The 57671-nt window shown below is 40.3% G+C and carries 44 protein-coding genes (2 of these 44 running past the window's edge); 32 read left to right on the top strand and 12 right to left on the bottom strand.

What is annotated here, in order from left to right; genetic code table 11:
• A protein-coding gene (locus BLS28_RS01555; protein ID WP_176844339.1) for a DUF5686 and carboxypeptidase-like regulatory domain-containing protein crosses the window boundary here: on the top strand, window positions 1-1632 show its 3' portion. It extends 906 nt beyond the left edge of the window; only the last 1632 of its 2538 coding nucleotides appear in the window; its start codon lies beyond the left edge, outside the window; its stop codon occupies window positions 1630-1632.
• A 21-nt stretch (window positions 1633-1653) separates the two neighbouring features.
• On the opposite strand, the gene BLS28_RS01550 is transcribed toward BLS28_RS01555, so the two are convergent.
• From BLS28_RS01550 to BLS28_RS01515, 8 genes are all read right to left on the bottom strand, one after another.
• A complete protein-coding gene (locus tag BLS28_RS01550; protein WP_091162558.1) occupies window positions 1654-2271 on the bottom strand; it encodes an outer membrane beta-barrel protein in 618 nt (205 codons plus the stop codon).
• A 4-nt stretch (window positions 2272-2275) separates the two neighbouring features.
• On the bottom strand, window positions 2276-2941 hold the full coding sequence (locus BLS28_RS01545; RefSeq protein WP_176844338.1) for a sterol desaturase family protein: 666 nt from the start codon (window positions 2939-2941) through the stop codon (window positions 2276-2278).
• A gap of 253 nt (window positions 2942-3194) precedes the next feature.
• Window positions 3195-3749 carry a histidine phosphatase family protein gene (locus tag BLS28_RS01540; RefSeq protein ID WP_091162556.1) on the bottom strand — a complete coding sequence of 185 codons (555 nt, stop codon included), beginning with the start codon at window positions 3747-3749 and terminating at the stop codon, window positions 3195-3197.
• Between the two features lie 67 nt (window positions 3750-3816).
• Window positions 3817-5244, bottom strand: coding sequence for a hypothetical protein (locus BLS28_RS01535; RefSeq protein WP_091162555.1), 1428 nt, complete (start codon window positions 5242-5244; stop codon window positions 3817-3819).
• An 11-nt stretch (window positions 5245-5255) separates the two neighbouring features.
• Window positions 5256-8084, bottom strand: a complete 2829-nt coding sequence (locus BLS28_RS01530) for a TonB-dependent receptor (protein WP_091162554.1) — start codon at window positions 8082-8084, stop codon at window positions 5256-5258.
• Between the two features lie 377 nt (window positions 8085-8461).
• Window positions 8462-9463 carry a YncE family protein gene (locus tag BLS28_RS01525; protein WP_091162553.1) on the bottom strand — a complete coding sequence of 334 codons (1002 nt, stop codon included), beginning with the start codon at window positions 9461-9463 and terminating at the stop codon, window positions 8462-8464.
• 25 nt (window positions 9464-9488) lie between these two features.
• A complete protein-coding gene (locus BLS28_RS01520) occupies window positions 9489-10697 on the bottom strand; it encodes a right-handed parallel beta-helix repeat-containing protein (RefSeq protein ID WP_091162552.1) in 1209 nt (402 codons plus the stop codon).
• Between the two features lie 12 nt (window positions 10698-10709).
• Complete coding sequence (locus BLS28_RS01515) at window positions 10710-13436, bottom strand: TonB-dependent receptor (protein WP_091162551.1); 2727 nt, start codon at window positions 13434-13436, stop codon at window positions 10710-10712.
• A 526-nt stretch (window positions 13437-13962) separates the two neighbouring features.
• Between BLS28_RS01515 and fbp the strand changes: the two genes are divergently transcribed.
• Window positions 13963-15015, top strand: coding sequence for a class 1 fructose-bisphosphatase (gene fbp, locus BLS28_RS01500; protein WP_091162548.1), 1053 nt, complete (start codon window positions 13963-13965; stop codon window positions 15013-15015).
• A 362-nt stretch (window positions 15016-15377) separates the two neighbouring features.
• The gene (locus BLS28_RS01495) at window positions 15378-16787 is read left to right on the top strand and encodes a pectate lyase family protein (RefSeq protein WP_091162547.1); all 1410 of its coding nucleotides are present in this window, start codon (window positions 15378-15380) and stop codon (window positions 16785-16787) included.
• Window positions 16788-16884: 97 nt separating this feature from the next.
• Here BLS28_RS01495 and BLS28_RS01490 read toward each other — a convergent pair whose 3' ends face one another.
• Together BLS28_RS01490 and BLS28_RS01485 are read right to left on the bottom strand one after the other, a co-directional pair.
• Window positions 16885-17868 carry a hypothetical protein gene (locus tag BLS28_RS01490; RefSeq protein WP_091162546.1) on the bottom strand — a complete coding sequence of 328 codons (984 nt, stop codon included), beginning with the start codon at window positions 17866-17868 and terminating at the stop codon, window positions 16885-16887.
• 3 nt (window positions 17869-17871) lie between these two features.
• Window positions 17872-19302 (bottom strand): MBOAT family O-acyltransferase, encoded by a 1431-nt coding sequence (locus BLS28_RS01485; RefSeq protein WP_091162545.1) that lies wholly within the window; start codon window positions 19300-19302, stop codon window positions 17872-17874.
• 395 nt (window positions 19303-19697) lie between these two features.
• On the opposite strand from BLS28_RS01485, the gene glmS reads away from it, so the two are divergent.
• From glmS to BLS28_RS01340, 29 genes are all read left to right on the top strand, one after another.
• A complete protein-coding gene (glmS, locus tag BLS28_RS01480) occupies window positions 19698-21536 on the top strand; it encodes a glutamine--fructose-6-phosphate transaminase (isomerizing) (RefSeq protein WP_091162544.1) in 1839 nt (612 codons plus the stop codon).
• Window positions 21537-21938: 402 nt separating this feature from the next.
• On the top strand, window positions 21939-22607 hold the full coding sequence (locus tag BLS28_RS01475) for a polysaccharide biosynthesis/export family protein (protein ID WP_223266065.1): 669 nt from the start codon (window positions 21939-21941) through the stop codon (window positions 22605-22607).
• A 34-nt stretch (window positions 22608-22641) separates the two neighbouring features.
• Window positions 22642-24954, top strand: coding sequence for a GumC family protein (locus tag BLS28_RS01470; RefSeq protein ID WP_091162542.1), 2313 nt, complete (start codon window positions 22642-22644; stop codon window positions 24952-24954).
• A gap of 537 nt (window positions 24955-25491) precedes the next feature.
• Window positions 25492-26022 carry a UpxY family transcription antiterminator gene (locus tag BLS28_RS01465; RefSeq protein ID WP_091162541.1) on the top strand — a complete coding sequence of 177 codons (531 nt, stop codon included), beginning with the start codon at window positions 25492-25494 and terminating at the stop codon, window positions 26020-26022.
• Complete coding sequence (locus BLS28_RS01460) at window positions 26012-27310, top strand: nucleotide sugar dehydrogenase (protein ID WP_091162540.1); 1299 nt, start codon at window positions 26012-26014, stop codon at window positions 27308-27310. Before BLS28_RS01465 ends, BLS28_RS01460 begins: the two co-directional genes overlap by 11 nt.
• A 5-nt stretch (window positions 27311-27315) precedes the next feature.
• Complete coding sequence (locus tag BLS28_RS01455; RefSeq protein WP_091162539.1) at window positions 27316-28755, top strand: lipopolysaccharide biosynthesis protein; 1440 nt, start codon at window positions 27316-27318, stop codon at window positions 28753-28755.
• The gene (locus BLS28_RS01450; protein ID WP_091162538.1) at window positions 28752-29927 is read left to right on the top strand and encodes a DegT/DnrJ/EryC1/StrS family aminotransferase; all 1176 of its coding nucleotides are present in this window, start codon (window positions 28752-28754) and stop codon (window positions 29925-29927) included. The genes BLS28_RS01455 and BLS28_RS01450 overlap by 4 nt, the downstream gene beginning before the upstream one ends.
• Entirely contained in the window at window positions 29924-30781 is an 858-nt protein-coding gene (locus BLS28_RS01445) for a glycosyltransferase family 2 protein (RefSeq protein WP_256337316.1), read from the top strand. Before BLS28_RS01450 ends, BLS28_RS01445 begins: the two co-directional genes overlap by 4 nt.
• A gap of 23 nt (window positions 30782-30804) precedes the next feature.
• Window positions 30805-31974 carry a glycosyltransferase gene (locus BLS28_RS01440; RefSeq protein WP_091162537.1) on the top strand — a complete coding sequence of 390 codons (1170 nt, stop codon included), beginning with the start codon at window positions 30805-30807 and terminating at the stop codon, window positions 31972-31974.
• Window positions 31975-31992: 18 nt separating this feature from the next.
• Complete coding sequence (locus tag BLS28_RS01435; RefSeq protein WP_091162536.1) at window positions 31993-32760, top strand: DUF2334 domain-containing protein; 768 nt, start codon at window positions 31993-31995, stop codon at window positions 32758-32760.
• Window positions 32761-32776: 16 nt separating this feature from the next.
• Window positions 32777-34021 (top strand): DegT/DnrJ/EryC1/StrS family aminotransferase, encoded by a 1245-nt coding sequence (locus BLS28_RS01430; RefSeq protein WP_091162535.1) that lies wholly within the window; start codon window positions 32777-32779, stop codon window positions 34019-34021.
• A gap of 9 nt (window positions 34022-34030) precedes the next feature.
• Window positions 34031-34621: a sugar transferase gene (locus tag BLS28_RS01425; RefSeq protein ID WP_091162534.1), complete on the top strand. Its 591-nt coding sequence runs from the start codon at window positions 34031-34033 to the stop codon at window positions 34619-34621.
• A gap of 84 nt (window positions 34622-34705) precedes the next feature.
• Window positions 34706-35863: an O-antigen ligase family protein gene (locus BLS28_RS01420; protein ID WP_176844336.1), complete on the top strand. Its 1158-nt coding sequence runs from the start codon at window positions 34706-34708 to the stop codon at window positions 35861-35863.
• A gap of 25 nt (window positions 35864-35888) precedes the next feature.
• Window positions 35889-36950, top strand: a complete 1062-nt coding sequence (locus tag BLS28_RS01415; RefSeq protein ID WP_091162532.1) for a glycosyltransferase — start codon at window positions 35889-35891, stop codon at window positions 36948-36950.
• Window positions 36951-36979: 29 nt separating this feature from the next.
• The gene (asnB, locus tag BLS28_RS01410; RefSeq protein WP_091162531.1) at window positions 36980-38821 is read left to right on the top strand and encodes an asparagine synthase (glutamine-hydrolyzing); all 1842 of its coding nucleotides are present in this window, start codon (window positions 36980-36982) and stop codon (window positions 38819-38821) included.
• A gap of 15 nt (window positions 38822-38836) precedes the next feature.
• Complete coding sequence (locus tag BLS28_RS01405) at window positions 38837-40483, top strand: glucosamine inositolphosphorylceramide transferase family protein (RefSeq protein ID WP_091162530.1); 1647 nt, start codon at window positions 38837-38839, stop codon at window positions 40481-40483.
• Between the two features lie 8 nt (window positions 40484-40491).
• Window positions 40492-41553 (top strand): glycosyltransferase, encoded by a 1062-nt coding sequence (locus BLS28_RS01400; RefSeq protein WP_091162529.1) that lies wholly within the window; start codon window positions 40492-40494, stop codon window positions 41551-41553.
• Window positions 41554-41612: 59 nt separating this feature from the next.
• Window positions 41613-42065, top strand: coding sequence for a hypothetical protein (locus tag BLS28_RS30710; RefSeq protein ID WP_176844335.1), 453 nt, complete (start codon window positions 41613-41615; stop codon window positions 42063-42065).
• A 209-nt stretch (window positions 42066-42274) separates the two neighbouring features.
• The gene (locus BLS28_RS01390; RefSeq protein ID WP_091162528.1) at window positions 42275-43360 is read left to right on the top strand and encodes an NAD-dependent epimerase; all 1086 of its coding nucleotides are present in this window, start codon (window positions 42275-42277) and stop codon (window positions 43358-43360) included.
• Window positions 43361-43451: 91 nt separating this feature from the next.
• A complete protein-coding gene (locus BLS28_RS01385; RefSeq protein WP_091162527.1) occupies window positions 43452-44582 on the top strand; it encodes a glycosyltransferase family 4 protein in 1131 nt (376 codons plus the stop codon).
• Window positions 44583-44609: 27 nt separating this feature from the next.
• Window positions 44610-45413 (top strand): phytanoyl-CoA dioxygenase family protein, encoded by an 804-nt coding sequence (locus tag BLS28_RS01380; RefSeq protein WP_091162526.1) that lies wholly within the window; start codon window positions 44610-44612, stop codon window positions 45411-45413.
• 31 nt (window positions 45414-45444) lie between these two features.
• Window positions 45445-46419 carry a hypothetical protein gene (locus BLS28_RS01375; RefSeq protein WP_091162525.1) on the top strand — a complete coding sequence of 325 codons (975 nt, stop codon included), beginning with the start codon at window positions 45445-45447 and terminating at the stop codon, window positions 46417-46419.
• Entirely contained in the window at window positions 46416-46922 is a 507-nt protein-coding gene (locus BLS28_RS01370; protein ID WP_090526775.1) for a GNAT family N-acetyltransferase, read from the top strand. The genes BLS28_RS01375 and BLS28_RS01370 overlap by 4 nt, the downstream gene beginning before the upstream one ends.
• A gap of 23 nt (window positions 46923-46945) precedes the next feature.
• On the top strand, window positions 46946-47971 hold the full coding sequence (locus BLS28_RS01365; protein ID WP_091162524.1) for a GNAT family N-acetyltransferase: 1026 nt from the start codon (window positions 46946-46948) through the stop codon (window positions 47969-47971).
• A gap of 260 nt (window positions 47972-48231) precedes the next feature.
• Window positions 48232-49947, top strand: a complete 1716-nt coding sequence (locus BLS28_RS01360) for a polysaccharide biosynthesis protein (RefSeq protein WP_256337315.1) — start codon at window positions 48232-48234, stop codon at window positions 49945-49947.
• Window positions 49948-50085: 138 nt separating this feature from the next.
• Window positions 50086-51609 carry a PAS domain-containing protein gene (locus BLS28_RS01355; RefSeq protein WP_091162519.1) on the top strand — a complete coding sequence of 508 codons (1524 nt, stop codon included), beginning with the start codon at window positions 50086-50088 and terminating at the stop codon, window positions 51607-51609.
• A 576-nt stretch (window positions 51610-52185) separates the two neighbouring features.
• Complete coding sequence (locus BLS28_RS01350) at window positions 52186-52623, top strand: helix-turn-helix domain-containing protein (protein WP_091162517.1); 438 nt, start codon at window positions 52186-52188, stop codon at window positions 52621-52623.
• Window positions 52624-53025: 402 nt separating this feature from the next.
• Window positions 53026-54279 (top strand): MBOAT family O-acyltransferase, encoded by a 1254-nt coding sequence (locus BLS28_RS01345; RefSeq protein WP_223266063.1) that lies wholly within the window; start codon window positions 53026-53028, stop codon window positions 54277-54279.
• 3 nt (window positions 54280-54282) lie between these two features.
• On the top strand, window positions 54283-55230 hold the full coding sequence (locus tag BLS28_RS01340) for an LB_356 family protein (protein ID WP_091162512.1): 948 nt from the start codon (window positions 54283-54285) through the stop codon (window positions 55228-55230).
• Between the two features lie 264 nt (window positions 55231-55494).
• Here BLS28_RS01340 and BLS28_RS01335 read toward each other — a convergent pair whose 3' ends face one another.
• Window positions 55495-56088, bottom strand: a complete 594-nt coding sequence (locus BLS28_RS01335; RefSeq protein ID WP_091162510.1) for a hypothetical protein — start codon at window positions 56086-56088, stop codon at window positions 55495-55497.
• Window positions 56085-57671: the 3' portion of a xanthine dehydrogenase family protein molybdopterin-binding subunit gene (locus BLS28_RS01330; RefSeq protein ID WP_091162508.1), read on the bottom strand. Its footprint extends 564 nt past the window's final position; 1587 of the gene's 2151 nt are visible here — the last part of the coding sequence; the start codon falls outside the window, past its right edge; the stop codon is at window positions 56085-56087. Before BLS28_RS01330 ends, BLS28_RS01335 begins: the two co-directional genes overlap by 4 nt.

Genomic DNA, 57671 nt, shown 5'->3' with positions numbered 1-57671 from the left:
AAGCTGCTTGTAAGTATGACAGGCAACTATGCTGTACGGGGCTGTGAGCTTAATGTAAACAAGCAAATCAATATCAATTTCATGAGGGCACTCAAGATCACACTTGATTTTGAGCAGAATCCTAACGGCAAATATTTTTTAAGCAAAAGCGATGTTAAAGCCGACTTCGGGATCTTAAAAAACAAAGGCCTCGGACTAATGGGTGAGCGAACGGTAATTTTTTCTAACTACATAGCTGACAAACCACTTCCTGCCGCATTTTATGATGGCAAAGAATTGCAGGTAGCTCCTGATGCCGACAAACCGGATACCTCATACTGGGCACATCAACGGCCTGATACGCTGTCTGATCATCAGGCAAAAATGTACCCCCGAATTGCCAGATTAGAAAAAATGCCGCAATTTAAAAGGGCAACCTGGTTCGCGGCCACTTTTACCGGAGGTTATGCTAAGGCCGGGCCAGTGATGATTGGCCCTATTGGTACAATTTACTCACGTGATAGCCAGGAGGGCTCCCGCTTTCAGCTTGGCGGGCGTACCAACACCGATTTAAGCAAATCAATTTATTTTGAAGGTTTTGGTGCTTATGGCACGCGCGACAAAACATTCAAGTACAATATTGCTACCTTTTACTCATTTAATAAAACACCATTTTATCGCTACCCTAATGACTACATTAAGGCAAGCTATTTATATGATGTTGATGTACCGGGAAGGGACCTTTCAACCATTAACCAGCAGGCAGCCCTTTCATCATTCTCAACAGGAAAAACAATATACTGGCTTTACAGTAAGGTTGCTAAAATTGAATATGTAAAGGATTTTGAAAACCATTTTTCGTTTGATCTTGCATTCAGAAACTGGAACCAACGCCCTGCCGCATCATTGGCATTTCAATACAACAACGAGGCTAATACATTGGTTCATGACCTCACCACCAGCGAGCTGAACCTTGCTTTCAGGTATGCACCGCACGAACAAATTTTACAAGGATCGGTTTATCGCCATACCGTTTACAGCAAGTACCCTATCATGAACCTGCAGATCAACCACGGGTTTAAAGGATTATTCAACGGCTCTTATGATTTTACGAGTGTTAAAGCGAGTATTTTCAAGCGTTTTTACCTGTCTCAGCTTGGCTTTACTGATATCACATTGCTTGGAAATTATTTAGTTGGGAAAGTACCTTTCCCGCTCCTGAGCATCGCCCCGGCAAACCAATCACTTGCTTATGATGAGGATGCGTATAACCAACAAACCTACCTCGAATTTGTAAGCGACCATTACGCGGGCATCAACTTAACCCATAGTTTCAGCGGTTTTTTACTGAACAAGTTCCCATTGATAAGGCACCTGAAATGGAGAGAATATCTATCGGCCAAAATACTGTTCGGCGGCTTGCGTAACGAAAATAATCCGCTTTATTCACCTAATTTGTTCCGGTTCCCTACGGGTGGCAATGGAGCAAATGGCACTTACGCCTTAGGCACTAAACCCTATATAGAAGCCGGTGTAGGTATAGGTAATATCTTCAAATTTTTGCGAATAGATGGGATCAAAAGGTTTAACTACCTTGACCACCCGGGCGCCGCAAAATATGGTGTTAAATTTAGTTTCGCTCCGGACTTTTAAGCAAAACCTTTTTATATAGCATTAAAATAGCGTGGTGGTAAACCCGATGCTATAACTTACATAATCAGGGTTTAAAATATATGGTGATTTGGCCTTATACAAATGATAATAGGCCGGTTCAAATACAAGGGCAAAATGTGGTACAATGTAATATTCCACCCCTGCAGATATCTTTACCGCCGGATGTTTAGTGCTCACACTGCTTACGGTAATACCGTTTGAGTTAACAGATGTATTATTATACCCAGAGCTATTATAACCTGACTGCAACAACGCATATATCCCCAACCTGTTTAATTTTCGGCGGTAACCTACGCCCAAAAGGAAAAAACTGGCAGATAGCTTTCCCTCTGTTACGTTAGTTGGAACTTCGCCGGCTTTACTTTTATATTTGTTATTTAGGGCGTCGTAGTTAAAGCGGAAAAAGACAGTATTCATATAAGCAGGGCGGTACTCAACAGCGGTATTCAAAACAGATCCCCGTTTCATACTTACCTGCTCATCTCCTGAGGGTATATTTATACCTACTCCACCAGGAAAATAAAGCCTCGACGTAAATTTTTCGGTTTGGGCATTAACATGCAATGTCATTAGCAACAGCCCCGGCAACAATAAAAAAGAAGCTTTACAAACCCTCATTCGGTTAAGCACGTTTTGAAACAAATGGAATCTGTAAAACTTTAATAAAACTCCTGCATACGTTTTTATCAGGATAGGTATCTATCCCAAATACAGTATCATCCGGCTTTAATTTCCCGTAAGTTCCAAATATCCTGTCCCATACTGATAATACATCTCCATAATTACAATCAGTATAAGGCAATTGATAATGGTGATGAACATGGTGTATATTGGGCGTTACAAAAATCAACCCTAACCACTTATCCATACCATCTGACAAACGGAATTGCGTGTGTGATGTGATATTTGAAACGGTTTGAATTGTTTGTCTTAACAAAAGCAGTTCAAACGATGCTCCCGTTATTCCAATCCATAACATTAAAAAACACATTCTTAAAAAAGTTTCTCCTGGATGTTCCCTTACAGTTGTTGAAACATCAAGCTTTTGATCAGTATGGTGTACAAGATGAAATTTCCATAGTACTTTGACCTTATGCATAATAACGTGGTACAGGTATTCGCAAAAGTCAAGTATGATAAACCCTATTAAGTATTTCACTAATATACTTTGGTGCCAGGGCAACAGGTTTAACAAACCTAAATGATTTCGGCTTATCCAGGTTGCCTCAAGCAATACAAACATGGTCATGAAGAGCTGCACCGGCAACGCTGTTACAATAAATAACATATTTGTAAAGGTGTGCCTCCATTTTTTGCGGACAGGTATTGACAATATTAAACCTTCTGCAAGCCAGAGTGAAGTTATCAATCCTCCGAAAATCAATATTTGGACTGACGATGGGTGGGTAATGAAAAAAGATCTGTTAAATTCCATGCAAAGCCTTTATCATCAATATTACAGGAACATTCTGTAGTAATTATGAGCAAAGCCATTTAAACAAAATCAGCCCCGGCTTTGCAACCGGGGCTGATTCATTAAATTAAAAATTACAATCTTTTCCGGGATCGATATTTTCTTTATCACGCACCAGGCTGGCTATCCCATTTTTAAAGGTCACAACCCAGATGCTGTCATAATCATCATCAGGCCATTTCAGGTTATCCTGTTTTACGCCCAATGAGCGCACAATTGGAGATATCCCACCGTGCTCCCATACCACAAGTATTACACCGCTACGGCTTTTTAAATCGGCAGCTAAACCTAACGAGTCTTTCTCAGTACGGGTGGTATTAATCGTTAAATTGAATTTAGCGGCAAGCGGCACAATGGTTTGAAACATTCTGGAGTGTTTGGTCGCCTCCCCCAACCCCAGGGCCGGAACAAATATATTGGCAGGAACACCAAATTTAGTCGTTAATACAGCAGGCAGCTTTAATGACCTGTTTATCCCCTGACAATTCAGATTATCACCTTTAACGGGCTTTTCGGCATGACGGATAAATACAATCTTTAAATCGGCTGATTGGGCATTGACTGACAATGCAGTTAACGATGAGATAATTGATAAACTAAAAATGCAAATAAGCTTTTTCATTTCTTGAGCGTATAAAAAAAGATAGCCGGGTTGATCCCGGCTATTCTTAAAAGAGTAAGTTTTGTTATTAATGTTGGTTTCCTGAGCCGTTTAACTGATACGCACCAAGATCAATACCGGGTAATGTTGCATCTGATAAACCATAAATTTTATCAAGAGGCACAGTAATTAATGGCTTTATGGTGGTATTACCTTTGCCAATCAACGGTGAGCTGGCCAGCAAATGGAAGTTATAGTTCCCGATAGCACTGTACTGATATAGTGGATGCCCAACTGTAGGCAGCGGGAAGTTCAGGAACATCGGGTTATTTTTTTGCACAACGTCGCTGCCATCATAAATAGAACCTAAGGTATAATTTGCAGGCAGATATTTTGCCGATGTCGTGATTGAAGGGATATCGGTGCTTTGCGGTTGGGTGATATAACCTGTTGGATAAAACTGGTTAGCTACACTCAAAGAATCGGCCCATTGATAGTTGTTACCGTATGAAAGGTGCGCAACATCAGCAACCGGACTGCCTACTACACGGTAACCAAACCTACAGTTGATGGCCACGTTGTTGTAATACATACCCGCTGCTCCTTCTTCAAAGTTGATACAACCACCACGGCCGCTTTGCACCTGGCGATAACCACCGCTAACAAATGTATTGTTGTACATAACGATGTTGGTTTGCGGCGCACCGGTAGCCTGCCCTTTATTTGAAGCTTTTTGGCCGTTGGTAGCAGTACCAATAAACATATTATAAGCCATAGTACCTACGGTGCCACCTTTAGCATTCAGGCAGTCGCCACCGCTAACACCATTCTTCTCAAAAGTATTTCTGAAGATGGCGATTTTGCCTGCCGAAATACGGATCGGGTCATCCACACCACCATACAACCAGGAATCCTCCATAATAAAGTTGCCATTATAATTGGCAAATAAGATACTGTATTGATTGCCTGTACCCGAACCTGCAATGGTTGATGTAGCTTTACCTTCAGTTAAACCGGCATATTCAACGTGTGTCCAACGTAACACCAGTAAGTTACAGGTAGGGCCTCCAATAATACCTTTCCACTTGCCTGCGTATGCAGGATCGGCAGCGGCGGTGAGGCCCCCCGGTGCATCATTTTTTACGATCCCCGGAACGGTGATCCAATTTGGCTGATCCTTAGAGCCGTTACTTACCAGGGTGCCAAGTGCTATGAGGCTGCTTCCTGCACCCATGTTTAATGTAACGCCCGGCTGCATTAACAACGTATCAGTTGGGTTAATTACCAAATCGCAACCATCTTCAACAGAATAAGTCTTACCGCTAAGCATAGTACCTTTTACCGGGATAACGGTTGAGCCGCTTGTGCTGCATGATAGTGGAGCTTTATCGCTTACCGGGTTTGCTGCCGGCGGTGTATAGGTGTAAATATCGGTATGCTCACCTTTCCATTTCTGGCAACCGGAAAATGCCGCCGCCATCAGGATACAAATAACTGGGATTATATATTTTTTCATCGTTACGTTTATTATAATTTATACCTGAAACCACCAAGGAACAGTGTTTTGTAATAGTCGCTTTGAACAAGCGTTTGAGATGTAATGTCTTGTTTGCCTAAAAACTCCTGTTGTTTTGCGTCAAGGCTACCATGCGGGAATTTTAAATAGATTTTACTGGCCGCATTGGTGATGTTGTTAACCTTGCCATAAAATGAAAGCCTTTTAGCTATAGTTTTTTCGAAAGAAAAATCTAACTGATTATAGGCGTGCTGGTAAAAGTCAAGGTTATAATATGGAGATACCTGGGCCAAACGCTCGCCTGTGTAAACAAAGGCCAGCTGCATATCCAAACCTAACTTAGCGCTTTTGTACAATACAGATGCATTGCCCACATGGTCTGCCTGACCTTGCAGCGGACGTGTTTCGTTCACATTGGTTTGCTGTAATCCCAAAGTAGGATCATTTGAGTAAAGCAGCTTGTTAGTAGTTATCCTTGAGTGGGTGTAGGTATAGTTGATCGAGAAGCCTATCACACCAAAGAATTTAGTAGCCAAAGCTTCAAAACCGTAGTTGGTAGCATTACCCGGATCATTTTGAGGCTTAATAACCTGTGAGCTTGGCCCGCCATCACGAACAACAAAGTACTCAATAGGGTTATAGATCTTTTTGTAGAAAGAGCCCAAAAATAATTGATCGGCACCGCCCGGGAAAAATTCATAACGTACGTCGTAGTTATCGGCAGTGATGTGTTTTAAGTAAGGGTTACCTACCTGGTCAAAATATTCGCCGGTAACCTTATATGGTACCTGTTCGCCAAAACCCGGACGGCTAATTGCCGCAAAGTATGATGCACGGATATTTTGATTATCTGTTAACTGATATTTTAAATGGATACTTGGCAATACATCTGTGTATTTAATATTGCCGCTTCTTTGTGTAACCGTTTCGGGCGATTGAGTAGCGTAAGTTAAATCGGTGTTTTCAATACGCACACCACCTAATACCTGCAGTTTTGGGAACAAGTCAAATTTAACCTGTAAGTATTCGGCATTATCGTTTTCCCTTACGTGATAGTTGTTTTGCAAATCGGGGTTATTGGCTCCAATACCATCGGCAGCCGAATTAAATGCAAAAGGAATAGAATTAAAGTTATTGTTAAACAAGGTTGATTTACCACCGGTTAACGAATAGGTGATGTAATCAGCATCCCTTACTTTATGACGATATAAACCACCTGCTGAAAACTCAACATGTTTACCGGCAATTGTAGGAGTATAGATCAGGTTTGCATATCCTGAAATGTCTTTATCTCGGTTGTTTTCCCAATGATGATCTAACTGGGTATTGTTATCAACTTCAGCGGTTACGGCTCCTGAGTTATTGAGGGTTTTATTGGCATCATAGAAAAACTCAGTCCTATCCGGCTGGTGCCTGGTAGCTTCTGAATATACTCCATCCCAGTTTAAACGCCACTCGTTGCCAAGCCAATGTTCGCCATGCAAGGTTGAGTTATAGATATTTTGCTTAGTTAACATACTTCTGTTTGAGATGGTGATCTGCTTGCTTAAGCCGGTTGAGTTTAAGCCCAAACCAAGGGTATCAGAAGTAAAGCGCGATTCAAATTCGCTTTGATGGATATAAAGGTTGTATAACGAGATCTTGTTTTTGTCGTTAATTGCGTAATCTATTTTGTTGTGGATACCTACGCGTTCTGTTTGGGTTGAATAAGTACGGTCATAAGCATCAGAAAACTGTGGTGAGTTTGGCAGCGGGATAGCTGATGGCTGCGCGTTTGGCGTAAGCTGTTTTGAGTTAGAGCCGCGGTATATGTTCTGATAACTTGCAGATACGATAACGCCTAATTTTTTATTCAAAAACCTGTCGCCAATAGTGATACCGGCGGTTGAGCTAAAAGGAGTTGAAATATTTTTATCGCTTGTAAGCGCTTTATTGCTAAAATCGGCATAGGTAGCGGCATAGCTGTTACCATTGATTGCTGCCGGAGATTTGCCATTAGGAGATGCGCTGAAACCAACAAATGGCCTGCTTGATGAAAACAGGGTAGAAAAACCACCCGAAACGTTAGCGCTGAAAGTAAACTGGCTTGGCGCACTTTTCATCACCAGGTTCATTACACCGCCAATGGCGTCGCCTTCCATACTTGGGGTAAGGGCCTTGATCACTTCAAGCCTTTCCAGCATTTCTGAAGGGAATATATCCATAGGCACAAAACGGTATTGAGCATCCGGGCTTGGTATTTTAATACCGTTTACCAATGTTGAGTTGTAACGCTGGTCCATACCCCTGATAATGGCATAACGACCTTCGCCACTTGCCGAACGCTGAATGGTTACACCGCTAACACGCTGCAAAGCGTTAGCCACAGTAACGTCAGGCAATAACTTAATTGCATTTGCCGAAAGTACGTTGATAACCATCGGTGCATTTTTTTCAATACTGCGTACGGCGCCATCAGATTCTTTGTTTGTCTGGGCTTTAACCTGTATTTCTGTCATCTGCATATCAGCGTCCTGTAAGGCTACGTTGACCGTAATCACCTCATTGGCCGACGTAATATTGCCCTCTCTAACTTTAGAAGGACCATAACCAACATAATTTACCTGTATTTTGTATGGCCCATTCTTTAAATTTTTAAAGCTATAAGCGCCATTAAGGTTAACCGCAACAAATTTGCTAACCCCATCCTGGGTTAAGTGAACTGTTGCTCCGGTAAGGGGTTCGCCGGTTTTAGTATCGGTTACCTTTCCCCTTATGGTTTGGGCATTAGCCGAAACGGAAAATAGCAGGCATATTGAAAATAAAAACAATAGCCTGTTAATAAAGTAGGTGTATTTCATGAACAACGGGTTTAATTTTCCGCAAAGAAACCCGCTGAAAACTGGAGAAAAATTGAATAAAAGGGCCTAAGAATAATACATAACCAAAACTTAACACAGGCTTAATAACGCAACGCTTAAAGCACTTAAAACCTCTCCCATATTAAAATAGGATTGTCAATCATAGTGGGCAAATATTGGTTATAATGTTTACAGCTTACCATTTGATAAGCTGTAAACTTGGGTTGAAAAACCTGGTTGCACAAGGAAATTCCCCGGGCAAATTCAGTTTCTATTTAGTAAGCTCGGTTTGATAAAGCACCTCTCCCTTGTAATTTATCGCCCTTACATTTAATCTTTTCTCGTCCAGCGCAAAATCCCTTCTTTTCATTTCAATATTATTGCTGGCGATAAACAAGTAACTTAAAAGTGCCGGGCTTCATGGTTTTAGTTCCCTGTTCATAATCGGCAACCGGAAAGTAAAGCCTATGTGTTTCCATATCAATTGCCATGGTTTTAGCGCGGTACTGTGTGTTTAAAGTTTGCACAGGGCTATAAGTATCGGGGGTATTTTGTTTAAAGATGCTGGCGGTTCCGTCGCCATTTGAGGCCACAAGCATTTTTTGAGTCGGGTCATACACAACGGCGTCAACGCCTGCGCCGATAGGCAGGGTTTGGATAACTTTACCTGTAGGAATGTCGACTATGCTAAGCCCCTTGTTTTCGCGGCAAACGGTAAACAGCTTTTGGTTTGCTTTATCCATAGCTATACCTGTTGGGCCACCGCAAGGGCTTAGCGTATAGTTTTTAGAAACCTTTAGTGTTTTGGTATCGATTACGTTCAGGCTGCTTTTGTCTTCCAGATTATTGTATATAGTCCCTTTACCATCGGCAACAGCAAATTCAGGAGCGCCTCCCATATCAATTGATGCTACCTGTTTCATTGAAGCGGGATCAATAACACATGAACTACTGCTATGCCCGTTAAACGTGAAGATCTTTTTTGAATACGGGTCAAAAATAATGGCATCAGCACCCTTATGATCTAACGAGATGCGGGTAATCACAGCCAGTGTTTTGATATCAAACACGATAACTTCATCGGCTTTACCATCACTTATAAAACCTTTATTAAGTTCATTGTCAACAGCAATACCGTGCACACCCTTCATATCGCCAATGGTGCCTTTAACCGTTTCGGTTTTCAGGTCAACTACATTTACCTCGGTACCGTGCGATGCGTATAAGGTATGATTGGGCTGATCGATAAATACATAGTCGTAACCGCCATTGCCGGGCAAAGCGATGGTTTTATCCAATACATAATTTTGAGCAGATGCCTTTGATAAACCTAAAAACAGGCCGACATTTAAAAGAAAGAAAAACGCTATTTTTTTCATGTTGATTTATATTAAATACTGATGCTTAATGTTTGTTCCCTTTGTCATCGCTGGTATAAGCACCCAGATCAAGGTTGTATTGCGTATTGCCCGCACTAAATGCAGGCGATGTACTTTGCAGGTGAAAATCGTTGGTATTGGGGTATCCGTTAGGGGCGGCCACCGTGCCATCAAACTTTACAAACATCGGGTCCTTATCCCCTATCTTTTTTGAGATCAGATCGGTAGGCTGAGGTTTTCCCAAGCCTGATGGAGGGTAAAACCCATCCCTGATGTTGATCTTTAAAGTAGGGTCAACCAAATCGGCATAAGTATCAACCGTAGCATAAAAAAGGTTATTACCATAAGTGGTGTGCGCTATGTCACCGTCATCAAATAACTCAATGCCATGGTAATCATTAACAATAATATTATTAAAGATGTGGCCAATGGCATTTACACCAACAGAAACGGCACGCCCCGGCTCGGCCGAGCCTCTTCGCCAGCCATTTGAAACCAGGGTATTGTTGTATACAGATACCTCGGTTTGCGGAAAGGGCTTACTCGAACTGGTTTCGAGTTTAACACCTGAACCCGCCTGGTTAAAAATTACGTTATATGCTACAGTACCGGTAACACCTGTTTTGAGGTTAATGCCTTCCCCATCGGTACTACCTGATGAGCTGATGGTATTTCTTAAAATGGTTATCTTGGCGCCGTTGCCTAAGGCCATCAAATCGTCCTGCCCGTTGGTAAACCATGAATCTTCAATATCTACCTTGATAGGAGCTTTTACCTTCAAGGTACCGCGTGCACTTCCGGAAGCATCGGGTCCGCCGGTGTTATCAACGTGCGTCCAGATGATGGTTATGGCCTGCGCTGTGTCGCATTGAAAACCGCCCCAGGTACCGGGCTTATTCGAGTCGGAATTAAAGTACACCGGCTGATCTTTTGTACCAACCAGCTTTAATACACCCTGAATATTAATCTGCGAATTGTTTTTCACAATAACATTTGCACCTGGCTGTGCATAAAGTGTATCGCCTTTTTTTACAGTAACATCAGCCGTTACGGTATAGGTTTCGCCGGTTACTAAAGTACCTTTTACAAAGCCGCTGATATTGCCTGGCTGTATCGGACTTGATGTAGGGATCTTAATTTGCGTAAACGTAGTCAGTTCGGCTTTTTTACAGCTGTTAAAGGTTACAGTAGCTACAAAACCAACTGCCAACATTAATATATATTTTACTTTCATGATTTGATGCTTTTATAATGAATACCTGAAACCTAAGTTGAAACTCACGTTGTACAAATCTTTTGATTGAACAAGATTATTGATCAATACTGTTGTAGGTGTGTTGAGCAGGTTGTTCACCTTGGCTGTTAAAACAAAATGCTTGGCCACCTGCTTTTCGCCCGATAAGGCCAGGAACGATTGCGGCTGCTGATAGTAATCATATCCGTAGTTTGGATAAATCAGCGACAACGTTTTGCTGGTATAGGTATAGGCTAATTGAACAAAAGCTTTTTGCTTATCATTTTTGTACAATAACGACAGGTTTAATACATCACCAGTTTGTCCTTGCAGGGGCCGGCTTTGCAATCTCGGAACGGAGGTAGAAACCCCATTCGCATCCGTAGAGGTATAAATTTTTGTGGTTTTTATGTTTGAGTAGGTATACGTGTAATTACCTGATACGCCAAGATCTCCAAAATACTTACTGTAAACTACTTCCGCACCTGTAACCTTAGCAGTACCAAAATTTTGCGGGGATGTATTAAGCTGCCCATTTTGTGAATCATTTAAAGCAAACTCAATGGGATTGATGATATTTTTGTAAAACCCGCCGACAAACAATTGCTCTTCTTTACCGGGAAACAGTTCATAACGAATATCATAGTTATCGGCTTCGGTGTGTTTTACAAGCGGGTTACCGGTAACGTCGGTACTTTCACCAAGGGTTGGCGTTGGTACCAACTCATATAATGCCGGACGTGCTATCGATTTAAAATAAGATGCCCGTAAGTTTGAATTTTCCGTGAGCTTATATTTTAACTGAACGCTTGGTAAAACGTCGGTGTAAGTTTTTTTGGCATTACTGCGGATATCCAAAACAACAGGATGGGTGTCATATCCTTGTTTAGTACCTTCAACACGTACACCGCCGATAACAGCTAAATTATCCAGCACGAGTTTCACTTCGCCATAGCCTGCAGTGATATCTTCGTAAGCTGTATAATTGGTTTTGTCGCTCTGATCGGTACCTGTTTGATTGTACACTACAAAATCGGCCGAATATATATCGGTAAAGCCACTTTTGCCACCATTGGCAGTTGCTGCAGGTCGCAAAATGTATTCGTTTTGATGGTTGTAACGTGTACTATGCCTGTAAAGACCACCGGCTTTTAATTCGATAGCGCTTTTTTCGCCCAAGCCTGTTTTGTACCCGATATTGGCCATAGCGCTAAGGTCTTTATTGCCGCTCTTTTGCCATATCCTTGATATATTATCAAAATAGTTGGGAGTACTTGTAAAATCGGGGTTGATTAAATGGTTGATAGATATATCGGCCCTGTCTGGCGCGTTTTGAATAGCATTACTGTAAACACCTGCCCAATCAAAAAGGAAATGTTTTTCGATGACATGTTTACCGCTTAGTTTAAGATTTTCAACATACTGGTTCTGGATATTTGAACGGTTATCGTTGAAAACGGTACCTGTACCAGGCCCTATCCTGCCTCCGTTACCTCCTAATATCGAGGTATCGATACTTAAACGTGTTTGTGCAAGATGGGTGTACAGGAAAACGTTATCAACGCTTACCTTGTTATTATCATCAAACTTATAATCGAGGTGAGCCGAAAGCCCGTTGTTCAATTGTTGGGTTGAATAAGTGCGATTAGCTACATCGGCAATAACCGGCTGAAAGTTCTTACCATCCCTTATATCGGGCTGGGCTACGTTAAATTCTGAATTTGTACCATAAAACTGGTTTTGATAACTATCGGCAATAATAAATCCCAGTTTATTTTTAAGGAACCTGCGCCCGTAAGTAAACCCAAGCAATGAAGTTGGCGGTGCATTCTTTTTGGTAAAGTCGAGGTTGGCCCTTGAAAAATATCCCGGAGGGGCATTATAAGCAGCTCCAAACCTTTCGGTTGGGCTTTTGCTTTGAACTGCACCATGATAAAAATTATCAAACCTGCGGTTAAAGAAGATAGCACTGTAGCCTATCGAGCCGTTCGCTTTAAAATATTCATACTCGGGTGCATCTTTAAAAACCAGGTTCACGGTTCCGCCTATTGCATCGCCTTCCATTTCGGGCGTAAGGCTTTTACTTACTTCAACACTTTCCAGCAGGTCTGAAGGAACTATGCTTAATGATATAAACCGCGAAACCGGATCGGGACTAGTCACTTTAACACCGTTAAGTAAGGTGTTATTGTAACGCGGCTCCAAACCCCTGATAACGGCATATGCTTCATCCGAGCCGCTATTACGCTGAATGGTTACTGCAGAAACGCGTTGCAGGGCGTTTGCAGCATTAATATCCGGCGACCTTTGCATCGCCTGTGCAGACAGCACATTAATAATATTGTCTGCCTTGTTTTCCTTACGGCGGGATGACGATTCTGACTCGGCATTGGTTGTTCCGTAAACCTTAACTGTTTTAAGCTCTTCGGGTTTTTCTGATAATGGAATATTCATTACAGACACCTTGCCGGCTGTAATGGTGATATCCTGCTTATACTCTGTATAGCCTATATATTTTACTTTAAGCTTATACTGGCCGGCATCAACACTGGTGATAGCATAATTACCAAACGCGTCGGTAACCGAACCTCCGTTTCTATTATCAAAATGGACGAAGGCGCCACTCAAAGGCTCTTTTGTTTGCGCATCAATTATTTGTCCTTTTATCCCCCCTGTTTGTGCAGAGGCAGCAGTTGTGAATAAGGTTAACAGGAATAACAGGTAAATTTTATTGATCATATGGCACGTGTTTTTTGCCAAAACACCGTGCTAAATCTGGAGTAATACTGAATAAACCCGCCTTTACAAAATCGTTAATCAACTGATAACCATACATTAACATTAGCAAGAATAATCACCGGTTTCGTGTATATTTTAAACACATACTGAGAATATGCAGTTAACAAATTATACAAACCCCGGCAGCATTTTTTCAAGCCGCTGGGGGCTGGTAGCTTTAATGAATTATTTACTGATCGGCGGTGATAGCGCGCGAAATCAACTGGTGAGTATGCAATTAAATTATATGCCTGATAAAAGCCCCCCTTTTAAGTTAACAAACTGTTTATCAATTAAAAAAGTAACTTTTTATTAAATAAACCATTTATGCAAAAACGCAAACGTTTGCGTAAATAATTAACGGAATTGGAGATAAAAAAGGCAAATCGAATACTATAATTGGCAATTGATACGCGTATTCTTTTATTAATTTTAATTAAACCCTCTTTTACCCCAACCGAATTAGAAAATATTAAACCTTGAAAATATGACGGCATTTAAAACTCTTGGACAATTTATTATTGAACGGCAAAAAGATTTTCCTTATGCAAAAGGCGAGCTTTCGCGGCTACTTCGTGATATTGGTATCGCTGCCAAGATAGTAAACAGGGAAATTAATAAAGCCGGCCTGGTAGATATTTTAGGTGATGCCGGCTCCTCCAATATCCAGGGAGAGTCACAAAAAAAGCTTGACATTTATGCCAATGAGCAGTTTATAGCAGCATTAAGAAGCGGTGGGGAATGTTGTATAGTTGTTTCGGAAGAAAATGATGAGTACCTGGTTATAGATTCGGATATTTCAAACGAAGCAAATTACGTTGTTGCACTTGATCCTTTAGACGGATCATCCAATATCGATGTCAATGTAGGTGTAGGAACTATATTTTCTATTTACAGACGAAAATCAGACACAGGGAAACATTCTACAAACGAGGATGTATTACAGCTTGGTACCGAGCAGGTAGCTGCAGGATATGTCATTTATGGATCTTCAACGATGCTTGTATATACCACAGGCAAGGGTGTTAATGGCTTTACCCTTGATCCTTCAATCGGCGAGTTTTGCCTTTCGCACCCTAACATGACTGTTCCGGCAGCAGGAACAATTTACTCAATAAACGAAGGCAATTACATTCATTTTCCGGATGGGGTAAAAAAATATATTAAATATTGCCAGGTAGAAGATCCGGACACTAACCGACCATATACTTCCAGGTACACAGGATCGATGGTTGCGGATATACACCGGACCTTAATAAAAGGCGGAATTTTTATTTATCCCCCTACTACAGGCGCAAAAAAGGGAAAACTGCGGCTGATTTACGAGTGTAACCCTATGGCTTATATTATTGAGCAAGCCGGTGGCAAAGCATCAGATGGATACAAAAGAATTATGGAAATTGAAGTAAGGGAACTACACCAGCGATCCTCAATATTTATTGGCTCAATGGATATGGTGCTCAAAGCCGAAGAATTTATGTCATCATTTTCTCCAAAATTATTTGTGAAATCATTTGAAGGAGAAGTTAAAATTCAATAAGAATATTGAAAAAAAGCGCGATAGTGACCACGTTATGCACCAGCTTTTTGTAAAGCTGCTTTCACAATTTAATGCTTTAATTGCAAGTTAAAAATACTGGGCAAAACTTGGTTTTAAAGTGACGTAAGACAATAATCGACGAAAATTGTTTTTTCTTCTGAACTAAAATTGTCATCCAAATGTCATGAAGTGTGAAGTACTTCACAACTATACGTGTCACAAATACACATAACTTTACAGGCTCAAACAACAGAATCGACGTTTTTGAACTATTTAAGCTTTTAGTCTATATCTTTAGGAAAAAATCAACGGTAATTTTTAATATAAGACCGCGTTTCGAGGGCTTAATTAAAAATTATAACATGCAAAAAACAAAATCCTTAAAAAAAATGACTTTTGGCAGTTTGGCACTGAGCGCAATTATCCTCATCGGAAGTTGCTCCAAAAATGCAGACCAACCAGTAACCGTTCCAATTAATGATTTAAACGCCAGCAAAAGCCTGGCAACAACAGCCCCCACCGTCTACACGATGGCCACATCTTCAATCCGGTTAGATGAAGGTTACGCTTACAAATTCAGCCCCGTTCAGGTAAGCGGCGATTCAAACACGCAGCCAACAGCATCAACACTCCAACTTTATGAAAATGGTGTTGCGTTAGGTCCGGCCCATTCTCTTCACAGTGACATCAGGACCCTTGGTAAAGGTCGTTACAGCCACTGGGATACCGGATTGTATTTCTCAACTTCCGACAACAGCAGCCCTCTGACAAACGGAAGAAAGTACACTTACACCCTTACCGGTACGACTACCACTACCACAACTGCTCCAACTACAAGTACTTCAACAACAACCGCATCAGGTTCTGTTTTGAGTACAGTATTAACCGGTTACGCTGCTGTTAATGGTACTACTACCGGTGGTAAAGGTGGTACTACAGTAACTGTAAACACACTGGCTGCGTTCAAATCTGCTGTGTCAGGCAGTTCGCCCAAGATTGTGTATGTTTCCGGTACAATTAGCGGATCAGGCTTAACTCCTGTGTATGTTGGTTCAAATACCACCATCATCGGTAAAACCGGCGCCGTTTTATCAAGCCTGAACCTTTACCTGTTTACTGTAAGCAATATCATTATCCAAAATGTTACGTTTAGAAATTACGTAACCGAATGCGGTGTTTACGTTAAATTCCAGTCGAACCACGTTTGGATTGACCATTGCGATTTTGCAACAGACCGCAGCCATGGCTGGGATTACTGGGGTAAAGACATCGGTGTTGCCGAAGGTTCTGACTACGTAACCATTTCATGGAACAAATTCCATGACACCTACCTGTCATTGCTTATTGGTTCAGTAACAAGCGATGCTGTTACAGCCAACACCGGCAAACTACACGTTACATTGCACCACAACTACTGGTACAATGTGTCTGAAAGGGAGCCAACTTTGGTATTCGGTACCATCCACATGTACAATAACTACCACTTAAACAATGATGGTTATTCCATCGGTGCAAGGTACGGTGGTACAGTAAGGACAGATAATGAATATTTCTCAGGCTGCAGGAAGCCACTTACTACTAACTTAGATGGCGACCCTGTAGGTTACTTCAGCGGTATATCAACCAACATTTATTCTAATTGCGGTGCCAACGACATCACCTCATCTTTATCAAGTTGGGTACCGTCTTACGCTTATAGTACGTTGCTTGATGCTGCTGCAAACGTTCCGGCAGTGGTAACAGCAGGTGCTGGCGTTAAAACAGTAAATTAACTAAATTATTCACCCCTATGCTAAGTGAAAGGCCGCTTTATGAATTATCATAAAAGCGGCCTTTCCCTTTTTATTGATCCCGGCTCCGATACAATATTCAATTCTCACGCAGGGGTTCCTGGTTTTTACTGAAGTATTGAACGTTAGCTGCAGGGCTTAATCTTTTTTTCATAAAAGCCACGATAGTATCTGTATACAAATCGGCTCCTCTGCCGTTTAAATGCGCCCTGTCCGAATAGTATTCTGGGTTTTTAAAATATACATCGTTGGTAAAATCGTGAAAAATAACCTTGTTACTGTTACAAATACTTTTCAATTTTAAATAGGAATTCTGTTGGGTATCATCGTTATACCTTGGCGATACAAAAACAAACAATTGAATTTTTTGCCGCTTACATTCATTTATAAACAAATTCAGTGCATTTACATTATCGGCCGATATGCTGTCTGAATATGGCTTAAGCGATGTATGGGTTGAAACCCGGCTGACGTCCATTTTATTATCCAAAGGATTAAATCCCATGACGGTGTTTCCTGATGATAAAAAGTAATGCTGAAATATAGAAACCACCTGGCCATTGTAGCGATATGTTTGAAGATGACTTTTTATTAGCTCCAACCGGTCTTTCTTTTCAATCATATTGCCGATAACATACGATTGTTTTAAATAAGGCAGTAAAATGGAAAGCCTGTTCTTTTCATCTTCCTTTTCACTTAACACATCGCTCGTTACATCTAATACAACAACCTTAGGAACGTGGTGCTGTAATGCCAGTTCAAAAATTGCTGTACTATATAAAAGCCCTTCGCCATCCCGGCCGCCATTAAAACAACTTAGGTGTAAACCATCCTTTATAATCGATGAGTTATAATGATGAGAAGCTCTTGAGCTTCCCAAAACCAACACATCTTCATTTAAATTATACACAACGTGATTAGCGACAGCGTATTCGCCGGAAACCTGGTGTGTAAAAAAATAATAAAGGAACATACCGGCTGCCTGATCAACAGCCACAAAAGCCACAATCATCAATAACAACCTGATAAAAAACTTATTGCTGTTTTCTTTCAACTGCTTCATAATTTAAAACTGAAAGTAAATGAATTGTCCGCCGTCAAAAACTCCAAACAACAGGATTATAAAAACCAACCCTAAATAGGAAGCCATACGGATCCCCCAATTTTCATTGTGAAGAAACCGGAATGAATGAAGGCCATATTCCTGCTTTACTTCGTAAAAAAACAAGGCGGCTATAGCCATCAAGTCATACAAAAAATAAGAAGGTTCGCCTATGAAAAAGCCGGGTTTATAAATAAAAACACCTTTTAACAAACCCAAGGCCTGCTCTAATGATACAGCCCTGAAAAAGATCCAGCTTATAGTAACCAGGAATATTGTAAAAGATATATTTAAGAAATTGGCAAATACTCCGCTGCCTAACCCTAATTTACTTGCTGTTGCCGTCCTCCATTTCTGCGTTACCATTCCGCAGATGAGGTAAAACCCGTGTAAAGCGCCCCAAACAATAAATGTCCAATTTGCGCCATGCCACAAACCGCTGATCATAAACACGGCAAATAAATTTAAATACAACCGGCCTTTGCTAACCCGGTTGCCTCCTAAGGGGATATACACATAATCTTTAAACCACGTAGAAAGTGATATATGCCACCTGCTCCAAAATTCGCTTATGCTTTTTGCAAAATAAGGTCGTTTAAAATTTTCCATCAGTTTAAAGCCCATCACCCTGGCACTGCCTATCGCAATATCCGAGTAGCCCGAAAAGTCGCAATAGATCTGGACGGCAAAAAACAATGAAGCAAGTACAATTGTGGCCGAGCCATGTTCAGGATAATTGTTAAAAACAGTTTTTACATATAAAGATAACCTGTCGGCAACAACAACCTTTTTAAAAAAACCGATCAACATTCGTTTTAACCCTTCAGAAACATCCAGGGCATTAAAATGATGTTCGGTTTTAAATTGCGGTAACAGGTTTTGAGGACGTTCAATAGGGCCGGCAACTAATTGCGGATAAAACATCACGTATAAAGCATAAATACCGAAATGACGTTCGGCCTTTTGATGGCCCCGGTAAACTTCAATAGTATAACTCATGGCCTGAAAAGTGTGAAATGACAACCCTATCGGAAGCAGGATCTGTAAAAACGGAATTGGGTTAGTGTACCCCATCCAGTATAGCAATCCCGATAAATTGGCATTAAAAAAATTAAAATACTTAAATACCGCCAGTACGCCAATATTTGCCGTAAGACTTAATATTAACAAAAGCTTCTTCTTCTTAAGGTCATTAACTTTTTCCAGGTAAATGCCCGCGGTATAGTCGATAATTATTGTAAAAAACAGGATGAGGATATAAATGGCTTTAAAGAACATATAAAAATAGCAGCTTGCTATAAGCAACAGCAGCCACCTAAATTTATGCGGCACCAGAAAATATAAAGCCGTTACCACAGGAAAAAACAGCAGAAAAGTAAATGAGTTAAATATCATCGCCAGGTTCTTTTTGGTTAATTAAACCTAACTGAAAATAAAATGATATAAAATAGCGGCACTGCGATCGTAAATCATTCTGTAAAATCAGGCAACAAACTTCACAGCCAAAATCTGATCAGCACATTGCAAGTTCAGGAATACATGCACTGTAACCCCAAAGTGAATTGATTCTCCAACCATTTGATAAAAAACCTTCAACCGGCTTATCATATAACACAACAACTAAAATGTAAAGCGATTTATATCCTTTTACAGTTTAAACGTGTAAAATGGCGTCAGATTTACAATTTACGGGCAATTGAACTTAGCTCATACTTAATTGATAGTCAATTAAATAATTTTACTCACCAAGTAACAAATAAACTTAATTTATCATTTAAAGACCTAAAACTATGTGCGGAATTGTTGGTTACATCGGATCAAGAGATGCGTGGCCCGTTGTGTTGAACGGCCTCAAACGATTAGAATATCGTGGTTATGATAGCGCCGGTATTGCTATTATAAATAATGTAGGCTTCAGCGTTTATAAAAAAACCGGAAAAGTGGCATGTCTTGAGGAGCACACAGCCGATAAAGACAAGAGCGGGCATATTGCCATAGGACATACCCGGTGGGCCACCCATGGGGCCCCATCTGATGCAAATTCGCATCCGCATAGCTCAAATGATAACCGCCTGCACATTATCCATAACGGGATTATCGAAAATTACCTGATCCTTAAAGAAGAACTGCTTGCTCGCGGGCACACCTTTAAAAGTGAAACAGATACCGAAATCCTGATCCACTTAATTGAGGAAATTCAAAATATCGAACAAACTGATTTATTGGAGGCTGTCCGATTGGCTTTAAATACAGTGATAGGTGCTTACGCTATAGTTATCCTGGACCGGGAAAACCCCGATCAGCTGATCGCCGCCCGAAAAGGCAGTCCATTGGTTATTGGTGTTGGCCATGGCGAATATTTTATTGCATCAGATGCCACTCCTATTATCGAGTACACCAAAAACGTAGTGTATTTAAAAGATAACGAAATAGTACAGGTTAAACCCAGTGGGCTTTTAATAAAGAAGCTTGATAATGTTGTTCAAACCCCATTGATCCAGGAGTTGGAATTAAAACTTGAATCGTTAGAAAAAGGCGGCTTTGAGCACTTTATGATGAAGGAAATCTTTGAGCAGCCGCGTTCTGTAAGGGATTGCATGCGTGGCCGCATCTTTCCGCTTGAAGGCAAGGTTGAGTTAGGTGGCATTAAACAATATACCGACAAGCTTAAAAATGCCGAGCGAATAATTATTATTGCCTGCGGTACCTCGTGGCATGCCGGCCTAACAGGCGAATACCTTATTGAAGAATACGGACGCATTAAGGTAGAAGTTGAATATGCTTCCGAATTCAGGTACCGTAATCCCATAATTACTGATAAGGATATTGTAATGGCGGTATCCCAATCGGGAGAAACTGCCGATACATTAGCCGCCATTGAGATAGCTAAAGAACGGGGTGCAACCATCCTGGGGATCTGCAATGTTGTTGGCGCTTCAATTCCGCGCGTAACTGATGCAGGAGTTTACACCCATGCCGGCCCGGAAATAGGCGTTGCCTCGACAAAAGCCTTTACAGCGCAGGTTACTGTTTTAACTTTAATTGCTTTATATATTGCACAGCACAAAGGTACTTTAACACCAGGCAGGCTCACCAATTTATTAACGGAGCTTGATACCATACCGGATAAAATACAAATGCTGCTGCAGGATAATGAATTGATTGAAGACATTGCCTGCAAAATAAAGAATGCCCCTAACTGCCTGTTCTTAGGACGTGGTTTCGGTTTCCCGGTAGCTTTGGAAGGAGCTTTAAAACTGAAGGAGATCTCCTATATCCATGCCGAAGGTTATCCCGCCGCCGAAATGAAGCACGGGCCAATCGCGTTAATTGACGAGCAGATGCCGGTGATCTTCATCGCCACAAAAAACTCATCGTATGAAAAAGTGATCAGCAATATACAGGAGGTTAAAGCCCGGAAAGGAATAGTTATAGCTATTGTCACCCGTGGTGATGTTAAAGTGAAAAACATGGCCGATTACTGCATTGAAATACCCGACGCCGACGAAGCCTTTTTACCACTGCTGGCTACTATCCCGCTACAACTTCTCTCCTATCACATAGCCGTAAAACGGGGCTGTAATGTTGATCAGCCCCGTAACCTGGCCAAATCGGTTACTGTAGAATAATTCGTAATAATTAACCAACAAACTCCATAAAAAAAGCAGGCTCAGGTCTGCTTTTTTTTGTGCTGTTACTACTGGGTGTAACAACTGTTATATGAAAGTGTAGCCCAAAATGCCCAACTCAGATGCTTTTTTCTCAACCCTTTACACATGCCTGTATTGCTGCTTTACATGTTCTGTAAAGACTGAGATACAGGTTTACAAAAAAGCGGCAATCAGCTAAAACCGTATACTATCGATGCCCAAATAGATAAATTTGACTAACCAAATAAACCAGTTCAAAATAGTTCCCTAAACTCTCTTAAACTATTGATGATGAAAAAAATTAATATATACTGTTTCATTACAACATTGCTATTGATAACCGGATGTGCCGGAAGTCGGGATCTTGTTTACTTCAGCAACATGGCAAATACGGGTGCTGCAAACAACAATACAAACGGAACAGTAGTCATTCATCAGAAAGACATTTTAAATGTAACTGTTACCAGCTTAAACCCCGAATCGAACATGTTGTTCAATGGCAACAAAAATGTGGGCTTAAACAATCAATCAACCCGCGGCGGATATAAAGTAAACGAAAATGGATTTGTGAATTTACCACTTATAGGTGACTATAAAATTGAAGGGCAAACCATTGAGGAAGCACAAAGCGAAATAGGTAAAAAACTATCGGCTTTTGTTAAAAGCCCGGTAGTTGACATCCAGCTGCTGAATTTTAAAATAAGCGTTATAGGCGAGGTTAACAAACCATCAACATTTATAATAACCGATGAAAATGTAAACTTACTTGAAGCATTAGGTATGGCCGGAGATATGACAGTTTATGGACGCAGGGAAAATGTATTGGTGATCCGCACAGAAAACGGACGCAGAACAATGAACCGCCTTAACCTTAATAAAGTTGAATCAATGGATTCGCCTTACTTCAACCTTAAACAAAATGATATCGTTTATGTGGAGCCCGACAAATCAAAGGCGGTTGAGTATAGCCAAAGCACTCGCTTAGCACCAATAGTAGTAGCCTCAATTTCGGCATTGGCCGTATTGGCGGCAGTACTTTTAAGAAGATAAAATACAGTTTTAGAGATACCTAAGAATAGCTGACATGGATAACAATTTTATTTTAAAAGAACCTTTGCCGGGCAACAAGTTCAGGAACAACGTTAAGCCTTATTTAAATGGCTGGTATTTATTCCTGATAAGCATGGTTATCTGTTTTGCAGCAGCCTGGACATACCTTAACTATGTTACCCCGCTGTATAAAATAACAAGTACACTGCAAATCCCCGATGATAAAAAAGGCGATGGTATTTTAAAAGCTACTGCTTTCAGTGACCTGAACATGTTTCAGGAAACTAAAACCGTAGATAATGAAATGGAGGTATTGCGATCAAAAGATTTGATTTATAGCGTATTCAAAAAACTTAACCTGGAAACTTCCTATTTTGATGAAAGCGGCTTTAAAGTAAAAGAACTGTATGGTAATGAGCTGCCTTTCACCGTTACGATAAAGAGAATAGGGAAAACCGGCTATTTGAAAAAACTATATATCCAGCCATATTCACAAAGTAAGTTTTTGTTAAAAGAGGAAACCAAAACATGGATTTACAGCTATAACCAACTGGTTAATCACAAGGATTATTCCTTTAAAGTAGAAAAAGGCCCGGCCCGTGCAGATAACGAAACCCCTATACTGATCCAGTTTAAAAACCTTACCGGGCTGGCAGCAGCTTACAGCGCTGGATTATTACAGGTTAACCCTGTAGTTAAAGAATCAAACACCTTAACCTTAAGCCTGGTTGATGCTGTGCCCGAAAGAGGGATTGATATTCTTAACAACATCATATCTACCTATAATGCCGAAAACGTTGTTAAGAAAAACGTTACAGCCGTAAACACCATATTATTCATTGATAAACGATTACATGATTTAGAACAGGACCTGTCATACACCGAAGGTGACATTGAAACTTTCAAGCAAAGGAATGGAGCTGCAGAGATCAATGCAAGCACACAGGTAAATCTGACAAAATCTGCGGAATATAATCAACTGCTTGAAGAATCAAATACTCAGTTGGGTATTGTGAATTCCATTGAAGCATATTTAAAAAACTCGGCTAACCAATATGATGCTGTACCCAGTACCATGGGATTGAAAGATCCGGCGTTAAATACACTGGTTAGCCGTTTCAACGACCTGCAATTGGAAAGGAACCGCATGCTGGGCAGCGCAAACCTAGCCAACCCTCTTATTCAAAACCTGAGCAGCCAGATAGCCAGCCTTCGCGTAAATATCATGGAAAATCTCAATAATATTAAAAAAGGCTTTTCTATTAGCCACAAATTACTTAGTCAAAATTCTGCACAGTATGACTCCCGCATCCGCTCTGTCCCGTCGCTTGAACGGGGGCTTTTGCAGCGGAGCCGTGAACAGGGGGTAAAAACTAATTTATACCAGTACCTGTTGCAAAAAAGAGAAGAAACAGCGTTGTCGCTATCAGCTACAATTCCTTCATCGCAATTGATTGATAAACCTGCCGCTAATCCGATAGCTGAATTTCCTAAGCAACAACTCACCTATTTATTCGCTATTATAGCCGGGTTGTTCATACCGGGAATTTTCATCTTCCTGAAAGATAAATTTAGCCTGAAAATCAGGAATCAGTCAAGCCTGTTGAATATAAAGGGAGTAAAGATCCTAGGCGAATTATGCCATAATAACGAAGGTCAAAGCCCGGTAGTAATTTCTAACGGTAGCAATACCAACATTTCAGAACTATTCAGGTATATCAGGAGCAATATTGGCTTCCTGAACCAGGGAACGCAGCACAAAACGATGCTTGTTACATCGTCTATGAAAGGCGAAGGCAAAACCTTTTTTAGCATCAACCTGGGCTTAACGCTTGCCATGCTCAATAAACGCGTATTAATTATGGAGTTTGATTTGCGTAAGCCCGATTTGCTTAAAAATATCAACATGGAGCAAACCAAAGGCATTACAGATTTTTTAATGGGTGACACCAATTCACCGGCCGAATGCATCCAGGCCTATAATGAATCAGATAACCTTTTTGTAATGGGGAGCGGTAGTAAAGCAATTAACCCTGCCGAGCTATTGTCAGATAAACGGCTTGACCTGCTTTTTAACTGGTGCAAAACTGAGTTTGATTATATCGTACTTGACACATCGCCTGTTGGTGCCGTTGCCGACGCTTTTAGCCTGGCCAAATACGCCGAGTTGAGTATTTATATTGTACGGTATAACTATACTAATACCGAGCAATTAAGTATCCTCAGAGATATTTATGATAATGATAAACTAAATAACCTTATGGTAGTGTTTAACGATGCGAAAAAAGAAAACCGGGAGGCCTATGCCTATGGCGGTTATGGATACGCATCAGCATATGGCAGTTGATAACCATCATTTTTACAATGGTATAAGGTTAATGCTAATTTGTGTTTTAAACTTTTAGTTAGACTGTTTATTTGATCGCCGCTGTTCCATGTGACTGGATTGGCGGAGCCGTAAGCAACATAAGTTGCAGTTGTTATGAACCAATAACCGGGTAAAACCGGAGAACTTTATAAGCCGTTAGCTTGCCTTTTTACCGCCTGACCAGTGTGACTGGATTGGCGAAGCCGCAGAGAGACTAGAACGCCTGTTATATTCTATAATAAACGGGAAAAACCGGCGAATATTATAAACCATTAGTTCGATTATTTTTTATTAACCGCCTAACCATGTGACTGGATTGGCGGAGCCACAGCCAACACAGGCTGCGTCTGTAATAAATCAGATAACCAGGTTAGTAATTTTCAAATACTATTTTTTAAAACCATCATCACTTGCGCCATGTGAGTGAGTTGGCGAAGCTATAATAAGCCCTTATTAATTCCCCGATCCAACTTTATTCATTTTATGGAAACCCAATTAAGAACACCGCAATTTCGCATGACAAATTATCATGAAAAAAAATGGCTTGTTATTTACACCAAGCCCCGATGGGAAAAAAAGGTGGACAAGCTTTTAAAGCAAAATGGCATTGAATGCTATTGCCCGGTCAGAGATGTAGTAAGCCAATGGTCTGACAGGAAAAAGGAGATCAGTGTCCCTCTGTTTAGCTCCTACGTATTTGTTCATGTCGATGCTTATGAGCAGTCAAGGGCACTTTATGTAATGGGGGCGTTAGGCTTTGTTTACTATATGGGTAAACCTGCTGTAGTGAGGGACAACGTAATAGACGAGATCAGGACAAATCTTGTACGCTACAAAGACATGGAAATTGTGAGCCTTAACAACCTCACTGTTGGTGATACAGTTAAAATAAAAGATGGCGCTCTTGTAAATCAAATGGGTAAGGTGCTGCAGATACAGGGCAAAAATGTATTAATGATTTTTGAAACCATCAATTGCGCTTTGGTAACACGTGTTTCAATCCAAAACTTATCAGTTCATAACATCAGCAGAAATCATGAAAATTGAGAATTACCAACCTAAATTAGGCATTATCGGTCTTGGTTATGTAGGCTTGCCCCTGGCCGTTGAATTTGCAAAAAAATACAAAGTTATTGGCTATGATATTAATGTAAGTCGCATTAATGAGCTCAAATTGGGCATTGACCACACTTTAGAGATCGACTCTGACCAATTAAATGCAGTAATTACGCCTGTTTGCACAACCGCAACCGGTTTATACGTTACTGATGAAATTGAAAAACTACAGCAATGTTCCATATTCATTGTAACTGTGCCAACCCCTGTTGATAAAAATAACCGGCCGGATCTCTCTCCGTTAATAAATGCCAGCAGGGTTGTAGGCAAAGTGTTAAAAAAGAATGATATCGTAGTTTACGAATCAACCGTATATCCTGGGGTAACAGAAGATGAATGTATGCCTATTTTAGAAAAAGTATCGGGGCTTACCTATAATGTTGATTTTTTTGCAGGCTACTCGCCTGAAAGGATCAATCCCGGAGATAAATTACATACCGTTTCAAAAATCCGCAAAATTACATCAGGCTCTACTCCGGAAACAGCCGAAACTGTAGATAAGCTTTACCAATCAATTATTACAGCCGGCACATTTAAAGCGCATTCGATAAAAGTAGCTGAGGCTGCCAAGGTAATTGAAAATGCGCAACGCGATATAAATATTGCATTTGTGAACGAGCTGGCCATGATCTTTAATAAACTGGGTATCGATACCCATAAAGTATTGGAGGCAGCGGGCACTAAATGGAACTTTCTGAATTTTCGCCCGGGCCTTGTTGGCGGCCACTGTATCGGGGTTGACCCATATTATCTTGCACAAAAGGCCCAGGAAGCAGGTTATCACCCTGAAATTATTTTGGCTGGTCGGCGTATCAACGACTCTATGGGTGCATATGTTGCCGATCAGTTTATTAAACAGATGATTTGTCGCGGTACTTCAATAACAGATAGTGAGGTGCTTATACTTGGTTTCACATTTAAAGAAAACTGCCCCGACGTAAGGAATACCCGTGTGATAGACATTGTTAAACGGTTGAAGGAGTATAAGGTAAAAGTGCATATCCATGATCCCTGGGCCAACGCGGCACATGCTAAAAAAGAGTATGGCATCATCTGCGAAAACGGCGAATCAAAAACCCGTACCTATGATGGGGTTTTACTTGCGGTTGCCCATGAGGAGTTTAAAGAAATGAATGTAAAAGCGCTTTGCAAACCTAATGCCGTATTGTATGACCTGAAGGCGTTTTTACCGGAAGAGGTTGTTAACGCCCGGCTTTAAAAATTATGAGCTATAAACAAAGAGCGGTATCTGGCATAGTGTGGGCGCTATGGCAGCAATTAAGTTCAAAAGTGGTAAGCTTTGGCATATCCATATTTCTGGCACGGATTCTGGAGCCATCACAATTCGGTTTGATAGCTATGCTGTATCTTTTTATATCGGTAGGCAATAGTCTTTTGGATGGCGGCCTTACTGCTTCGCTGATCCGCACAACCGATGCCGATCAGCGCGATTATTCAACCGTCTTCTATTTTAATATCATTGGCAGCAGTATCCTTTACCTGATACTTTTTATAACAGCGCCGCTTATCGCTGCTTTTTATCATCAACCGTTGTTAACCTCTGTTGTGCGGGTTTACACCTTAATTTTGATCATAAACGCATTTTTTGGTGTACAAAGCACCTTGCTGGTTAAGGATCTGAAGTTTAAAAAACAAACTAACATTCAAATCCCATCGGCTATTGGCGGCGGAATATTAGGCATCATACTTGCAAAATTAGGATACGGCGTTTGGAGCCTTGTTTGGATGGGTTTATGCACCTCATTTTTATCAACAGCCATACACTGGATCACCTCAAGCTGGAGACCAGCGCTGATCTTTGATAAAGCATGCTTTAAGAAACACATTCATTTTGGTTATAAAATGACATTATCGGGTTTAATTGATACCGTTTATCAAAACATTTACCTGATAATCATAGGTAAGTTCTTTTCGGCAGCCCAGCTTGGCTACTACAGCCGGGCCGATTCGATAAGCCAATTACCGATAAGTAACATTTCAGCTGCTATAAATAAGGTTACCTACCCAATGTTTGCCGAAATATCAGACGACCCGGTACAGTTAAAAAATGTTTATAAACGACTCATGCAACAGGTAGTATTCTGGAATGCACCGGCACTCATCATGCTGTGTATCATTGCCAAACCACTGTTTCATATTTTACTAACAGACAAGTGGTTACCGGCCGTCCCTATTTTCCAGTTACTGTGTATTGGAGGTATCATGTATCCCCTGCACTCATACAACTTAAATGTGCTGAAAGTGATGGGGCAAAGCGCGCTGTTTTTAAAGTTGGAAGTTATTAAAAAAGTTTTGAGCGTTGTCGGGATCCTGTGTTTTATCCCCTTCGGCATCTATGGCTTGTTATATTTCCAATTATTTTTTAATGTAATAGCCTATTATATCAACTCTATTTACAGCGGGCGTTTAATTGACTACCCCGTTACCGAGCAAATAAAAGATATTTTGCCTACAGTGGTGTTAGCCGGAGGCATTGGCCTCTGCTGTTATTTCCTCGACAAGTTGGTGATCAATGATTTTTTCATCCCAACTATGCAAATTGGCATATTACTCATAGTATTCATCGCGGTTTATTATAGTGCCAGTTTGTTAATTAAGCTCTCCGCTATTAAAGATTTTAACCAATTAATCCTAAAAAGATGATTCCAGTAACCAAACCATTTCTCCCTGCCGAAAAGGAATTCAGAGCCTATGTTAAAAGTATCTGGGAAAGGCAATGGCTCACTAACAACGGGCCCCTTGTAAACACGCTCGAATTAAAGTTAAAGCAATACCTGGGCGTTAGTCATATGCTGTTTGTAACAAACGGTACAATAGCTTTACAACTGGCCATCAAAGCACTTAACTTAAGCGGAGAAATTATCACAACGCCATTTTCATTTGTTGCTACTACAAGCACCATAGTATGGCAGGGTTGCGAACCTGTATTTGTGGATATCGATCCTGAGACACTGAATATTGATCCGGCTAAAATAGAAGCGGCCATCACACCCAACACATCGGCTATACTGGCAACACACGTATTCGGTAACCCATGCGATATAACAGCCATACAGGCTATTGCTGATAAACATAACCTTAAGGTGATCTATGACGCCGCACATTGCTTCGGTACTTTTTATAAAAACCGCTCCATATTTGAATATGGCGACATCAGTGTAACCAGCTTTCACTCAACCAAATTATATCACACAATCGAAGGCGGCGCTGTATTTACCCAGGATCCGGAGTTATTAAAAACCATGGCACTGATGCGCAACTTCGGATATTCAGGTGTTGATACTTTCTCGGAGGAAGGCATCAACGCCAAAAACAGCGAGTTTCACGCAGCAATGGGTTTATGCAACCTGCGCCATGTTGACGAGATACTTAAAAAAAGAAAGTATTTGTATGAGCAATATCTGCAGCGCCTGGAAAACCTGAATGTTCAGTTTCAAAAACTTGAAAACGAACAGGATTACAATTATGCATATTTCCCGGTCGTTTTTCAAACAGAGGCGCTGATGCATCAAAGTAAAGCAAAATTAGAGTTAGCACAGATTTATTGCAGGAGGTATTTTTACCCCTCACTATCATCATTGCCATACGTAAAAAGCCAACCAATGCCTGTTTGCGATTCGATAGCTTCAAGGGTGGTTTGCCTTCCCTTATACCATACGCTATCGCTGTCAGATCTTGACCTTATTTGCAGGTTACTGCTCCGTGCACAAAACTTCGACAACAACTTTAAACCGAAACATTTTGGCACACTGGTGACTGATAAAATTGAATCTGAAATAAATGTTAGGGCGGCGAATGTAAATGGAACGGTATGAATGATGATGAAATAATGGTAAGTATTATCTGTATTACTTACAACCATGAAAAATTCATTTCCGAGGCTATCCGAAGCTTTTTGATGCAGAAAACCAACTTTAAGTTTGAGATCATCATTGGCGACGATTGCTCGACAGATAAAACCCAGTCAATAATTAAATTTTACTCAGAAACCTATCCCGGCAGGATCAAGCTTATAGCCTCCCCTGCCAATTTAGGCACACATAAAAACTTAATTAATTGTGTTACACAGTGCAGGGGCAGGTACATAGCTCTTTGCGAGGGCGACGACTACTGGATAAATGAATATAAACTGCAAAAGCAGGTTGATTTTTTAGAAAACAATGCCGACTTCGTTATTTGCTGCCATTACCACAAAGTGATAAACGTTAATAACAAAACACTTTACGTACACCCTAACCCAACACCACTGATACATACATATGCCGATTTGCTGGCGGGGAAACAGGAAGAAACAAAAACGGCAACAGTTGTTTATCGCAATATTCCCGAAACCCTTCAGTTATTCACTGCCCCCTGGTTTTTTGAATGTTTTGCCGGAGATAAAATGTTTAAGCTATGGGCCACTCAGCATACTGGCGGTAAAATTTACGTAATACCCGAGGTAATGAGCTGTTACCGCAATCATGAGGGCGGCGTATGGAGCATGATCAACGCCAAAGCACGTATGGAAATGGTTATAAGTGATTTCAATTTAATCATCAAAAATTTCACATACTCCGCGATCGCTAAAAAAAGACTTTTGCTGCTTTATATAAAACGCTATCTGCTTTTTGAATTACAAAACAAGCGGTTTCGTAAAGCGTACGATACGGTAAAATACCTCCTATAACTGCCAGCGCATTTAACATTAACATGAACATACAAGCCGCCCCCTTTTCAAAACCCGTTCTGTTTTTCATTATTCCGTCGCTTAAAGGCGGAGGAGCAGAAAGAGTTATCATTTCGCTTGCTAATTATTTTAATAAAAACAACTTCCAGTCGGTACTTATTTCTTTAAACAATGATGTTCCAGCATATGAAATTGATGACGATGTTAAGGTATTTTACCTAACTGACCGTCAAAAAAGCTCATTTATTTACAGGTTGTATCATATTGCCGAAACTTTTTTTAAACTTATCAAGTTATTGCGGACTCAAAAACCGGTGTGCGCTTTATCGTTCATTACATCCGCCAATGTTTGGACTGGCATTACCTGTTGGTTAACCCGGGTGCCTTACATTGTTTCAGAGCGCACTTCGCCCGATAGAAGTGTTATCAGGTTTAACTATTTACGTAAACAACTGGCTTTAAACTTATATAAAAGAGCCGAAGCAGTTGTAGTAAGTGCTAAAGGAGTAGAGGACTGCCTGCTTAAGGATAAAGACTTTAAAGTACTCACTAATATCGTGCGCATAACAAATGCTGTTACTATTTTCCCATTACCGTCAGAGGAGAAGGTTCACCATCGGAGGTTTATTTTGGGGGTTGGCCGTTTGGCTTATGTAAAAGGCTTTGATATCCTTATTGAAGCCTATGCAAAATCAGGCCTTACCGACGTCGATCTGATAATCGTTGGCGATGGCGAAGAACGCGCTAACCTTGTTTGCCAGATCTTTAATCTCGGGTTAAGAGAACGGGTGTTGCTGCCTGGCAGCAAAAACAACCTCCAGGATTATTATAACCAGGCCGAAATGTTTGTTTTGCCATCGCGCAACGAGGGATATCCCAACGCTTTAGTTGAGGCTATGAGCTTCGGATGCCCTTCTATAGCAGTTGATTGCAATTTTGGACCTTCGGAGATTATCAATAACGGCAAAAATGGAATACTGGTAAAGAGAGGGTCAATAATTGATTTAGCCGATGCAATGCACCGCTTGGCCGGCGACGAAGTTTTAAAAACAACTCTTGGAAATCAGGCCCGCGTAATATCTCAAACCAACCATCCCGATAAGATCCTGGGAGAATGGGAAACGTTAATCAAAAAGCACATTGCTGCAACTGCAACAGCGGCACAACTAACAAACAGCCAACCAGCTTTATAAAACTATCAAACTGTTAATATGCTACAGTACTTAATTCGTTTGGATGATTTATGCCCGACAAATAACCTCCAAAAATGGGAGCGTTTCTTCATCCTGTTTGACAAGTATGACATAAAACCCATAATTGCTGTTATACCGGCAAATAAAGACCCAAAGTTAAAAGCCTGCGGTAATTTCAATCCTTACTACTGGCAGTTGGTGCGCGAACTTCAAAATAAAAATTATGTGATAGGCATGCACGGTTTTGATCATTATTACATAAATCACAACTCCGGCCTACTGAAGATGAATAACCGGTCGGAATTTGCAGGCTTACCATTGCAAACACAAAAAGAAAAAATAAGAAAAGCGGCCGAAATTTTCAAACGTGAAAATATCAACCCCACTGTTTTTATTGCCCCTGCACATACTTTTGACCGTAATACATTGCTTGCTTTACACGAATACACCAACATTAAAATAATAAGTGACGGCCTGCTTAAGTCACCTTATGTAAGATTTGGCTTTAATTGGGTACCTGTTCAACTATCAGAAGTTGAACAAAAAACAAAATACACCTGGACATTCAATTATCATCCCGAAACCTGTTCTGACAAAACATTTGCTGAGCTTGAAATTTTCTTAGAAAAAAACCATCACCTTTTTGTTTCATTGGATGACCTCGATTTTTCAAATTATACCTGGGCAGATGCCCTTGCCGAAAAATATTGCATTTATAAACGATTAGCCCGTGATTACGCTCAAAAAGCAATCGCTTTTTTGGAACGGGTCCCCGCCGGAAACTAACTCTATTAAACCTGATATGAAAATTTCTTTTGCGCCACCTTACATTGACCAGGCTGTTATAAACGAGGTTATGGACACGCTTAACTCTGGCTGGATAACCACCGGACCCAAAGTAGCCGCACTTGAACAGCAAATGAAGCAGCTTACAGCTTCGGATGCAGCTGTTTGCGTAAACTCTTGGACATCAGGAGCTATCCTAATGCTGAAATGGTTCGGCATAAAGGAAGGCGACGAGGTTATCATACCAGCATACACCTATTGTGCTACCGCCTTAAGTGTACTGCATTGCGGGGCTACGCCGGTGATAGTTGATGTTGATGACGATTGCTGCATCTCCACAGAAGCTGCAATCAAAGCAATAACCCCAAAAACAAAAGCAATTATTGCTGTTGACATAGCCGGCTGGCCATGCAACTACGAAGAATTAAAGGCGATTATCAATAAACCTGAAATTAAAAAACTATTTGTTGCTGAAAGTCCCAAGCAAAAGATTTTAGGTAGGATCCTCTTAATTGCCGATGCAGCGCACTCAATCGGTGCAACCATAAATGAATTACCGGCAGCAAAGTATAGTGACGTATCGATATTTTCTTTTCACGCGGTGAAAAACATCACTACAGCCGAAGGAGGTTGTATCTGCATCAATTTGCCTGCCTGCTTTAATCCGGCCGAGGAACACCGGTATTTAAAACTATATACTCTTAACGGCCAAACCAAAGATGCCTTTACCAAAAGTAATGGCGGCGGCTGGAAATACGACATCCTGTTTATGGGCCTCAAAATCAACATGCCCGACATTTGTGCAGCAATAGGCCTCGGCCAACTCAGAAATTATGAAGCCAGCTTGCTCCCTATGCGCAAGCATGTTGCATCCATATATTGTAACAGGTTCAAATCGATGGACTGGTTTATTGAACCACCACTAAAAAACGAGCAAAGGGAATCATCCTACCACTTGTTTGCCCTGCGCATCAAAGGCATATCAGAGGCACAGCGTGACCATATAATTGAAAGCATTATGGCTGAAGGGATCATGGCCAATGTACATTTTACCCCGCTGCCAATGCTTACTCTTTTTAAAGATCTGGGTTATAAGATAGCTCAGTATCCATCAGCTTATGCCCTTTACGCAAATGAAATCTCATTGCCCATTTATCCTCAACTTACCGGCGAGCAGATTGATTTCATAGTTACTACGGTAATAAACTCAGTAAACTCTGTGCTGGAAGAATGTAAAGAACTTGCAAAAGTTGAATTATAAAATAGAGTTATGATTAAACGGCTTTTTGATATTGGCATATCACTTATAGCACTGATAATGTTGCTGCCATTGTTTATTTTAATTGCCATAGCTATTAAAATAAATTCGAGGGGAAGCGCATTTTATAAACAAACAAGGGTTGGGAAAGATGGAAATGAGTTTGAACTGTTCAAATTCCGCACCATGTACATAAACTCGGACAAGGCCGGATTACTAACCATAGGTAGTAAAGATTACCGGATCACCAGTGTTGGTTACTGGCTCAGGAAATATAAACTTGATGAACTGCCGCAATTACTAAACGTGTTAAAAGGTGACATGAGCTTTGTTGGCCCGCGCCCCGAAGTACGGAAATATGTAAACCTGTATACACCAGCTCAACTAAGGGTATTAAGTGTTAAACCAGGAGTAACAGACTGGGCATCTATCAAATATTTTGATGAAAATGATATCCTGGCCGGCAGCGATGATCCTGAAGATATGTATATCAAGGTAATAGTTCCATCAAAGATCAGCAAGAACCTCGAATACATTGACAACCAGGATCTTCTCATGGATCTGAAGATTATATTTTCTACAATAAAACGAATTTTTCAATAGCACCACTTTATTATGCTGCTTAAAAAGTGCCTCTTTTACGGTTTAATGCTCTTCTATCTGTACACACTTGCTTTTAACATTTTCATGACAGATACTTTGAGGATTCCTGCGCCTGTAATTTTTTGCATGCTGCTATTCTTTGTGCAAAAACCTTTGCTGGATTTCGGCTATACCAAGGAGTTAATAATTTTTTTAATCGGCGTTTTTTTATACCAGGTAGTAGGGATGAGCAATTATATTACCTTTTTTGCCATTCTCCTTACTATAATACCATGTTCGTTATACTTTAATTATTTTGTAGGTGCAAATAAATCGCGCTATTACGCTTCAATATTAATGTTCTTCTTTTTGCTCATGTGCTCTATGATCATTATGGTACTTGATCACAGCATGGCAGGCACCATTGACCCGATCAGGAGCATGCTTTTGGGCGAACCGGTTAAACAAAGCCCTGCAGGGCTGGCAGTAACACAATTTAACTTCGGATACCAGGTTGTGGCCATTACAACGTTTGCCTTCATTGCCTCATGTACCACAGGGCAATATCTTATAGTAAGGGTTTTGGTTTTAGCAGCCTGCGTTGCCTGCATTTACCTCGGCATGAACAGGTCGGCATTTATAAGCTTTGGAGCCGGTGTAACGCTCTTTCTGTTTATTTACTATCGCTATAGAGCCGTTTTCCTGGTTGCAGCTACAGTGATCATATGTTTTGGTTTGTACACTTATGTATTAAAAGATAACACTGACGATAAAAACAACATCCTGTCAAAAAATCAGGCTAAAGAGGCCAATGATTTTAACAGGGCCGACATGGCTGCCGAAAACCTTAAAATATTTGCAGATTATCCTTTCGGGCTTATATTTTATGGCAAAACCTGGAACGACGTAACTTACCGAAACCCCTTGTTTACATTCGGCCTGTCATCGCACAATGCCTACCTGATGTTTATTACCCTGCTCGGCCCGTTTTTGGGGCTGGGGTTGCTATGGGCCATATATTACAAAACTGTCCGACTGTTTTGGCAAACTATAAAAAACGTAAAACATAAAGGGAGTGCAATTTATGTAGCTATATTTTTCACATTCATAGCAATTTCATTAAATGCGCTGTCGCATAACGGGTGGCTGATGAGCGTGGACGGCCCTACTATATTTATTTATTTCGCCGTATTACACTACAACAGGTTAAAAGACCCCGTAAAACAAACCGAACCAGTGCAGGAAGAATTAGCTGTCGCTTAAAACTTGATCCAGATTTTTATTTATAATGAGAAAGAAGATTTTCCTTGTTCTTGGTTCCCTTGGTACAGGTGGTTCTGAGCGTGTTTACTGGCTGCTATCGCAATATTTCAACAAGCCCGATTATGAGGTAGTTGTAGTGTTACTTAATGGAGACGAGTGCAGTTTCTCAACAGAAATAGCAGGTATCAGATTTTTAAACCTGAAAACAATAAAAGCTTCATGCTCATTTTTTAAACTTCGCAAGCTGCTGAAAGATGAAAAACCATACGCTGTTTTTTCAACTACTGATCATATTAATATCCTGGTAGCCTTTGTTTCAATGTTTGTTAAAGTGCCTAATTTAATAGCCAGGGCATCTAACAATCCGCAACAAATGGCGCAGTTTTACGAATTTAAATCCCGCTTTTACAATTACTTTTCAAGGTTTTTGTTTGTGCGCTTTAACTCAATAGTTTGCCAGTCTGAAGAAATGAAGCAATCCATAGCCCGGTTTTATAATATTAACCTAAACAAGCTTATTGTTATTCATAACCCGGTTATTATAACGAACGCAATAAAACCTCAAAATCAAATTTCAGGATTAAAGAGGCTTATTGCAGTTAACCGGCTCATCAAAGAGAAGGGATTATTTCGCTTGCTTGAGGTTATGAAAGCACTACCTCAAAACTATGTTCTAACTATAGCCGGCAAGGGCCCGCTGATGGATACCTTAAAAGCAGAGGTACAAAATATTGGCCTCAACGAACGCGTGAAGTTCATCGGCGAAATTAAAAATGTTGCCGATGTTATTTCTAAGCATGACTTACTGGTTTTAAGCTCATTTACCGAAGGCTTCCCTAATGTAGTGCTCGAAGCACTGTCGGTAGGCGTTCCGGTAGTTACATTCAGAGTTGGCGGGGTTAACGAACTGATAAGGGAAGGCTTTAACGGTTTTATAGCCGAACAAAATGATCTTTGCACACTACGCCATCAAATTATCAGGGCATGCAATCAAACCTGGCAGCATCCTAATATCAAAGCCGATATCGTTGATCGCTTTAGTCTCGAGAAAATAGGCATGGAATATGAAACCCTGCTTGCTAATTAAACAAAACTATTAACCCCTAACGTTTTTTTATGTGCGGCATTTACGGATCAACAGTGAGGTATGACGATAACATCATATTTCAAAAACTGGCAAGGGCCGATTTCAGGGGCCCCGATTATTCTGGCTTTGAACACAATGGTCCGGTTACCTTAGGCCATAACCGGTTGGCTATTGTTGATCTGGATCACCGGTCAGATCAACCCTTAACTTACAAACACCTTAAAGTTGTATTTAATGGCGAAATCTACAACTATAAAACCTTAAAGATAAAGCTCACCGCCCTGGGTTACAGATTCCAGACCGATTCGGATACAGAAGTTATTACAGCCGCCTATCTTGAATATGGCGAAAACTGTGTTAACCATTTCAACGGCATGTTTGCCTTTGTAATTTTTGACACCCGCACGCTCCAGCTTTTTGGCGCCCGCGACAGGCTTGGCAAAAAACCATTTTACTATACCCAAAATGGTTTAGATTTTGAATTTGCCAGCCAGCCATCGCAAATATGTATAGGCCGGAATGTTACTATTAATGAACAAGCTATTAACGAATATTTTGTATGGGGATACGTTCCCGAACCCAAATCGGCCTGGAACGAAATCCAAAAGCTTGAGGCCGGGCATTCATTTTGTTTTGATTGCAACACGGGCAGTTTCAGAACAAGAAAATACTGGGAACTGGACTTAAACCATGCCGAACGCTATGAAGGAGTATACCAGCAAGCACAGGCCGATTTAACCCGACTGATTACTAACGCTGTTGATATACGCATGCATGCCGACGTGCCGCTTGGTGTATATCTTTCAGGCGGCATCGACTCATCACTTGTTGCGGCCATAGCTTCAAAAAACTATAACAATGTAAAAACCTTTTGCATAAAATTCAGAGAAAAAGGTTTTGATGAAAGCGTTTTTGCCCAAAAAATTGCCGATCATTTAAAAACAGACCATCATACAATTGAATGTAATAAAGAAGAAGGCCTCGAACTGATTGAGAGTTTCGGCCGCTATTATGATGAGCCTTTTGCCGATTCAAGCGCCATCCCATCCCTGCTGTTAAGTAAACACACCAAAAAACACGTTACTGTGGTTTTAAGCGGTGATGGTGGCGATGAAAGCTTTTTAGGATACAGCCGTTACAAATGGTTTAACATGGTTAATCAGCTGTTTAAATGCCCGTTGGCGCTGCGTAAAAGAATAGCCGATATAATTAGCATCTCCCCTAACTATCGCCATAAGTTAATTGCAATGGGGATCTGCAATCCGGAGGTTAAATCACTTTACGGGCTTATGCTGGGCGGCCTGGAATACTCATGGCTCGAAAATCCTAACATTGGCCTGCAGGTTCCGTTCATGGATATCTGGTCGTCAAAATCAACAAGCATGCTTCAAAAGCTGTCGGCGTTTGATACCAAGACCTATTTAAACGGTGACATAAATACTAAGGTCGACAGGGGCACAATGGCCTTTTCGTTAGAAGCAAGGGCGCCGCTTATGGATTACCGGGTAATTGCATTTGCTCAAACCCTGCCCGACAGCTATAAGTTTAAATACGGCATTCAAAAAAGGATTTTGAAAGATATCCTATACCAATATGCGCCGGCACAGCTGTTTGACAGGCCAAAATCCGGCTTTACAATGCCGCTAAGCCATTGGTTTAAAAACGAATTGAGAGATCACGTAATGGACCATCTTTCAATCAGCGAGTTAAAGAACATCCCTGGTATTAACGTACAAAAATCGTTTGCCATGATAAACGACCACATGAGCGGCAAATGGAACAGGGCAACGCAGATCTGGAAACTGCTTGTGTATACACAATGGCTTAAAGATCAGCGTTCAAAAGCAATTTCAACATACCAGGTAGCTTAAAATACTCTAAACCTTATGATCCAGATTAACAACAGGGCTATGCGTATAGTACCATACACAGTTGTGTGGTTTGCCGCTAAGCCAAATTTATGGGGCTGCCTGTTAAAATACTATAAACAAAGTAAAAGCAGTGAAGCTGTTCCGGGATATCGCAAAGAGGATTTTTTTACCAAAATAATTGATATAACCGTACCTGTACCTGATATTGAAGCCAATTTTGATAAAAACACATCTTACGAAATACGCAGGGCCATTAAAGATGGCGTATCAACCGTGATGGGTACCGGCATTAAAGCCTTTATTGACTTTTACAATGCATTTGCAGTTACCAAAGGCCTGAAAAAAATTAATAAAGAATTTTATAAATACAAGCCGCACCTGTTTATCACCAAAGCGGTTTACCAGGATCAGGATATTGTTATGCACGCTTACATCCGCGATCATTCATCACAAAGAGTAAGGCTATTGCATTCGGCTTCCCTGTTCAGAAATGAAAATGACAGCCAGTTAAGGGCTGTTACAGGCCGGGCAAACCGCCTGCTGCATTTTGAAGATATCCGCTTTTTTAAACAGCTTGGGTTTAAAATATATGATTTGGGTGGCTATGCTTACAATACATCGGATACCGAACTTTTAAAGATCAACAAATTCAAAGATAGTTTTGGCGGAAGCCTGCTGCAGGAAACCGACTATCTGCCTATGTCACTAACACTCCTGTCATTTTTTAAAAAAAAATTTCGATTTATGAAAGACCTTATCTCCTCATTCATTTCATTTATTCACAAAGTGTTTAGTTATGACAAATGGAATATAGGTTATATATCACAATCTCCCGAAAACCTTATCCACACTCAGCAGCTAAACGGAAAAATCAATTGGTTATCAGAAGATAAAGTGGATTATACAGCCGATCCTTTTACTGCAAATATCAATGGCCGTTTACATCTCTATTATGAAGAGCTTAATTTCTGGAAGGGAAAAGGCGAGATCATGATGACCGATGACATGCATTTCAAAAACAAGAAAAAAGTAAATGGCATCATGGAAGACGAAATACACCTCTCTTATCCTCACATGTTCACTGACAGTAACCGGCTATACTGTATTCCGGAAACAGGCAGAGCTAAACAGGTGGCTCTTTATCAAATTGATATGAATAACCCTTATAAGTTTGAAAAGATTAGGGTGTTGCTGGAAGGCCAGGCATTTGTTGACAGTTCCATTATCCATTACAACAACAAATACTGGCTCTTTACAAGTGTTTCGGGAGAACACGGTGTACTGTATTTATTTTATGCCGATACCCTCGACGCTCCATTTAAGGCACATAAACAAAACCCGATAAATGTGGCGTCAAACGTGAGCCGGTCGGCAGGCAGGTTATTCGTTGTTGGTCAAAAGCTTTATATGCCCAGCCAAAATCCAAAAAGGTGTTATGGCGGCTCTGTAATGATCAATGAAATAACCACTATAACCGAAACAGATTTTCAATACCATACTGCTTTTGAACTACTTCCCCAGGCACCTTATGATGAAGGATTGCATACTATAAATTTTGAAGATGGATTATTAATTGTTGACGGAAAACGCAAAGTATTGAGTGCAATGGGGCCATTTAAAAAAGTGATCAGGAAGCTGAAGAGCCTTAATAATCCCAACTAGTGCCCAAGATGAAGCCTAAATTACTTTTTGTTTCAATTACCAACAAGGCAAACGGAGCCGAGAACGTACTGTTACAAGCCGCCCGTGCAAGTAACGCTTCTCTGCTATTTTTAAAGAAAGTTGAAAGCGGCGGGTTAAATATCCCCAGCGATCAACAAGTTGAATATGTGAGCAACGGAAGCATATTAAGTGGCTTTTCCAGGTTAATAAAAAGCTTAAGCCCCTACCGCACAGATCATATTATTTTTAGTACACATCCTTACTTAAATGCTTTCCTTGGTTTTTTAAAACGCATTGGATATTTAAAATCAAAACTCATAGTAAGGGAATGCTCATCTGTTTTAACCAGGTACAGCGGTTTAAAAAAATTGAGTTACCAGATAGCGTATCGGCTTGGCTACCCAGGGGCAAATTTGGTTGTATGCCAAACCAGCAGCATGCGGGATAGCTTTATACAGCATCTCCCATACATCGACAAGCGAAGGGTTATCATTCAGAAAAACCCGATCGACATTGAACAAAACCTAATAAAGGCCGAAGAAGCACTGCCCGCCGCCGATGTCGCTGTTGAATTTATTTGCGCAGCTGGGCGGCTGATCCCTGAAAAGGGTTTTGATATACTAATTATGGCTTTTGATGAAATTAAAGCTTCCCACCCCAATTTGCAGCTCCTGATATTTGGCGAAGGCCCGGAGCAAACCTCGCTTCAAAAACTGATCAGTGAATTAAAATTGGAAGGCCGGGTAGTATTAAAAGGGTGGATCGCAAACCCAATGCCTTATTTTAAGCATGCAAAAGCCTGCGTTATATCATCAATCAAAGAGGGTTTTCCGAACGTATTGCTGCAAATGATGATCCTGAACCCAGTTATAATCAGCACAAATTGCGCGGGAGGTATCGATGAGATTCCGGGCATTTACCTGGCTGAAGCCGATAATGTAAACTCGTTAACAACAGCGGTGAACACCGCCCTCAGCACTAATAGCAATCATAAAGACCTTATAATGCAATACGTAGAGGACCGTACCCCCGAAATATTCATCAAGTCGATACTGAATGCACTGGTATAAACGGCCCCTGACTTATACATAGTAGCGCAACAACTTTAACTAACTAAAATAAAAATTTTATGAAAACAATTATTAAATCCACCCGAAATGTTGTGTTGCCTATAATAACAATTGTAGCCATGCTATCTGCTATTAACGGCTGTAAAAAAGCCGACCAGCCGACACCAACACCAACTACAACACCGCCTACAACTACTCCTCCTGTTACAACACCACAGGACGAATCTATCAAATCGATAAGCTTGATAGGGTTGAGAGTCGATAGCGGCTTTTGTTACAAAATTGGCTATGATTTACCTGAAATTGGGGATTCAAACACCTCTCCAACTGTTTCAAAGCTCAGGCTGTTTGAAAATGGTGTTGAACTGGGGCCGGCCCACTCTACCCACCGTGATATCCGCAATTTTGGACTGGGACAATTTAGCCATTGGGGCAACACATTGTATTTCTCAACGTCAGACAATAGTAATCCACTTACAAACGGGAGAAAATACACTTACACCATGAAGTAAGATTTATCAAATCACACTCAAACGCGCGCAATTTGATAAACTCCTTACTCAAAAGTATTCTGCAACAAGTACATCTACCTGCCTTTTTCGTTACCGTTCCTGATTCTTTGATACAGGCATTTACCATTATTTAAGCGTTCGCGCTTATAATCAACCAATAATCAACGCCTTCCACTCAGGCTTTCATTCAAACCTAATTTCACTTATTTATGAAAATTTTAATTACCGGCACTGCGGGATTTATCGGCTATCATTTAACCCAAAAATTACTTAAACGCGGTGACACCGTTGTAGGCATTGATAATATTAACGATTATTACGATGTAAAGTTAAAGCACGCCCGATTGCAGGATGCCGGCATAAAAGTATCAGGAATGGTTTATAACAAACCTGTTTGCAGCACAAAACATCCAAATTATACGTTTATTAAACTGGATATAACGGATAAGGAAAATCTGCAGCAGCAATTCCAAAACTATCAGTTTGATGCCGTTTGTAACCTGGCCGCACAGGCCGGTGTGCGCTACAGCCTTACTAATCCCGATGTTTATATTGACACAAACGTAAAAGGATTTTTAAACATCCTGGAATGCTGCAGACATTTCAAGATTAATCACCTTGTTTACGCCAGTTCATCAAGCGTTTACGGTTTAAACAAAAAAATGCCCTTCAGCGAGCATAATATCGCCGATCATCCGGTTTCATTATATGCAGCATCAAAAAAAGCCAATGAAATGATGGCCCATACCTACAGCCATTTATTTAACCTGCGAACTACAGGGTTACGTTTTTTTACAGTTTATGGGCCGTGGGGTAGGCCGGATATGGCTTTATTTATTTTTACCAAAGCAATTCTGGAAGGCAGGCCTATTGAAGTTTTTAACAACGGTAATATGCTTCGCGATTTTACCTACGTAGATGACATTGTTGAAGGCATTATGCATGTTATTGATCAGCCGGCAGAGCCCAATTTTCTGTGGGATGCCAAAGATCCTGATCCGGCTACATCATCTGCACCTTTCAGGGTGTTTAACATTGGCAGAGGAGCACCGGTTAACCTGCTTGATTTTGTAAGCGAAATTGAGGCACAAGTGAACAAAAAAGCAATTAAAACACTAATGCCAATGCAGGATGGCGACGTTGCTGAAACCTGTGCCGATGTTTCAAATTTAGATGAAATGCTGAACTACAAGCCTCAGGTTTCTGTTCATACAGGGGTTGAGCGATTTATTGCATGGTATAAAAAATATTACCATATTAAAAGCACCAGGCCCGAGCCGGTCCTTGTTCACTAAAATACCACCGCCGATAACGGTGCATTGTCTTTGAACGGCATTACATCCCCAATTAAATCCTCGCTCATAACCTATTGCTTATTATACCATCATGGCAAGCAAAAAAGTGCTGATCGCCTGCGATTCGGCCAAATCGTTGATTGATTTTAGAGGTAAATTAGTTGAGCTGATGCGGAGAGAACATACTGTTTATGCTTTTATCCCTGCAATACCGCCCGAGCAACGCGCAAAACTGGCATTGCTAAACATCGTTTTATTTGAAAACAATCTAAACGGCAGTAATGTATCGATCTTATCTGATCTGAAATACGCGTTGAAACTTTACCGACTCATTAAACAGCTAAAGCCGGATGTTTTTTTTCCATACACTCTTAAACCGGTTATATATGGAACACTTGCAGCCAAACTGGGCGATGTGCGAAAAATAACCCCGATGCTTTCGGGTCTTGGGTATAACTTTGTTAACGGTAACACATCTTTAACAAGCAAAATTACACGCTTACTACTTAAGTTCAGCCTTAAAAACAGACAGGGGTTGTCTGTCATCTTTCAAAATAAAGATGATGTACAAACGCTGCTTGATTCTAAAATAATATCGGCAAAGCATCAAACTGCAGTAGTTAACGGATCGGGAGTTGATTTGAGCTACTATACCCCTACCCGGCCGGATATTAATAATATAAGCTTTATCATGGTATCCAGGCTAATCAATGCCAAAGGGATCCGCGAATATTTTGAAGCGGCGCAAATTGTATTCCTAAAACACCCGCAGGTAACTTTCAAACTAATCGGATCCTATGATGATAATGTCGATGCCATTCACCCCGACTTATTTTCGGAAATAAAGCACCGGAGTGTAATTAATTACCTGGGCGCCGTTGATGATGTAAGACCATATATAAGCAGTTCATCTGTTGTGGTACTGCCTTCATACTATCGGGAGGGAATTCCACGGTGTTTGCTTGAAGCCATGGCTATGGCGCGTGCCATTATAACCTGCGATTCTGTTGGTTGCAGGGAAACTGTCGAAACGTCACCCAACAGCAATGGATTTTTAATACCTGTAAAAAACACAGCCGAACTTGTGCAAAAAATGGAGTATTTCATAACCAACAAGGAAGCTATCAGCAGTTTTGGGCTTAACGGACTGGCCTTGGCAAAGGAAAAATTTGATGTGCATAAAGTAAATGCTATGATGATGCAGATTATGGACCTGAACTAATTAGCCGAAAATCAACAATACAAATTCATGAGAAATAGACTTAACTACGGAGACAGGCACTTTGAAGATTTCCGCGTTGCGATGCGTGATTACGGATGGGTTATTTTTGAGAATGCTTTAGACAGCGATTTTGTTGCAGTTATTAATGAGGACTTAAAGGAAGGGTACGTAAAACGACGAGCCATTCAGGAAAAAAACGGGATAGGCTCTAATATGGTCGGCACACTTCACCACCTTGTTGAAAAGGACAATTTCAGCTTACCGTTTATTGAAAAAATGTATTGTGCCGATGAGATTGCTTATTTTTTGAGTGGTAATTATATACTTAATGGCTTTAATGCTGTAATACACACCCAGCAGCAACATCCTTATGTAAGTAACATGCACCGTGATGTGCGCACATTTTTAGGCGACACGAAATTATTAGTGCAAATGATAGTTACCCTTGATGATTTTACCGAAGAAAACGGTGCTACCTATTTCCTGTCGGGCTCACATAAAACAGATATCAGACCTAACGAAACTTATTTCTACGAAACCGCCGACAGGGCGGTAACACCAAAAGGAAGTATCATCCTTTTCGACTCCAATATATGGCATGCTGCCGGCGAAAATAAGACAATTAAGCAACGCCGGGCGTTAACGCTGGGATTCACCCGCCCTTTTATTAAACCACAAATGGACTATCCAAGGGTATTAGGCTACGACTTTATTGATAAGCTTAGTGCAGATCAGCGGCAGGTATTGGGTTATAATTCACGTATCCCAGAAAGCCTGGAAGAATATTATCAGCCCATTCATTTAAGAATGTATAAAAGCGACCAGGGATAACAACTTTATTTTTCACACTCAATTTACAGTCATGCAAAAAAATAAAGCCGCGTTAAAACCCATAGGCGGGTATTTGGAGCTGGAACTGCCCAAAGGGAATGAATACTATCCCGATTTGGTTAGGTTAAACACAGGACGTAATGCATTAGAATACATACTGATACAAAAAAAATATCATAAAATTTATATTCCTTATTTCACCTGCGATGTATTGCTTGAACCAATTGTACGAATAGGCATTCAATACCAGTTTTATCATATTGATCGGCAGTTAGATCCCATAATTGATTTTGAGATTGAGCCTGACGCCTGTTTTTTATATACCAATTACTTTGGTATAAAACAAAAAAAAGCATCAGAGCTTAGCGTCAAAATCAAAAATCTTATAATTGATAATTCGCAAGCCTTTTTTTCAGAGCCCCTTGCCGGCATTGATACATTTTACTCGTGCCGTAAGTTTTTTGGCGTTCCGGACGGAGCATACTTAAGCATTAAAAGAAAACTCACTAAAAAGTTACCCGTAGATAGCTCAGTAAACCGGTTTTCGCACCTCATAAAAAGTATAGACGCAGGTATAGAAGCCGGGTATTCTGACTACATTAACAACAGCAAGGACCTGGAAAACAACGAGATCAGGTCCATGTCGTTATTAACCCGAAAGATACTTACAAGCATTAATTACAACGAATGTGTATTTGCAAGGCAACGAAACTTTAATTTTTTGCATAAGCACCTTGCTGAATTTAACCTGCTCAAGTTTGATGCCGCTGATGAGCATACAGTACCGCTGGTTTATCCTTTTTTAACTAATGACCGGCACTTAAAAGTACATCTGATACAGAAAAAAATATATGTTGCTACCTACTGGCCTAATGTATTTAAGTGGACTAAGAAAAACACCAACGAAAATTACCTGGCCCGGTGCTTAGTACCATTACCAATCGATCAACGGTATGACCTTCAGGATATGTTTTATATGTTAAATACGCTAAGACTTTTTTTATGACCATTTCAGTTTACATACGCCCCCTTGTAATAGAAGATGCGTCCGTATCTTACGCATGGCGTAACGACCCATTGATATGGGTTTATACAGGCTACAAACCCACTCATTATATTAGTTCGGAAATAGAAACAGCCTGGTTACGTGAAAAGCTGGCCAAGCCCGATCAGCTTAGATTTGCAATTTGTGTTAAAGAACTTAATACATATATAGGTAATATCCAACTGCTTGATATTACTGATCATGACGCAGAACTGCACCTGTTTATTGGTAACAAACTTTACTGGGGTAAAGGAATTGGTTACCAGGCAACAGTACAGATGATACGGTATGGCTTTTTAATAAAGGAACTGGATGAGATTTATTTAAAGGTCCACCCTGCAAATATCGCGGCAATCACTGTTTATGAAAAGGCCGGATTTGAAATTACAGGTAAGGTAAATGATTTGATTACAATGAGTATTACCAAAAGTAAATTTGTTTGCCTTCAAAATCAACAGTCATAATTACTATCATAAACTTTAATTCAATGATTAAGATCTTTACCCTGCTCAATAAAGATAAATGGATTTTTTACGTCGGTAATTCGGCCGAATATGATTTTTATCATACATGGCATTATCACTCCCTTGAAACAGCTGGAGATCCTGTTTTATTTATTTATGAGGAGTCAGATACCTACATCGGCTTCCCCCTACTGCAGCGAAAAATTCCGGGTTCTGATTATAGCGACCTAACCTGTGTATATGGTTTTTCGGGTCCGTTTTCAAACAAAAGGATTGATGAGATAGATGAGGACTTGATGGAAAATTTTAAAAGCGCTTTCAACAATTTCCTTATAAAGGAAAGGTACGTATCTGTTTTTGTAAGACTTCATCCTTTTTATAAGCAGCAAAAATTACTGGAGAAATTTGGAGGTGTTCACGAAAACGGAAAAACGGTAGTACTTGACCTTTCAGTGCCTATTGATGAACAGCGCAAAAAATACAGGCAATCAACCATGGATGCTATTAAGCACGCATGGAAAATGGGGTTTAAAGTAAAGGACGAAACAAATGCTGACGGCTTAAACACCTTTGTCGAAATTTATACCGAAAACATGAAACGCGTTGGCGCCAGTAGCTACTACCTGTTTAATGAAAAATACTTTTCAGAAATATTAAACACCTCTGAATATGAGGCCCGTTTGCTTACTGTTTACTACAACGACATTGCAATTGCAAGCACCATAATAGCCTTTACAAATGGCATTATTCAAGCCCATTTAGTTGGTGCCCGCGCAGAATATTTACATCATAGCCCAACCAAATTTCTGGCCGATTGCATAACGCAGATTGGCAGAGAAAAAGGAATGAAATATTACAACCTGGGCGGTGGCCTTGGATTTAAAAACGACAAGCTCTTTGACTGGAAATGCGCCTTCTCCAACCTCCATCTTGACTTTAAAACATGGAGATATATTGCCAATCCCGAAATGTACCAAAAGCTTTTGCAGGATAAGGGCATTGAAGAAAATGCCGAAGTAGACTTTTTTCCGCTATACAGATACGCTTAAGATAATACCTAAATAAACCAGTTATGATATACCTCAAAAATTTGTTATTCCAGGATAAGTTCCATTCAAGATGGTTAATCCTGGTAATTGACCTGATGGTAGTTTTGTTATCATTATGGACATCTCTATATTTTAAAAACCGGCTTCAGTTTGATCCCATCAGTCTTTATTATATGCTCTTTTATTGCAGCAATGCGGTGCTGGTTTTTATGATAATGAAAATACATACATGTATTATCAGGTATTCCAACACACGGGATATGATGCGGATTTTAATAACCGTACTGGCAAGTAACGTTACTTTTCTGCTGTTTTATCATTTGTTCTTCGCGTTCTATCTTAAAATAGATGTCAGCGGATTGATGGATGTGCTGCTGATCAATTTCTTTATCACTTCGTCTATGCTTATGTGTATGCGTATTATTATAAAGGATGTTTTTAAATACATTGAGACAACAAGCTATAAAGTTGAAAAAGAAAATGTACTCATCTACGGCTCCACCGAACCTTCCATACTAATTAAAAATGCCCTTGAAGCACAAAAAGGATTTATACTCAATGTTCAGGGCTTTATCGACACCGGGGTTGACAGAATATCAAAATGCATTGAGCAAAAGCAGGTTTATCCTATCAAATCAATTGATATGCTAAAAAAACGCTATGATATAAAGTCAATGCTGATAACATCCGAGGATATAAAAATCGATGGGAAAAGAAAGGCGGTTGAAAAATGCATTGAACTTGGCATAAAAGTAATTGTTGTGCCGTCATCAGACCAGTGGATCAATGGCAAGCCAAACCTAAATCAGTTTAAAGACTTAAAAATAGAAGACCTGTTGGAGCGAAAACCCATAAAAATCTGCAATGAACATATTTTAGATGACATTAAAGGTAAAAGGATTTTGATCACGGGTGCTGCCGGTTCAATAGGTTCTGAGCTCGTAAGGCAAGTGTTAATGTATAGTCCGGAATTTGTTGTATTATGTGACAGGGCCGAAACCCCGTTGCACGATATTCAAATGGAAATTGAAGACGGTTTGTACGGAAACCGCACCAGGATCTTTATTGCTGATATCCAAAATTCTGGTCGTATAAAAACACTGTTTAATTTATACAGGCCTCAAATAGTATTTCATGCGGCAGCTTACAAGCACGTACCGATGATGGAAAATAATCCAACCGAAGCTATTTTAACCAACGTATGGGGCACAAAAATCCTGGCAGATATTTCAATAGAATTTAATGTCGAAAAATTTATAATGATATCAACAGATAAAGCGGTGCGTCCAACAAACATCATGGGGGCCTCAAAACGGATAGCCGAAATGTATATTCAATCGTTAAATAACCTGTTGTTTGAAGAGCATTTTTTCAACTCTGATCCGTCAAAAGGCAACCAAACCAGGTTTATAACAACCCGCTTTGGTAATGTCCTTGGATCAAACGGCTCCGTGATCCCTCGCTTTAAAGCACAAATTGAAAAAGGCGGGCCTGTTACTGTTACCCACCCGGATATCACAAGATACTTTATGACTATACCCGAAGCTGTACAACTGGTACTTGAAGCAGCCGTAATGGGTAATGGGGGTGAAATATTTTTGTTTGACATGGGCGAGCCAGTAAAAATCGCCGATCTGGCGGCGAATATGATAAAAATGGCTGGTCTTGTTCCGGGAAAAGATATCCAGATTGTTTATACCGGCTTGCGGCCCGGCGAAAAACTATATGAAGAGTTGTTAAATGCGGAAGAAGAGGTAATACCTACTTATAACAAAGACATCAAAATCTCCAAAAACATCCCGGTTAGTTACGCTAAGATCAATAATTTAATAAAGGACCTTTTGGAACTTAACCTGCATAATGAAGTTGACTTGATGGTATCGAAAATGAAAACCATATTGCCTGATTACATCAGCAATAATTCCCAATATGAAAAGCTCGATGTAAAATTGATTGACAAACAAATGGTAAACTGAGCTTTTTTTGTAATTTATATGATTAATCTTATAGGTTTTCAATAATAATTTGCAGATTTAAGCAGATTATAACCTAAGATCCCATTCGTATTACAATGGGCAAAGCTGATGATTGTTATTTTTTAAAGAGGAAATCCAATGTCCTTTGATCCGAATTCTGACTTTTTTGAGATAGCGTTCAACGTGACGGAGCATACTGAGGCCATGCTGGCTTATTGGGATAAAAACCTGATTTGCCGGTATGCCAATAAAGCTACGGCCGATTGGTTCGGGATAACCCCCGAGCATATGATCAATAAATCACATCTTTCGGAGATTTTGGGAACATTATTTGACGTGCAGCTTCCTTATATTAATGGTGTGTTAGGCGGTAAAATACAGGTTTTTGACCAGGTAATTCATTTGTATTCGGGCAAAGCAAAAAACGTGCGGATAACTTATCATCCTAACTATGTTGAAGGTGAAATAAAGGGTTTTTATGCGCATATGGCAGACATTAGCCCCTTAAATAATAAATCCCACGATAATAAAACAGGAGTAGAAAAACTACCTGAGTTTGTAACTCAAAACGACCAGCTCCTTGAAAATGTTGCAAAAACACTAAATGAGAACCTGTTTATCGGGTTTCCGAGTATCTCTGCACTTTCAAAACAACATTTTGTATCTGAGTCGAAATTAAAAAGGGATTTTAAGCAAAACTTCGGCAAAACTATTTTCTCCTATTACCGGTATCTGCAAATGGAAATTGCAGACAGATATATAAGGGAAAAGCGCTGCAATAAAAACCAAATGGCAGTAATGCTTAATTTTTCCAACCCGTCAAACTTTTCGGCATGCTATCATAGATATTTAGAAGAAAAATCATCCGATGGTGAGCTCATCGAAACACAAAAAGAAGATAATACGCATAATAAAACGCTTATAGAACAGGCCCCTATTGCTATTGCCATGTTCGATAACCAGATGCAATTTATTGCTGCTTCAAAAAGATGGGTTGCCGAATATAAACTTGAAAACACAGGTTTTATTGGAAAAAGTATTTATGAAGTTTTACCAGCCACAAAAAAGAAATGCGAAAAGCTCCATAATCATTGCTTAAAAGGTAATATATATCAATGTGATGGCCTGCTCTTAAAAAAAAATGATGGTACCCGCGTTTGGCTAAAGTGGAATATTCACCCCTGGTTTACAACTTCGGGAGAAACAGGCGGACTATTTATCCATACCGAAGATATCTCCAAAATTAAAGCCATAGAGAAAGAAAACAAACAGGCCGAGAAGCTTTTAAAAAGAGCTGCAACCTTGTCAAAAATAGGTACCTGGACACGGGATCTGCTTACCCATACCATGCAATGGGATAATGTTATAAAAAGCATCCTTGAAGTACCTGAGTACTTTGTACCTGATATAAAAACGATATGGAAGCTTTTTAAACAAGGTAAAAGCGAGAGACTCAGTAAAAAAGCTTTAAAAGACGCATTAAAATACGGAAGCTCTTTTGATATTGAAGTTGATATGATAACCGCCAAAGGTAATTCAAGAAAAATAAGAATTATTGGTTATCCTGAATTTCAAAATAATAAGTGTAAAAAGCTATCAGGAATACTTCTGGATATCACTCCTCTTTCACCATTTAAAACAGCCAACTTTTTGACGGATTGAGCTGTTTAGAAAAATATTTTATCGTAATGATCTCCAATCGGTAGATAAAAAAAATGATAATTCGCCAATATTTTATGAGTTTATGTGTTTACATTAGCGCCATGTATTAAATTTATCTTATTTTGAAAAAAATTACACCTTTAGTAAAATTAACTAAAATAACACTTTATTGGATGGATAGCAGTTTAATAACTTAACTACCACTCACAAAAACTGGCAAATATTGACCCCAAAAACGTGCAGAGCCATTTTTACCATTCCTAATTAACGTGCATTAACGCCTTCTACAGGTATAATTTGACCTTTTATAGGTTGAATTAAGATAGGAAGTATACATAAATTTAGTTCACAAACGATGATATGAATTATCAACAAGGTCATTGCTTGTTTATTGATAAACGAATGTGAAGCATTAAATACCAAACAAATGAGTAACCTAAACTTAAATCATGATTCAAAAAAATCCGAGACCCGATATTTATGATCATAAGTATCTATGAGTAATTTGCAGTTTATTATAACCTAAATTAATTATGCTAACCAACTAAAAATTGACACCTAATCGAATCTAATCTTATGCACAGCAAAGTTTATTACCCTGTTAGCTCATATATCAATAATGATCAAAGATCTATTGGTATTAATGACACTCAAGATTTACATTTTGGCAAAATTGTAGAGCGAATTGTTAGACGTGACCATATGGGGATAAGTGAAATCGCCCGGAAACTCAACGTAAGCCGCAGAACCTTATACAATTGGTTCAATACCAAAAGGCTTAGCTTTGATATAATTTGTCAGATCGGTATCGTTATTGAGCATGATTTTTCAAAGGAATTTCCCAATGAATTTGCTTTGAGATTTAACTCACCTAATGCCGAAAAGGATATCGAAACCCATGAAGCAAAAGAGGCTCCGCTTGATGCCATATATTATTGGATGGACAAGTATATAAAATTGCTTGAAAAATTCAATGAAGCGTTACGTAACGAAAACACACTAAAGCCAGATTGATGGCTTCCAGATTTCACAAAATTATTATATTGACAAAAAGCTTTTACTCACTTTTTTTTATACAGTTGTAAGTTGGTTGCTGCAAAACAGCGATCAATTTTTGTTGCCTTTTGTTATACATCTACATCTACCTATTTCCCAGCCTCTATACATACTGAATATCCCTAAGTCGGCCACTTTGGCTATTTTTTAAAATTCACCATCATGCTTTTTAATTCCTTTGGGTTCGGAATATTTCTGATTGTGGTTTTTGTGCTTTATTGGTTTGTACTTAACCGAAAACTGCAACAGCAAAATTTGTTACTGCTAGCTGCAAGCTATTTTTTTTACGCTTGCTGGGACTGGCGGTTTCTTTTACTGTTAATTTTTTCGACCCTTTTAGATTATTTTACCGGGCTAAAAATGTACCAGGCAAAAACACATCGCCTAAAAACCTTTTGGCTTTGGTTAAGCATATCTGTAAACCTGGGCTTTTTGGGTGTTTTTAAATACTACAATTTCTTTGCAGCATCGCTTGCCAGCATATGCGCCAGTATAGGGATCCATTTAAGCCCGTTTACCCTAAATGTAATCCTGCCTGTCGGTATCTCTTTTTATACATTTCACGGTTTATCATATGTAATTGATGTTTACAAAAACCGTATTAAAGCCGAACGGAACTTCATCGACTATTCATTGTTCGTAAGTTTTTTTCCGCTTTTGGTGGCGGGCCCTATCGAACGGGCAACACACCTTTTGCCCCAGGTAAAAACAAAGAGAGAGTTTAACTACCAGGACGCAATTAATGGCTTGAGGCAAATTCTATGGGGCCTGTTTAAAAAAGCTGTAATTGCCGATCAATGTGCCGACTATGCCAACATGATATTTGCAAATAGTTCGCATTATTCAGGCAGTACCCTGGTTTTAGGCGCTATATTTTTTGCATTCCAAATCTATTGCGATTTCTCAGGATATTCTGATATGGCATTAGGCATAGCAAAACTTTTTGGATTTGAACTACTTAGAAATTTTGCATTCCCGTACTTTTCAAGAGATATGGCCGAGTTTTGGCGCAGATGGCATATCTCACTATCGTCATGGTTTAGAGATTACTTATACATACCTCTTGGGGGCAGCAAAACAGGCACCTGGCTCAAAGTAAGAAACACATTAATCATCTTCTTGGTTAGCGGCTTTTGGCACGGCGCCAACTGGACCTTCATCATCTGGGGCCTTCTAAATGCTTTATTCATTCTCCCTTCTATCCTTTTAAAAACAAACAGAAACCACCTCGAAATTGCAGCCAAAGGCAAAGCTATGCCAACGTTCACCGAATTCATGCAAATGATAGCTACATTTCTGCAGGTAATTTTTGCATGGATCTTTTTTAGGGCTGATAGCGTTACACAAGCATTTAAATACATCGGCCGGATTTTTTCACGATCTCTTTTTTCAATACCTCAATTAGATGTTAACAAGGCACAATTGCTTGAGGTGATCACTCTTATCCTATGTTTTATAATTGTTGAGTGGCAGGGGCGGGAAAACCAATATGCCATTGAGAAGTTAAGCTGGTTAAGAAAAAGAGGGTACAGATTGACCTTTTACTATACATTGGTGATAGTGATTTTTTTATTTACAGGAAAAGAGCAGCAGTTTATTTACTTTCAATTTTAAGCAATGCACCGCTTTTTAATTAAAACCATATCATTTGTTTTAGTGAGCTGCCTGCTCATATTGGCTATTGCCCTGATTCCGGGTTATATGGTAAATAAATTTTCAAAGTTTAGGGTAAAGAAAGACAATACTATTGCACTTTTTGGTCATTCACATTCAGAATGTGCCTACAATGATACCCTGATACCCAAACTAACCAATCTGTCGCACTCTGCCGAATCTTACTTTTACACCTTTCAAAAAGTTAAAAAATACCTGTCGCAAAACCCTCAGATAACCACCGTACTTATAGAATTTTCAAATAACCAGATTGACACAAAGATGGATGACTGGACATGGGGATATACCTACATGTCAAACATGTTTCCGCAATATGCCTCTTTTATGAGCCCGGCCGATTTTGAATTGCTGGCTAAGCACAATTCAAAATATTTTATGAATTGTGTAGGCATAGCTGCACGTACCAATTTTATTAAAGCGCTTTCATTTAATTACGATTATACAGGAAAAACAGGAGGATATTTTAAAATAGAAGGTTCCAGGCTTTTACCTTCAAATAATCCGGCGGGCAAAAATATTAAAACAGCATCAAATAAAAGTGTAATCTCAACAACCAATATTCAATATCTAAGAAAAATAATAGATTATTGCAATGGAATGCATAAAAGTGTCTTCCTTATCAGGAGCCCGCAACATCCTTTGTATGAGTACAGAAATAATGAGGCCGAATTTTCGCTGATCCGTGAGCGTTACTTTAACGATATAAAATTCCTGGACTTCAATAACTTTCCGCTAAAAAATGATGACTTTGCCGATTTTGGGCATTTGAATTTCAAAGGAGCTTTAAAGTTTTCAGCTTACATCAATCAGCGCATTATAAACGGGATGCTTAATACCGTTAATACCGCATCCCTAAGTCAGCTTGATAATAAAACGGTCAGTGGCAATTAATAATAACAAACAACTAACTAACAGCGCCTGGTACAAAATGTATCGGGCTTTTTTTTGTCTTATAAATAGCTATCCGACGAACTATTGCAGGAGGTTGCCGGCAATTTTAATAGCAGGTTAATAATAAAACGCCGATCAGGGACGCGCTTTATTATTAACTAAACTGCATTTAAATAATGCAACATTATAAATCAATAACTTAGATAGCCATGATATTAAAAACCCCGCTTCGTCCATCCTTAGTAATCCCGGCTTTGCCGCACTTTATTTAGCCGGGGCATACGCGCCGGTTTTTAACCAGGTAAGCCAGGCTTTCTTAAATGCTGCGTGGCTCATTGGTGGAAGTTTACGGCCCTCCCCCGGTTTCCAGGCCCAAAGCACCAGTCCATCATCTGCATGTGCAATGAGCTTCTGCATGTCCTTATGCCCGTTTTGCTTCGGATCTATGATTTGTTTTGCCAATTGGCGGGGTGTCCTCCCCTGGAAAACCATTTTCATATCGGCCGGTGGGAGATGCCAATTGGGATTACCCGGGGGCGTGTGCAAGCCCGGAGTATTTGTTGGCTGATGGCAATTGGCGCATTTCATGGCATAAACACCCTTACCATCCACCCCTCTTTTGGGAAACATGGTGTGCAAGTGATTATCGTCGCCCTGCAGTGGTATATTACCTGATGGATGACAATTCATACAGCGGGCACTCATCAATACAGTGTAAACTTGTTTAAAAGCTGCAACAGAAGCCACACTATCTTTAGGTAGTGCCGCATAATTAAATGTTGAATTTTCCTCTTTGAACGATAATATGACCGCGCTTGACATAAACAAAACGATCATGGTGATTATTAGTTTTTTCATGCCTGTTTTTCGAGTCGGTTGTTAACGATAGGTAAATTGTAAATCCGTTTTCCGGTTGCTGCAAAAATTGCATTAGTTACAGCCGGTGCTGTTGGCGGAACTGCACATTCTCCGGCACCCCCCATTTTTTCCTTGCTATCCACAATGTAAACATTGATCCGCGGTGCTTCATACATCCGGGTGATCCGGTAATCATAAAAATTATTTTGTTGTAATTCTCCATTAACGAACGTCAGCTCGCCGTACATTGCCATCGAGATACTGAAAATGATCCCGCTTTCCATTTGGGCTTTTACACCGTCGGGGTTCACGGCCAGGCCGCACTCAATTGCACAATCTACCTGATGTACCTTCGTAACTCCTTTTTCAACGCTTACTTCGGCTATAATCGCCACAACGCTGCCAAAAGCCTCGTGTACCGCAATGCCTTTAAACCGCCCTGGAGCCAGTGTTCGGTTCCAATTGCCTTTTTCAGCCACAAGATTAAGTGCAGCCAGGTGCCTCGAGTGATTTTTAAATAACCCGCGGCGGTACTCCACAGGGTCGATACCTGCATCGTGGGCAAGCTGGTCTATAAGCGTTTCCATTACAAATGCAGTGTGCGTCCCACCTACAGACCGGTACCACAAAACAGGCACTACTTCTTTAGTGGTGTGAAGGCCGACAAAATGATTTGGTATTTCGTCCAGGTATGGTGATCCTTTTACTCCTTCCACCGTTGTATCATCTATTGCCGGAGGCGGACCAAAAAGCACTGCCGCATCCGCCATAATTGACTGACCTGCAATATTATGGTTCCACACAATGGGAAGACCGTCCTTATCAACACCAATCTTTACATTATGGACATAAAAAGGCCGGTAAAAGCCGCTCTTCATATCATCTTCCCGTGTCCATACCATTTTTACCGGCCTACCGCTTGCTTTCGCAATATGAACCGCCTCCGAAACAAAATCGCAGGCAGGTGTAGCACGCCTGCCAAAGCCTCCCCCAAGGAATGGTATATTTACTTTTACCTGCTCCGGCTTAAATCCAAGAATTTTTGCTGCGGCAGCTTGTTCTCCTCCTGGCAACTGTGTGCCTGTCCATATCTCGCAGCTATCATTTTCAATTTTTACTGTGCAATTCAGTGGCTCCATAGGTGCGTGGGCCAGGTAAGGAAAAACATATTCTGCCGAAATGGTTTTTACCGCTTTTGTAAACGCTGCTTTAACATCACCTTTTTCCTGAACCAGGAGGCCATCCGATGCAGCCAGTTTTCGGTAAGCCGCAGTTTGGATACCGGTATTTAACTGCACGCCGGCGCCGTGAGCCCAGGTTATCTGTAAGGCCTTCCGTCCCTGTTGGGCGGCCCAGAAGTGGTCGGCAATGACAGCCACACCCGTCGGAATTTGTACAACCTCCCTTACGCCGGGAACTGCTTTCGCCTTACCGGCATCAAACGATTTAACTTTACCACCAAAAACAGGTGCGTGGGCAACAACTGCGGTAAGCAATCCGGGAAACTGGATATCTAAGCCAAATTTTGCAGTACCATCAGTCTTTACTCGGGCATCCATCCGTTTGCTTCCTTTGCCGATGTA

Source organism: Mucilaginibacter gossypii (assembly GCF_900100945.1).
Taxonomy (GTDB): domain Bacteria; phylum Bacteroidota; class Bacteroidia; order Sphingobacteriales; family Sphingobacteriaceae; genus Mucilaginibacter; species Mucilaginibacter gossypii.
This window is presented reverse-complemented; position numbering and strand designations above follow the sequence as displayed.

Excerpts from the sequence above, each read along its gene's own strand:
- BLS28_RS01495 (WP_091162547.1), top strand. The coding sequence starts at position 15,378 with ATGCAAAAAACAAAATCCTTAAAAAAAATGACTTTTGGCAGTTTGGCA.
- BLS28_RS30710 (WP_176844335.1), top strand. The coding sequence starts at position 41,613 with ATGAAAACAATTATTAAATCCACCCGAAATGTTGTGTTGCCTATAATA.
- BLS28_RS01460 (WP_091162540.1), top strand. The coding sequence starts at position 26,012 with ATGAAAATTGAGAATTACCAACCTAAATTAGGCATTATCGGTCTTGGT.
- BLS28_RS01385 (WP_091162527.1), top strand. The coding sequence starts at position 43,452 with ATGGCAAGCAAAAAAGTGCTGATCGCCTGCGATTCGGCCAAATCGTTG.
- BLS28_RS01530 (WP_091162554.1), bottom strand. The coding sequence starts at position 8,084 with ATGAAATACACCTACTTTATTAACAGGCTATTGTTTTTATTTTCAATA.
- BLS28_RS01470 (WP_091162542.1), top strand. The coding sequence starts at position 22,642 with ATGGATAACAATTTTATTTTAAAAGAACCTTTGCCGGGCAACAAGTTC.
- asnB (WP_091162531.1), top strand. The coding sequence starts at position 36,980 with ATGTGCGGCATTTACGGATCAACAGTGAGGTATGACGATAACATCATA.
- BLS28_RS01370 (WP_090526775.1), top strand. The coding sequence starts at position 46,416 with ATGACCATTTCAGTTTACATACGCCCCCTTGTAATAGAAGATGCGTCC.
- BLS28_RS01365 (WP_091162524.1), top strand. The coding sequence starts at position 46,946 with ATGATTAAGATCTTTACCCTGCTCAATAAAGATAAATGGATTTTTTAC.
- BLS28_RS01350 (WP_091162517.1), top strand. The coding sequence starts at position 52,186 with ATGCACAGCAAAGTTTATTACCCTGTTAGCTCATATATCAATAATGAT.
- BLS28_RS01390 (WP_091162528.1), top strand. The coding sequence starts at position 42,275 with ATGAAAATTTTAATTACCGGCACTGCGGGATTTATCGGCTATCATTTA.
- BLS28_RS01545 (WP_176844338.1), bottom strand. The coding sequence starts at position 2,941 with ATGTTATTTATTGTAACAGCGTTGCCGGTGCAGCTCTTCATGACCATG.
- BLS28_RS01425 (WP_091162534.1), top strand. The coding sequence starts at position 34,031 with ATGATTAAACGGCTTTTTGATATTGGCATATCACTTATAGCACTGATA.
- BLS28_RS01355 (WP_091162519.1), top strand. The coding sequence starts at position 50,086 with ATGTCCTTTGATCCGAATTCTGACTTTTTTGAGATAGCGTTCAACGTG.
- BLS28_RS01475 (WP_223266065.1), top strand. The coding sequence starts at position 21,939 with ATGGCAAATACGGGTGCTGCAAACAACAATACAAACGGAACAGTAGTC.
- glmS (WP_091162544.1), top strand. The coding sequence starts at position 19,698 with ATGTGCGGAATTGTTGGTTACATCGGATCAAGAGATGCGTGGCCCGTT.
- BLS28_RS01335 (WP_091162510.1), bottom strand. The coding sequence starts at position 56,088 with ATGAAAAAACTAATAATCACCATGATCGTTTTGTTTATGTCAAGCGCG.
- BLS28_RS01490 (WP_091162546.1), bottom strand. The coding sequence starts at position 17,868 with ATGAAGCAGTTGAAAGAAAACAGCAATAAGTTTTTTATCAGGTTGTTA.
- BLS28_RS01440 (WP_091162537.1), top strand. The coding sequence starts at position 30,805 with ATGAACATACAAGCCGCCCCCTTTTCAAAACCCGTTCTGTTTTTCATT.
- BLS28_RS01435 (WP_091162536.1), top strand. The coding sequence starts at position 31,993 with ATGCTACAGTACTTAATTCGTTTGGATGATTTATGCCCGACAAATAAC.
- BLS28_RS01345 (WP_223266063.1), top strand. The coding sequence starts at position 53,026 with ATGTACCAGGCAAAAACACATCGCCTAAAAACCTTTTGGCTTTGGTTA.
- BLS28_RS01540 (WP_091162556.1), bottom strand. The coding sequence starts at position 3,749 with ATGAAAAAGCTTATTTGCATTTTTAGTTTATCAATTATCTCATCGTTA.
- BLS28_RS01375 (WP_091162525.1), top strand. The coding sequence starts at position 45,445 with ATGCAAAAAAATAAAGCCGCGTTAAAACCCATAGGCGGGTATTTGGAG.
- BLS28_RS01535 (WP_091162555.1), bottom strand. The coding sequence starts at position 5,244 with ATGAAAAAATATATAATCCCAGTTATTTGTATCCTGATGGCGGCGGCA.
- BLS28_RS01380 (WP_091162526.1), top strand. The coding sequence starts at position 44,610 with ATGAGAAATAGACTTAACTACGGAGACAGGCACTTTGAAGATTTCCGC.
- BLS28_RS01340 (WP_091162512.1), top strand. The coding sequence starts at position 54,283 with ATGCACCGCTTTTTAATTAAAACCATATCATTTGTTTTAGTGAGCTGC.
- fbp (WP_091162548.1), top strand. The coding sequence starts at position 13,963 with ATGACGGCATTTAAAACTCTTGGACAATTTATTATTGAACGGCAAAAA.
- BLS28_RS01420 (WP_176844336.1), top strand. The coding sequence starts at position 34,706 with ATGACAGATACTTTGAGGATTCCTGCGCCTGTAATTTTTTGCATGCTG.
- BLS28_RS01550 (WP_091162558.1), bottom strand. The coding sequence starts at position 2,271 with ATGAGGGTTTGTAAAGCTTCTTTTTTATTGTTGCCGGGGCTGTTGCTA.
- BLS28_RS01400 (WP_091162529.1), top strand. The coding sequence starts at position 40,492 with ATGAAGCCTAAATTACTTTTTGTTTCAATTACCAACAAGGCAAACGGA.
- BLS28_RS01465 (WP_091162541.1), top strand. The coding sequence starts at position 25,492 with ATGACAAATTATCATGAAAAAAAATGGCTTGTTATTTACACCAAGCCC.
- BLS28_RS01430 (WP_091162535.1), top strand. The coding sequence starts at position 32,777 with ATGAAAATTTCTTTTGCGCCACCTTACATTGACCAGGCTGTTATAAAC.
- BLS28_RS01450 (WP_091162538.1), top strand. The coding sequence starts at position 28,752 with ATGATTCCAGTAACCAAACCATTTCTCCCTGCCGAAAAGGAATTCAGA.
- BLS28_RS01520 (WP_091162552.1), bottom strand. The coding sequence starts at position 10,697 with ATGAAAGTAAAATATATATTAATGTTGGCAGTTGGTTTTGTAGCTACT.
- BLS28_RS01415 (WP_091162532.1), top strand. The coding sequence starts at position 35,889 with ATGAGAAAGAAGATTTTCCTTGTTCTTGGTTCCCTTGGTACAGGTGGT.
- BLS28_RS01405 (WP_091162530.1), top strand. The coding sequence starts at position 38,837 with ATGATCCAGATTAACAACAGGGCTATGCGTATAGTACCATACACAGTT.
- BLS28_RS01485 (WP_091162545.1), bottom strand. The coding sequence starts at position 19,302 with ATGATATTTAACTCATTTACTTTTCTGCTGTTTTTTCCTGTGGTAACG.
- BLS28_RS01445 (WP_256337316.1), top strand. The coding sequence starts at position 29,924 with ATGAATGATGATGAAATAATGGTAAGTATTATCTGTATTACTTACAAC.
- BLS28_RS01360 (WP_256337315.1), top strand. The coding sequence starts at position 48,232 with ATGATGCGGATTTTAATAACCGTACTGGCAAGTAACGTTACTTTTCTG.
- BLS28_RS01515 (WP_091162551.1), bottom strand. The coding sequence starts at position 13,436 with ATGATCAATAAAATTTACCTGTTATTCCTGTTAACCTTATTCACAACT.
- BLS28_RS01525 (WP_091162553.1), bottom strand. The coding sequence starts at position 9,463 with ATGAAAAAAATAGCGTTTTTCTTTCTTTTAAATGTCGGCCTGTTTTTA.
- BLS28_RS01455 (WP_091162539.1), top strand. The coding sequence starts at position 27,316 with ATGAGCTATAAACAAAGAGCGGTATCTGGCATAGTGTGGGCGCTATGG.